This window comes from Paenarthrobacter sp. NPDC092416 (assembly GCF_044755025.1).
Classification (GTDB): Bacteria; Actinomycetota; Actinomycetes; order Actinomycetales; family Micrococcaceae; genus Arthrobacter.
Genome location: NZ_JBIVQG010000003.1, coordinates 227514 through 282218, shown reverse-complemented (window position 1 = coordinate 282218; position 54705 = coordinate 227514). Strand labels below are relative to the sequence as shown.

General features: G+C 63.0%; 57 protein-coding genes, 4 tRNA genes, 1 pseudogene and 1 riboswitch (2 of these 63 running past the window's edge). Of the genes and pseudogenes, 30 read left to right on the top strand and 32 right to left on the bottom strand.

Going from position 1 to position 54705, the window contains the following annotated elements; all coding sequences use genetic code 11:
* The 6 genes from ACIQC5_RS09090 to ACIQC5_RS09065 all read right to left on the bottom strand — a co-directional run.
* Positions 1–311: the 5' portion of a phosphogluconate dehydrogenase C-terminal domain-containing protein gene (locus tag ACIQC5_RS09090; protein ID WP_400280663.1), read on the bottom strand. Its footprint begins 550 nt before the window's first position; the window shows 311 of its 861 coding nt (coding positions 1–311); the start codon lies at positions 309–311; its stop codon lies off the left edge, out of view.
* 1 nt (position 312) lies between these two features.
* A complete protein-coding gene (locus ACIQC5_RS09085; protein WP_400280661.1) occupies positions 313–1110 on the bottom strand; it encodes a sugar phosphate isomerase/epimerase family protein in 798 nt (265 codons plus the stop codon).
* Entirely contained in the window at positions 1107–1916 is an 810-nt protein-coding gene (locus tag ACIQC5_RS09080; protein WP_400280659.1) for a triose-phosphate isomerase family protein, read from the bottom strand. The genes ACIQC5_RS09085 and ACIQC5_RS09080 overlap by 4 nt, the downstream gene beginning before the upstream one ends.
* Complete coding sequence (locus ACIQC5_RS09075; RefSeq protein ID WP_400280657.1) at positions 1900–2370, bottom strand: ribose-5-phosphate isomerase; 471 nt, start codon at positions 2368–2370, stop codon at positions 1900–1902. Before ACIQC5_RS09075 ends, ACIQC5_RS09080 begins: the two co-directional genes overlap by 17 nt.
* Positions 2367–4130: a dihydroxyacetone kinase family protein gene (locus ACIQC5_RS09070; RefSeq protein WP_400280655.1), complete on the bottom strand. Its 1764-nt coding sequence runs from the start codon at positions 4128–4130 to the stop codon at positions 2367–2369. The genes ACIQC5_RS09075 and ACIQC5_RS09070 overlap by 4 nt, the downstream gene beginning before the upstream one ends.
* Positions 4131–4232: 102 nt before the next feature.
* Positions 4233–5600 (bottom strand): MFS transporter, encoded by a 1368-nt coding sequence (locus ACIQC5_RS09065; protein WP_400280653.1) that lies wholly within the window; start codon positions 5598–5600, stop codon positions 4233–4235.
* 213 nt (positions 5601–5813) lie between these two features.
* Here ACIQC5_RS09065 and ACIQC5_RS09060 point away from each other — a divergent pair, with 213 nt between their 5' ends.
* Complete coding sequence (locus ACIQC5_RS09060; protein ID WP_400280651.1) at positions 5814–6557, top strand: FadR/GntR family transcriptional regulator; 744 nt, start codon at positions 5814–5816, stop codon at positions 6555–6557.
* A gap of 167 nt (positions 6558–6724) precedes the next feature.
* On the opposite strand, the gene ACIQC5_RS09055 is transcribed toward ACIQC5_RS09060, so the two are convergent.
* From ACIQC5_RS09055 to ACIQC5_RS09040, 4 genes are all read right to left on the bottom strand, one after another.
* Positions 6725–6798: transfer RNA gene (locus ACIQC5_RS09055), tRNA-Cys, on the bottom strand.
* Positions 6799–6931: 133 nt separating this feature from the next.
* Positions 6932–7426 carry a hypothetical protein gene (locus ACIQC5_RS09050; RefSeq protein WP_400280649.1) on the bottom strand — a complete coding sequence of 165 codons (495 nt, stop codon included), beginning with the start codon at positions 7424–7426 and terminating at the stop codon, positions 6932–6934.
* A gap of 70 nt (positions 7427–7496) precedes the next feature.
* Complete coding sequence (gene hutG, locus ACIQC5_RS09045; protein WP_400280647.1) at positions 7497–8447, bottom strand: formimidoylglutamase; 951 nt, start codon at positions 8445–8447, stop codon at positions 7497–7499.
* A gap of 96 nt (positions 8448–8543) precedes the next feature.
* Complete coding sequence (locus tag ACIQC5_RS09040) at positions 8544–9986, bottom strand: NCS2 family permease (protein ID WP_400280645.1); 1443 nt, start codon at positions 9984–9986, stop codon at positions 8544–8546.
* Between the two features lie 112 nt (positions 9987–10098).
* On the opposite strand from ACIQC5_RS09040, the gene ACIQC5_RS09035 reads away from it, so the two are divergent.
* Together ACIQC5_RS09035 and ACIQC5_RS09030 are read left to right on the top strand one after the other, a co-directional pair.
* Complete coding sequence (locus ACIQC5_RS09035; RefSeq protein ID WP_400280643.1) at positions 10099–10731, top strand: copper resistance protein CopC; 633 nt, start codon at positions 10099–10101, stop codon at positions 10729–10731.
* 149 nt (positions 10732–10880) lie between these two features.
* Positions 10881–11074, top strand: a riboswitch (cyclic di-AMP (ydaO/yuaA leader).
* A 3-nt stretch (positions 11075–11077) separates the two neighbouring features.
* Positions 11078–11833, top strand: a complete 756-nt coding sequence (locus ACIQC5_RS09030; RefSeq protein WP_400280641.1) for an NlpC/P60 family protein — start codon at positions 11078–11080, stop codon at positions 11831–11833.
* Positions 11834–12018: 185 nt separating this feature from the next.
* On the opposite strand, the gene ACIQC5_RS09025 is transcribed toward ACIQC5_RS09030, so the two are convergent.
* Positions 12019–12774, bottom strand: coding sequence for an FAD-binding protein (locus tag ACIQC5_RS09025; RefSeq protein ID WP_400280639.1), 756 nt, complete (start codon positions 12772–12774; stop codon positions 12019–12021).
* Between the two features lie 438 nt (positions 12775–13212).
* Here ACIQC5_RS09025 and ACIQC5_RS09020 point away from each other — a divergent pair, with 438 nt between their 5' ends.
* Both ACIQC5_RS09020 and ACIQC5_RS09015 read left to right on the top strand, forming a co-directional pair.
* Positions 13213–14250, top strand: a complete 1038-nt coding sequence (locus ACIQC5_RS09020; RefSeq protein WP_400280637.1) for a universal stress protein — start codon at positions 13213–13215, stop codon at positions 14248–14250.
* Positions 14251–14438: 188 nt separating this feature from the next.
* Entirely contained in the window at positions 14439–17132 is a 2694-nt protein-coding gene (locus ACIQC5_RS09015) for a PEP/pyruvate-binding domain-containing protein (protein ID WP_400280914.1), read from the top strand.
* On the opposite strand, the gene ACIQC5_RS09010 is transcribed toward ACIQC5_RS09015, so the two are convergent.
* Together ACIQC5_RS09010 and ACIQC5_RS09005 are read right to left on the bottom strand one after the other, a co-directional pair.
* Positions 17129–18049 carry a cation diffusion facilitator family transporter gene (locus ACIQC5_RS09010; protein WP_400280635.1) on the bottom strand — a complete coding sequence of 307 codons (921 nt, stop codon included), beginning with the start codon at positions 18047–18049 and terminating at the stop codon, positions 17129–17131. The genes ACIQC5_RS09015 and ACIQC5_RS09010 overlap by 4 nt on opposite strands.
* A 9-nt stretch (positions 18050–18058) precedes the next feature.
* Positions 18059–18556, bottom strand: coding sequence for a metallopeptidase family protein (locus tag ACIQC5_RS09005; RefSeq protein ID WP_400280633.1), 498 nt, complete (start codon positions 18554–18556; stop codon positions 18059–18061).
* 120 nt (positions 18557–18676) lie between these two features.
* Here ACIQC5_RS09005 and ACIQC5_RS09000 point away from each other — a divergent pair, with 120 nt between their 5' ends.
* Entirely contained in the window at positions 18677–19741 is a 1065-nt protein-coding gene (locus ACIQC5_RS09000; RefSeq protein ID WP_400280631.1) for a LacI family DNA-binding transcriptional regulator, read from the top strand.
* Positions 19738–20661 (top strand): carbohydrate kinase, encoded by a 924-nt coding sequence (locus ACIQC5_RS08995; protein WP_400280629.1) that lies wholly within the window; start codon positions 19738–19740, stop codon positions 20659–20661. Before ACIQC5_RS09000 ends, ACIQC5_RS08995 begins: the two co-directional genes overlap by 4 nt.
* Here ACIQC5_RS08995 and ACIQC5_RS08990 read toward each other — a convergent pair.
* The gene (locus ACIQC5_RS08990) at positions 20658–21698 is read right to left on the bottom strand and encodes a DMT family transporter (RefSeq protein WP_400280627.1); all 1041 of its coding nucleotides are present in this window, start codon (positions 21696–21698) and stop codon (positions 20658–20660) included. The two genes, ACIQC5_RS08995 and ACIQC5_RS08990, sit on opposite strands and share 4 nt — an antisense overlap.
* Before the next feature lie 258 nt (positions 21699–21956).
* Between ACIQC5_RS08990 and ACIQC5_RS08985 the strand changes: the two genes are divergently transcribed.
* The 3 genes from ACIQC5_RS08985 (at position 21957) to ACIQC5_RS08975 (ending at position 22310) form a co-directional block, all read left to right on the top strand.
* A tRNA-Glu gene (locus tag ACIQC5_RS08985) sits at positions 21957–22029 on the top strand.
* Positions 22030–22112: 83 nt separating this feature from the next.
* Positions 22113–22186, top strand: a tRNA-Asp gene (locus tag ACIQC5_RS08980).
* A 48-nt stretch (positions 22187–22234) separates the two neighbouring features.
* Positions 22235–22310: transfer RNA gene (locus ACIQC5_RS08975), tRNA-Phe, on the top strand.
* Between the two features lie 115 nt (positions 22311–22425).
* On the opposite strand, the gene ACIQC5_RS08970 is transcribed toward ACIQC5_RS08975, so the two are convergent.
* The 4 genes from ACIQC5_RS08970 to ACIQC5_RS08955 all read right to left on the bottom strand — a co-directional run bounded on the left by ACIQC5_RS08970 (position 22426) and on the right by ACIQC5_RS08955 (position 26166).
* Complete coding sequence (locus ACIQC5_RS08970) at positions 22426–22641, bottom strand: hypothetical protein (protein ID WP_400280625.1); 216 nt, start codon at positions 22639–22641, stop codon at positions 22426–22428.
* A 222-nt stretch (positions 22642–22863) separates the two neighbouring features.
* Positions 22864–24231, bottom strand: coding sequence for an ABC transporter substrate-binding protein (locus tag ACIQC5_RS08965; RefSeq protein ID WP_400280623.1), 1368 nt, complete (start codon positions 24229–24231; stop codon positions 22864–22866).
* Positions 24232–24289: 58 nt separating this feature from the next.
* On the bottom strand, positions 24290–25171 hold the full coding sequence (locus tag ACIQC5_RS08960) for a carbohydrate ABC transporter permease (RefSeq protein ID WP_400280621.1): 882 nt from the start codon (positions 25169–25171) through the stop codon (positions 24290–24292).
* On the bottom strand, positions 25168–26166 hold the full coding sequence (locus ACIQC5_RS08955) for a carbohydrate ABC transporter permease (RefSeq protein ID WP_400280619.1): 999 nt from the start codon (positions 26164–26166) through the stop codon (positions 25168–25170). The genes ACIQC5_RS08960 and ACIQC5_RS08955 overlap by 4 nt, the downstream gene beginning before the upstream one ends.
* 439 nt (positions 26167–26605) lie before the next feature.
* Between ACIQC5_RS08955 and ACIQC5_RS08950 the strand changes: the two genes are divergently transcribed.
* Together ACIQC5_RS08950 and ACIQC5_RS08945 are read left to right on the top strand one after the other, a co-directional pair.
* The gene (locus tag ACIQC5_RS08950) at positions 26606–27355 is read left to right on the top strand and encodes an MgtC/SapB family protein (RefSeq protein WP_400280617.1); all 750 of its coding nucleotides are present in this window, start codon (positions 26606–26608) and stop codon (positions 27353–27355) included.
* A gap of 42 nt (positions 27356–27397) precedes the next feature.
* Entirely contained in the window at positions 27398–28228 is an 831-nt protein-coding gene (locus ACIQC5_RS08945; RefSeq protein WP_400280615.1) for a glycerophosphodiester phosphodiesterase, read from the top strand.
* A 170-nt stretch (positions 28229–28398) separates the two neighbouring features.
* On the opposite strand, the gene ACIQC5_RS08940 is transcribed toward ACIQC5_RS08945, so the two are convergent.
* Entirely contained in the window at positions 28399–29310 is a 912-nt protein-coding gene (locus tag ACIQC5_RS08940; protein ID WP_400280613.1) for a hypothetical protein, read from the bottom strand.
* A gap of 31 nt (positions 29311–29341) precedes the next feature.
* Positions 29342–30016, bottom strand: coding sequence for a DUF6318 family protein (locus ACIQC5_RS08935; protein ID WP_400280611.1), 675 nt, complete (start codon positions 30014–30016; stop codon positions 29342–29344).
* A 126-nt stretch (positions 30017–30142) separates the two neighbouring features.
* On the opposite strand from ACIQC5_RS08935, the gene ACIQC5_RS08930 reads away from it, so the two are divergent.
* From ACIQC5_RS08930 to ACIQC5_RS08900, 7 genes are all read left to right on the top strand, one after another.
* Positions 30143–30754 carry a hypothetical protein gene (locus ACIQC5_RS08930; protein WP_400280609.1) on the top strand — a complete coding sequence of 204 codons (612 nt, stop codon included), beginning with the start codon at positions 30143–30145 and terminating at the stop codon, positions 30752–30754.
* A 110-nt stretch (positions 30755–30864) separates the two neighbouring features.
* Positions 30865–31341, top strand: coding sequence for an Asp23/Gls24 family envelope stress response protein (locus ACIQC5_RS08925; protein WP_400280607.1), 477 nt, complete (start codon positions 30865–30867; stop codon positions 31339–31341).
* Positions 31338–31529 carry a hypothetical protein gene (locus ACIQC5_RS08920; protein ID WP_400280605.1) on the top strand — a complete coding sequence of 64 codons (192 nt, stop codon included), beginning with the start codon at positions 31338–31340 and terminating at the stop codon, positions 31527–31529. Before ACIQC5_RS08925 ends, ACIQC5_RS08920 begins: the two co-directional genes overlap by 4 nt.
* On the top strand, positions 31526–31906 hold the full coding sequence (locus ACIQC5_RS08915; protein ID WP_400280603.1) for a hypothetical protein: 381 nt from the start codon (positions 31526–31528) through the stop codon (positions 31904–31906). Before ACIQC5_RS08920 ends, ACIQC5_RS08915 begins: the two co-directional genes overlap by 4 nt.
* The gene (locus ACIQC5_RS08910) at positions 31903–32550 is read left to right on the top strand and encodes a DUF6286 domain-containing protein (RefSeq protein WP_400280601.1); all 648 of its coding nucleotides are present in this window, start codon (positions 31903–31905) and stop codon (positions 32548–32550) included. The genes ACIQC5_RS08915 and ACIQC5_RS08910 overlap by 4 nt, the downstream gene beginning before the upstream one ends.
* Positions 32547–33158, top strand: coding sequence for a hypothetical protein (locus tag ACIQC5_RS08905; protein ID WP_400280599.1), 612 nt, complete (start codon positions 32547–32549; stop codon positions 33156–33158). Before ACIQC5_RS08910 ends, ACIQC5_RS08905 begins: the two co-directional genes overlap by 4 nt.
* 164 nt (positions 33159–33322) lie before the next feature.
* Positions 33323–33658, top strand: a complete 336-nt coding sequence (locus ACIQC5_RS08900; protein WP_400280597.1) for a hypothetical protein — start codon at positions 33323–33325, stop codon at positions 33656–33658.
* A gap of 77 nt (positions 33659–33735) precedes the next feature.
* Here the strand turns inward: ACIQC5_RS08900 and ACIQC5_RS08895 are convergent, their stop codons facing one another.
* Together ACIQC5_RS08895 and ACIQC5_RS08890 are read right to left on the bottom strand one after the other, a co-directional pair.
* A complete protein-coding gene (locus tag ACIQC5_RS08895; protein ID WP_400280595.1) occupies positions 33736–34143 on the bottom strand; it encodes a multiprotein-bridging factor 1 family protein in 408 nt (135 codons plus the stop codon).
* 51 nt (positions 34144–34194) lie between these two features.
* Positions 34195–35909: pseudogene (locus ACIQC5_RS08890) on the bottom strand (glycoside hydrolase family 13 protein).
* A 193-nt stretch (positions 35910–36102) separates the two neighbouring features.
* Here ACIQC5_RS08890 and ACIQC5_RS08885 point away from each other — a divergent pair.
* From ACIQC5_RS08885 to ACIQC5_RS08865, 5 genes are all read left to right on the top strand, one after another.
* Positions 36103–37395 (top strand): ABC transporter substrate-binding protein, encoded by a 1293-nt coding sequence (locus ACIQC5_RS08885; RefSeq protein WP_400280593.1) that lies wholly within the window; start codon positions 36103–36105, stop codon positions 37393–37395.
* A 137-nt stretch (positions 37396–37532) separates the two neighbouring features.
* Positions 37533–38501, top strand: a complete 969-nt coding sequence (locus ACIQC5_RS08880; RefSeq protein WP_400280911.1) for a carbohydrate ABC transporter permease — start codon at positions 37533–37535, stop codon at positions 38499–38501.
* A gap of 1 nt (position 38502) precedes the next feature.
* A complete protein-coding gene (locus ACIQC5_RS08875; protein WP_400280591.1) occupies positions 38503–39387 on the top strand; it encodes a carbohydrate ABC transporter permease in 885 nt (294 codons plus the stop codon).
* Positions 39387–39659 (top strand): hypothetical protein, encoded by a 273-nt coding sequence (locus tag ACIQC5_RS08870; RefSeq protein WP_400280908.1) that lies wholly within the window; start codon positions 39387–39389, stop codon positions 39657–39659. The genes ACIQC5_RS08875 and ACIQC5_RS08870 overlap by 1 nt, the downstream gene beginning before the upstream one ends.
* Before the next feature lie 115 nt (positions 39660–39774).
* Positions 39775–40827, top strand: coding sequence for a LacI family DNA-binding transcriptional regulator (locus tag ACIQC5_RS08865; protein ID WP_400280589.1), 1053 nt, complete (start codon positions 39775–39777; stop codon positions 40825–40827).
* 14 nt (positions 40828–40841) lie between these two features.
* Here ACIQC5_RS08865 and ACIQC5_RS08860 read toward each other — a convergent pair whose 3' ends face one another.
* From ACIQC5_RS08860 to ACIQC5_RS08840, 5 genes are all read right to left on the bottom strand, one after another.
* A complete protein-coding gene (locus tag ACIQC5_RS08860; protein ID WP_400280587.1) occupies positions 40842–41729 on the bottom strand; it encodes a hypothetical protein in 888 nt (295 codons plus the stop codon).
* A 34-nt stretch (positions 41730–41763) separates the two neighbouring features.
* Positions 41764–42570, bottom strand: coding sequence for an exodeoxyribonuclease III (locus ACIQC5_RS08855; protein ID WP_400280585.1), 807 nt, complete (start codon positions 42568–42570; stop codon positions 41764–41766).
* 76 nt (positions 42571–42646) lie between these two features.
* Positions 42647–43213, bottom strand: coding sequence for an HdeD family acid-resistance protein (locus ACIQC5_RS08850; RefSeq protein ID WP_400280583.1), 567 nt, complete (start codon positions 43211–43213; stop codon positions 42647–42649).
* Positions 43214–43291: 78 nt separating this feature from the next.
* Positions 43292–43918, bottom strand: a complete 627-nt coding sequence (locus ACIQC5_RS08845) for a response regulator (RefSeq protein ID WP_400280581.1) — start codon at positions 43916–43918, stop codon at positions 43292–43294.
* Positions 43915–45183, bottom strand: a complete 1269-nt coding sequence (locus ACIQC5_RS08840) for a sensor histidine kinase (protein WP_400280579.1) — start codon at positions 45181–45183, stop codon at positions 43915–43917. The genes ACIQC5_RS08845 and ACIQC5_RS08840 overlap by 4 nt, the downstream gene beginning before the upstream one ends.
* Before the next feature lie 188 nt (positions 45184–45371).
* On the opposite strand from ACIQC5_RS08840, the gene ACIQC5_RS08835 reads away from it, so the two are divergent.
* Positions 45372–45941 (top strand): heme-binding protein, encoded by a 570-nt coding sequence (locus ACIQC5_RS08835; protein ID WP_400280577.1) that lies wholly within the window; start codon positions 45372–45374, stop codon positions 45939–45941.
* Positions 45942–46028: 87 nt separating this feature from the next.
* The gene (locus ACIQC5_RS08830; protein ID WP_400280905.1) at positions 46029–46751 is read left to right on the top strand and encodes an ankyrin repeat domain-containing protein; all 723 of its coding nucleotides are present in this window, start codon (positions 46029–46031) and stop codon (positions 46749–46751) included.
* Between the two features lie 69 nt (positions 46752–46820).
* Here ACIQC5_RS08830 and ACIQC5_RS08825 read toward each other — a convergent pair whose 3' ends face one another.
* From ACIQC5_RS08825 to ACIQC5_RS08815, 3 genes are read right to left on the bottom strand one after another with little or no spacing between them, the layout of a single operon-like run.
* Positions 46821–48035, bottom strand: a complete 1215-nt coding sequence (locus ACIQC5_RS08825) for an acetyl-CoA acetyltransferase (RefSeq protein ID WP_400280575.1) — start codon at positions 48033–48035, stop codon at positions 46821–46823.
* On the bottom strand, positions 48032–48727 hold the full coding sequence (locus ACIQC5_RS08820; RefSeq protein ID WP_400280573.1) for a CoA transferase subunit B: 696 nt from the start codon (positions 48725–48727) through the stop codon (positions 48032–48034). Before ACIQC5_RS08820 ends, ACIQC5_RS08825 begins: the two co-directional genes overlap by 4 nt.
* A gap of 29 nt (positions 48728–48756) precedes the next feature.
* On the bottom strand, positions 48757–49503 hold the full coding sequence (locus ACIQC5_RS08815; RefSeq protein WP_400280571.1) for a CoA transferase subunit A: 747 nt from the start codon (positions 49501–49503) through the stop codon (positions 48757–48759).
* A gap of 99 nt (positions 49504–49602) precedes the next feature.
* Between ACIQC5_RS08815 and ACIQC5_RS08810 the strand changes: the two genes are divergently transcribed.
* The 4 genes from ACIQC5_RS08810 (at position 49603) to ACIQC5_RS08795 (ending at position 52384) form a co-directional block, all read left to right on the top strand.
* Complete coding sequence (locus ACIQC5_RS08810) at positions 49603–50472, top strand: IclR family transcriptional regulator (protein WP_400280569.1); 870 nt, start codon at positions 49603–49605, stop codon at positions 50470–50472.
* Between the two features lie 211 nt (positions 50473–50683).
* Entirely contained in the window at positions 50684–51211 is a 528-nt protein-coding gene (locus ACIQC5_RS08805; protein WP_400280567.1) for a hypothetical protein, read from the top strand.
* A 16-nt stretch (positions 51212–51227) separates the two neighbouring features.
* Positions 51228–51482, top strand: coding sequence for a hypothetical protein (locus ACIQC5_RS08800; RefSeq protein WP_400280565.1), 255 nt, complete (start codon positions 51228–51230; stop codon positions 51480–51482).
* Positions 51483–51961: 479 nt separating this feature from the next.
* The gene (locus ACIQC5_RS08795; protein ID WP_400280902.1) at positions 51962–52384 is read left to right on the top strand and encodes a transposase; all 423 of its coding nucleotides are present in this window, start codon (positions 51962–51964) and stop codon (positions 52382–52384) included.
* Between the two features lie 92 nt (positions 52385–52476).
* Here ACIQC5_RS08795 and ACIQC5_RS08790 read toward each other — a convergent pair whose 3' ends face one another.
* Positions 52477–53049: a GNAT family N-acetyltransferase gene (locus ACIQC5_RS08790; protein WP_400280563.1), complete on the bottom strand. Its 573-nt coding sequence runs from the start codon at positions 53047–53049 to the stop codon at positions 52477–52479.
* Between the two features lie 46 nt (positions 53050–53095).
* On the bottom strand, positions 53096–54705 hold the 3' portion of the coding sequence (locus ACIQC5_RS08785; RefSeq protein WP_400280561.1) for a cytochrome c biogenesis protein DipZ. It continues 250 nt past the right edge of the window; only the last 1610 of its 1860 coding nucleotides appear in the window; its start codon lies beyond the right edge, outside the window; the stop codon is at positions 53096–53098.

Sequence of the window (54705 nt, the reverse complement as noted above, 5' to 3'; positions counted from 1 at the left end):
AGCAGGCCGGCGTAGGCGGCGGCCGGGTCAAGGGTCAGGAGGATCGCGCCGGACTTCATTTGCGGCACGACGCCCTCGGAGACGATGCCAAGGACGGTGTCCGGAACGGCGAGGATGACGACGTCGGCGGTCTTGACGGCGTCGTCAGTGGTGGTGATGTCGCGGCCTTCGGCGCGGACGCGCTCCTGGCCGGCGGGGGAGTTCTCGCTGTAGAAGACGTTGTGGTTGGACTTCTGGAGGTTGGCGGAAACGCGCATCCCCATTTTGCCACCGGCTCCGACAACGGCGACGGTCAATTGTTCTGCTGACATTTCACTTGCTCCTTAGGAAATCGAGGCTTTGTTGGGTCCACTGGTTTTCGAGGCGGATGGTCTCCGCTTCGGAGTCCTGCCACGGCAGCCAGTGCTCGACGATTTGGTTGATGTTTCTTTCTTTGGGCCGGATCTTCTTGACCATGTAGTCGTAGTCCAGAAGGCCTTCGCCCAGGGGTGCGCCCGAGTAAGTGAACCCGACCCATCCCTGTTTGCGGCTGAACGCAAAGTCTTTGATGTGCATGTTCAGGACATAAGGCCCGACGGCGTCGATCACCTCGCGGGGCATCTCCATCGCGGCCACGGTGTTGGCGGGATCGCTGCAGATACCCAGGTACGGGCTGTTGATGCGGCGGACGACGTCCAGGATCCGTTCGGTGGGGACCTGTTCGTAGGTCTCGATCGCGATCCTCACCCCGGCTGCCTCAAACTCGGGCAGGACTTCTTTGAAGATCGCCGTTGCTTCGTCTGCCGTGGGGGTGTGGCCGGGGACGTTGAACATGGTCCGCAGCAGGTCCGAGCCCAAGATGCCCGAAATGCGCAGGAACTTCCGCAGGTGCTCCGGGCGGATCCCCTTTGTCCCCACTTCCAAGGTGATCCCCAGCCCGTCTGCCGTACGGCGGACGGCGGCGAGGTCGTCGTCGTTCATGTCTTCCAGCGGTGCGTAGTCGCAGATCTGGAAGAGGTCCACATCCAGGTCCGCGGCTTTCCGCAGCGCGTCGTGGATGCTTAGTGGCTGGCTGACCTGGTCCGAGAGCTGCCAGAAGAACGCGTAGCTGCTGAGTCCGATCCTGCTCATGCTGCCACCTTCTTCGCGGCGAGCCGTGCGGCTGTTTCGTCCAAGATGGTTTTCAGCGCCTGCGGATCGTGCGCGAAGCGGCCCAGGAACAAGCCCGCGACGGCGGTGTCCAGTTCGGTGATCAGGCCCGGTCCGGCGCTGCCGCCGTAGATAACGCGGCTGTCTTCCTGACCTAGCAACGAACGCAGGTGCTCGTCCAAGCCGCGAACCACGGCGCTGATGTACTCGGGCGTTGCAGGTTCCGGCGCTCCGATGGCCCATTGCGGTTCGTAGGCCACAATGGTCCGGCTTGTGGGGCCGAGAGTTGCGGCACGGTTGAGCGCGGCGTCCATCTCCGCCGTACAGTGGGCGATCGCTTCTTCCGGGGACCCGGCGGTCAGTTCGCCGACGCAGAGCACGGGCGTGAGGGCGTTGCGGTAAGCCGCGGCGGTTTTGAGGCCGATGACCCGATCGTCTTCGCCGAAGATCCGGCGACGCTCGGCATGGCCAACCTCGACGTACCGGCCGCCGAGTTCTGCAACCGTCTTGCCGCCAACCTCGCCCGTGTAGGCGCCTTCGTCTTCCCAGAAGATGTCCTGCGCTCCGGTACCAACGCCGGCTGCGCCCAGGATCCGGGCCGCTTCGGGCAGGACCGGCAGGCTCGGGAGCACGAACACCTCGATCTCGCCGCTCACCACGGCCGGGTGCTTGAAGGCAATGGTGGCAACGTCCCGGCAATAGTCCAGGGAGCGCTGGTAGCCGAAGTACATCTTCAGGCTCACGCCGATTACCGCTTTTGCTGAGGCGGTCTTAGCAGGAAGTGACACCCTCGTAGTCCTTAATCAGTGTGACTTTCTCGGCCGAGGCGGAGCTTTCGTCGAAGGTGTAGGTGAGCCATTCCTTGGCCAGGCGGCGGGCGAGTTCCAGTCCGACCACGCGCTGCCCGAAGGTCAGGACCTGGGCGTTGTTCGAAAGGACCGAGCGTTCCACGGAGAACGAGTCGTGGGCGGTGACAGCGCGGATGCCTGGGACCTTGTTCGCCGCGATCGCGACGCCGAGGCCGGTGCCGCACACCAAGAGCGCGCGGTCGGCCTTGCCAGCGGCAATCAATTCAGCGGCCGCGATCGCCACGGACGGGTATGGAGTGTGGCTCGTGGCGTCTACTCCGACGTCGGTCACGGACTCCACCAGGGGGTTCGCTTCCAGATCGGCCTTCAGGGCTTCCTTGTACTCGAATCCGGCGTCGTCCGATCCGATGACCAGGCGCAGTGTGGCGCTCATGCGTTCTCCTTAACTGGGGTGTTCTCTGCGGTTTTGGTTTTCGCGAAAGTGTTGTGGATGGCTCGGACGATCAGCGCCAGGGAAATGGCGCCGGCGTCGGGGGTTCCGAGGCTCTTTTCGGCGTGCGGTCGGGCGCGGCCCATGAGGGGCAGCAGTTGCGCGGTAGCTTCGGCTGCTTGCTGGGCCGTCGCTGCGGCGGTTCCCCACGCTTCGGTGAGGGACTGGCCGTGGTGGACGCCCTCGCTGAGTGAGTCGCGGAACGGGACCAGGACGTCAACCATGGTTTTGTCGCCCACCTTGGCCTTGCCAAAGTTCATGATCGCGGCAGCGGCGTCGGCCACACCGGTGGCGACAGCACCGGCGTCGGGCGCGTTGACATCACCCAAGGCGTCGCCGACCGCGCGCAAAGCCATGCCCCAGAGGGCGCCTGACGTACCTCCGGCCTTGTCCGCCCAGGCGTCACCGGCAAAGTAGAGGGTGGTGGCAGCACCGGCACCGCGTTCGACGGCGTCTGCTGCGGCCTCGACGGCGGCCCGGACTCCGCGTTCCATGCCGATGCCGTGGTCGCCGTCGCCGGCGATCGCATCGATCCTTCCCAGTTCGTCCACGTTTGAGTCGATGACTGCCTTCGCGGCGCCAAGTGCTGCAAGGACACGGGCTGCCGCGTCACGGGAAACCCCGGAGGCAACTGGGATGGAACGCTCCGCCACGTCGTTGCCGGCGGCGAGTTGTGCGGCGTCGAGCGCGGTCGCTGTGACTGCACCACGGCGGAAAGCCGGTGCGTCGGCGGGTGCGAGCCAGAGTTCCTCAAGCTCGGAATCCAGCCAGAAGAGAGTGAGGGAGGTGCCGGCCATGTCGAAGCTGGTCACGAGTTCGCCCACCTGCGGGTCAACAGCCTCGATGCCTGCTTCGGCAAGGAGCTGGGCCACGCGGCGGTAGACGACGAAGAGTTCTTCGTACTTAACGCTGCCCAGCCCGTTAAGAATAGGTACGACGCGTGCGCCCCGTGCCGTGAGGCCGTCCGGGACCTCGGCCAGGAGGTCCTTGACCAGCAGCTCGGCGAGCTGGTCCGCCGTCGGAATGTCAGTTTCGGCAATGCCCGGTTCTCCGTGGATGCCCATGCCCACGGCCATCCGCCCCTCGGGAACTGTGAAGAGCGGGTGATCCGCGCCGGGCAACGTGCAGCCGGTGAACGCGACGCCGAACGAGCGGGTGCGGTCATTGGCGCGCTCGGCGATTTCAAGGACTGCATCCATGGAGTAGCCGGCTTCAGCCGCGGCGGCAGCGACCTTGAAAACTGTCAGGTCCCCGGCGATCCCGCGACGCTTGTGCTTTTCGGCCAGGGGAGCGGAGGAGATGTCATCGGTGACCGCGACGCTGCGGCAATCGATGCCTTCGGCGCGGAGCTTGTCCTGGGCCTGCGTGAAGTGCAGGACATCGCCGGCGTAGTTGCCGTAGCCCAGAAGGATGCCGCCGCCGTTGTCCGCTGCCTTGGCCACGTTGTAGACCTGTTGGGCGGAGGGGGAGGCGAAGAGATTGCCCATCGCTGCACCGTGCGCCAGGCCCTGGCCCACCAAGCCGGCGAAAGCCGGGTAGTGGCCCGAGCCGCCGCCAATGACAAGGGCCACGGAGTCCGGGCTGCTCTGGGTGCTGCGGGCGACGCCGCCGGAGACGCGCCGTACCCAGCGGCCGTGCGAGGCGACAAATCCTTCGATCATCTCGTCAGCGAAGGCTGCGGGTTCATTGAACAAGCGGGTCATGCGGAGGCTCCTAAAGTGATGCGTGCTGGCGGGTTTTGTACAGCAGATGCCCTTGTGAGTGCCCGCAAAGGGCATCTGCTGTACGAAAACTCCAAGGGAGGGTTACGGCTCGGCGTGGTGTCCCGCGCCCTGGGGATCCAGGGCTTCGGCGGGGATGCCCTCGGAGGACTTGCGCTGCCGGCTGAGGGTGACCATGAGGATCGAGGAGAGCAACATGAAGCCGCCCACCACGAACATGGGCACCGTATAGCCGCCGGTCAGGTCCTTGAGCCAGCCCGTGATGTAGCCGGCGCTGAAGCCTGCCAGGTTGCCTACGGTGTTGATGAGTGCGATGCCTGCTGCCGCTGCTGCGCCCGTGAGGAACTGCGTGGGCACGGTCCAGAAGTTTGGCAGTGCCGCGAAGATGGACATGGCGGTGATGGTGATGACGGCGATGGTGGCTGCCGGGGACCCCGCGAACAGTGCCAGCGGGATGCTGACGCCGCCGATGAGCGCGGGAAGTGCGATGTGCCAAGTCTTCACGCCACGCTTCGTGGCGTCCTTGGACCAGAAGTACAGGGCGAAGGCGGCCGGGAGGTACGGGATGGCCGTGATCAGGCCCTTCTGGAAGACATCGAACTTGGTTCCGTAGAGGCCTTCGAAGCCGGCGATGATGGTCGGCAGGAAGAAGCCCAAGGCGTAGAGGCCATAGATAAAGCCGAAGTAGATCAGGGAGAGCATCCAGACGCGGCCGTTGCCGAACACGGTGCGGACACTGACGTGCTTGTTGCTGGCGGCGGTTTCCTTCTTTTCCTTTTCAAGGGCGCCGGTCAGCCAGGTCTTTTCCTCGGACGTCAGCCACTTGGCCTTGGCGGGGGAGTCGGCCAGGTAGAACCAGGCAATGATGCCAATGATGATCGCGGGGATTGCGACACCGAAGAACATGAAGCGCCAGCCTTCGAGGCCGAAGAACACGCCGTGCTGCTGGATCAAAGCGCCTGCGAGAGGAGCGCCGATCACTGTGGTGAGGGGCTGTGCCAAGTAGAAGAGGGCAAGGATCTTGCTGCGGTGCTTGGACGGGACCCAGAGGCTCAGGAAGAGGATGGCTCCGGGGAAGAAGCCTGCTTCTGCCACACCCAGGATGAAGCGCAGGATGTAGAGCTGCTCAACGTTGCCTACCCAGGTGAAGAGCAGGGACACGATGCCCCAGCTGACCATGATGCGGGCCAGCCAGCGGCGGGCGCCGAACTTGTGGAGGGCCAGGTTGCTGGGGACTTCGAGAAGGATGTAGCCGATGAAGAAGACTCCGGAGGCGAAGCCGAACTGGGCCGCGGACAATGCCAGATCGTTGTTCATGCCGTTGGGGCCGGCGAACGAGATGGCCGTGCGGTCCAGGTAGTTGATGAAGAACATCAGGGCGACGAACGGCACCAGCCGGATTGCCACCTTCTTGATTGCGGATTTTTCGACCACCGATTGTGTGGTGTCCACATTGACTCCTAGATGTTGGTGTCCCGCGGATCCTGCACTGGATGCGTCGGGCTGACTCGATTCCTTGCCGGTGCGTGTCCGGCGATGGGCGAAGCTTGTGATTTAAACCATAGGACTGGAATCTAAATTGGTCAACCGGTTGATGAGTTTAAGTTTTCGGCTCCAGCCATTCGACGCGGGATCGATTGGTCATCCGGTTGCTACGCTGTGAAGGTGTCAGCGAACTCAGCCGCAGCAGCGGCCCACATGACGGCAGCTCTTGCCCCCATGGAGCAAGGCTCCGTTGTGTCCGAAGTAGCGGAGAGACTCCTCGCCTACTTCACCAGCGGAGACATTGCTCCGGGCACTCGACTACCTGCCGAGCGGCAATTGTCCGCTTCCCTCGGCGTTGGTCGCTCGGCCGTCCGCGAGGCGCTCGCCGCGCTCGAGATTCTTGGGATTGTGATCGTCCGTCCCGGATCGGGAACCTACCTGCGCGACGGCGTCTCTGAACTTTTGCCCCGAACGCTCAGCTGGGGGCTCATGCTGGGGGAGCCGCGGACCCGCGAACTGGTGGAGTTGCGCAGCGGGCTGGAAGTTCAGGCCGTTGAACTGGCCGCGCTCCGCGTTACGGACGAGGCCTTGGCTCGCATGCGCGCCGACCTCGATGCCATGGAGAAGAACCTCGACGACCTCGCTGCGTTCGTAGAGGCAGACGCCGCCTTCCACCGTGAGATCGCCGCCGCCTCGGGGAACATGGTCCTGGAGGAACTCCTGCAGAGCATCCGTTCCTTGCTGCGGATCTGGGTGGACCGTGCCCTGACGGACGAGGGCCACGCCGAGGCCGCACTGCGTGAACACACAGCGATTTATGATGCCCTGGTCGCCGGGGATGCATCAGCGGTTTCCCAGTCCATGCGCTCGCACATGGCTACGGCCTCCAGGCGCCTGCTCGCCGGATTCGACGCAGCCCAGTAGGGCTGCCAACCAACCCGCTCAGGGGTGGGGCTCAGGCGTCGGCGAGCTTGCCCGGGTCCCCGCCCTGCAGTCCGTTCATGCTCCTCGACGCCGAATTTGCCTGTTGAGTACGCGGTGAGGAATTCGCCACCCGCGATGCCCGCAGTGGAAATCCCCTCCGGGCCCAATGGACGTGGTGGCGGGATTCGAACCCGCGTGCGCTGCTTTGCAGGCAGCTCCCTGGCCTCTCGGGTACACCACGTGCAAACGACACTAGGCGCCGCTGCTACCCCTGATCAAAGTTCATTGCCCCCGCTTGCGCTGGGCTACGTGAGCTTGCGCAGGGCTACGGAACGTTGCCCAAAGTTGCTGCCCGTGACGCTCCGCACGGCGCTTTATGGCGTGCTTTTTACGGGTGCTTCCGGCCGGGTCCGGCGTCGCGCCAGCTTCGATACTCCGGCAGCCACCAGCAACGTGAGGATCGCAGCCGCGGCGTGCGCGTAGAGCATCAGATCACCCGCGTGAACTGCCCCGGTCCCCGTGGAGCCGCCGGACGAATCGCCGGCGAGGCCCCCGGGCAACGCGTCAGGCACACGAGCGGCGCCATGCAAATGATCAAGAAAGCCCACGCCGGGGAACGAACCCCCAAAAGCGTCGAAGCCGAAGTGCAGCAACTGTTGTGCCACGCCGGCCAGCACCAGGAACCACAGCGGGTCATGCAACCAGCGGGCGGCCAATTGCGCCGCCAGTCCGCACAGCGCGGCGAAGGCCAGCAGGACGGGAATGGCGGGGGAGCTGCCACCGGCGAGGATGTGCGCAGCCAGTCCCAGCGCAACGCCTACCGGCCCGGCTACCCAGGCCCACCTGTCCTGCACAGCGACTGCACCCATCGCCATCCTTTCCTCCACACAGGCTAAGCGGAGGGCGGCGGCAAAGGACAGGCCTTTGAACCCGGCAACGCTACCCGAGCAGAGTGTTCACCAGCCGTGCAGCAATTTTCGCGGTTCGCGAGTCGATGTCGAACTCCGGATTCAGCTCGGCAACGTCCACATGAAACAGCTTCCCGCTCGCGGCCACTTGCCGGCACACGGCGCTGATCACAGGCAGCGGGACGCCATAGGCCGCCGGTGCGCTGACTCCGGGAGCGACGGCCGCGGGCATCACGTCCAGGTCGATGGTCAGATAGAGCACGTCCACGCCGGCCAGGAAGTCCGCTACGAACGTCTCAACGGCTTCCAGGGAGCAGTCCTCGTCCAAGAGGTACTTCACGCCCAGCCGATCCGCAGTGTTGAAGAGGGTCCTGGTGTTGTTCGGTTCCGAAATTCCGACGACGGCGTACTGCAGGTCGCGTCCAGCGGCGGCTTCAGCGTGGGCCATCTGAAGGAACGGGGTGCCCGAGCTCGGAGTGGGTTCATCGCGCAGGTCAAAGTGCGCGTCAAGGTTGAGTACGCCGAGTCGCTTTCCGCTCCGGACGGCCTCCGAGGCTGCCACGCCCAGGTAGCTGGCGAACGCAGTCTCGTGGCCGCCGCCGAGCACCACCGTGAGGTTGCTGGCGTCGAGCAGTTCTGAAATGGCGCGCCCGGCACGCTCTTGGCCCGCCTCCAGTGAGTCGTCCTCCACAACCACGTCGCCGGCGTCGAACACGTCACGGTCCAGGTGGTAAGCGAGCGGACCCAGCGCCGAGCGGATCGCGGCTGGAGCCGCGGCGGCCCCCACGCGTCCCTGGTTGCGGCGAACGCCGGCGTCGCTGCAGAAACCGAGCACGACGGCGGGCCTCAAGGCTGCGGTGGTCGCTGAGAAGGTGTGGGGTGCTACGGCCTGCCACCAGCGGCGGTGCCCGTCGCCGTCGCCGTCGAAACGACCGGTCCACGGTGTCGGCGTGACATCAACAGTGAAGGCGCTGGTTTTCATACTTCAAGCACACATGAACCATTGCCTGAAAAACAGCCAAAGCAGCCGTCGGGTGTCCGAAATCCCGGACTCACGCAAGCTGGCTCGGCGGAAGGACTACTTGACGCCGAGCAGCTCCTCCACGGTCCCGATGCCGAAGAACAACAGGAACGCAGCAGCCACGGCCCACATCAGCGGGTGGACTTCGCGGGCGCGGCCCTGGAAGGTGCGGATCAGGACGTAGGAGATGAAGCCCGCGCCGAGGCCGTTGGCGATGGAGTAGGTGAACGGCATGAGCGCGATGGTGAGGAATGCCGGGATGCCGACGCCCCAGTCCTGCCAATCGATTTTGCCCACCTGGGAAACCATCATGAAGCCCACAACCACCAGCGCCGGGGCGACGGCCTCGAACGGAACCAGATTGATGAGCGGCGTGAAGAACATGGCCACCAGGAACAGCGCGCCGGTGACGATCGAGGCGAGGCCAGTGCGGGCACCTTCGCCAATCCCGGCGCCTGACTCAACGAAGATCTGGTTGGAGGACACCGACGCGCCGCCACCCACGATCGCGCCGAGGGCGTCCACCTGGAGCACGCGGTCAACGTTGGGGATGTTGCCGTGCTCGTCCACGGTTCCGGCCTCGTTGGCCAGGCCCACCATGGTGCCCATCGCGTCGAAGAAGATGCTCAGGAGGATCACGAACGCCAGCAACGTAGCAGCAACGAATCCGAGGTGTTCGAACGCGCCGAAGGGGTTCGCTTTGCCGATCAGGGAAAGGTCCGGTGCGCCCCATTCGGACAAGGTCGGCGCCACGAGGGACCAGCCGCGCGGGTTGACCTTGGTGCCGTCAAAGCTCGGACCGATGTGCAAGGTGAATTCGAGGACGGCCGCCAGCGCTGTGGAAACAACGATGCCAATCAGAATCGCGCCGCGGACCTTCCTGACCACCAGGGCGATGGTCAGGATCAGGCCAACTGCAAACACGAGCGTCGGCCAACCCATGAGTTTTCCGTCCACGCCCAAGCCCAATGGAACGGTGGTGCCCGCGGCGTCGGGGATGCGGCGGACGAAGCCTGCGTTGACCAGGCCGATCAGCGCGATGAACAAGCCGATGCCCACCACGATCGCCGTCTTGAGCGCTTCGGGGACGGCCTTGAACACGGCGGTCCGGAAGCCGGTGAGGACCAGGATCAGCATGGTGACGCCGGAGAGCACCACGAGCCCCATCATGTCCGGCCAGGTCAGTTCGGGGTGGGAAGCAACCGTCACGGCGACGAACGCATTGACCCCAAGGCCGGTGGCCACGGCAAAAGGGTGCTTGGCCCAGGCGCCCATGAGGATGGTCAGGATGCCTGCGACGAACGCCGTTGTCGCCGCCACTGCTGTGAAGCCCAGGGATGCTCCGCTCGAGTCCGCCCCGGAGAGGATCAATGGGTTGAGGACCACGATGTAGCTCATGGCGAAGAAGGTCGCGAAGCCGCCACGGATTTCCCGCGAATACGTGGATCCGCGCTCGGAAATCTTGAAGTAGCGGTCGATTGCAGAACCTTGTTTAAGCATGAAGGTCTCCGGGGATCGGGGGAGTTTGCTCTCAAATCCTATGCCTCCCGGAGGGCTCGTCCGGGAGATTCGCCTAGTCTGTAAGGAAGCCAACACTAGGAGTCATCGCCCCATGCGTAACATCCGCCCGCTTCTGGCCGCCATAGTCGCCGCTCTCACCTTCGCAACCGCGGTGCTGTTTGCTGCCGCTCCGGCGTCTGCCCACGACGTCGCCGAGTCCACGGCTCCGGCGAACGGTGCCACAGTGGCGGAAGTACCGGCGTCGGTATCGATTACGTTCAGCAACCGCCCGCTGGCTATCGGCTCGGGCGTCACTGTTACGGCTGGCGGCGAAAACTGGGCGGACGGCGCCGTCGAGATCGTGGACAACGTGGTGACGCAGAAGCTCCGCCCAGGCGCTCCGGCGGGCGAATTCACTGTTGTGTGGCGCGTGGTCAGCTCCGACTCGCACCCCATCGAAGGCACCTTTACGTTCACCGCCACTGCAGGAAGCACGACGGCGGGCACCGGCTCGGGGGCTGCGTCACCGTCTGCTTCGGCGTCGTCGGCGAGCGTCCCGACGGCGGGCACAGCGGCGCCGGGGACGGGAAATAACGAACCGGCAACGGACGCTTCACAGCCGTTCCCGTGGAGCATCGTCGGCTTCGCAGTGGTCGCCTTGGGCCTGCTGATCTTCCTCGGTGTCACTGCCCGTAAGAAACTCGCGGCAACCGGCGATTCAGAAGGTGAAAACCCCGCCGAATAGCGGCCTGCGGGCCTACTCGTGAAGGTCTCAGAATGATCACCAAGACACGCCCAATCTTAACTTCTCGTTACTCAAATGTGACTTTGAAGTGATCATCACGTACCGTTGTATCTGTGCCTGTTCCATGAACCGGGCACTTCCGGCCTGATTGCCTAGCTCTGCCGCAGTCCGGAATCCGTTCGCAGACAAACCTACGGCAGAGACAGGGAACCCATTTTGGACCGCTTTCGAGCGTGTCTTGGGGTGAAGCCACGAAGCTTTCCGCTGACAGCGGTGGTGATAGTGGCCGGGTGACTCCCATCCGAATCCGACAGCTAACCTCGCAGGCATCGGGAGAGGCTACTTCATGTCTTCACGCATTCTTCGCGGCCGTCGTAAGGCGGACAGCGTACGTCCTAATCCGTTCATCTCCATCTCCAAGGCTGTTGCCAGCAACGCCTCCGGCGCAGGTCGCCAGGCCGCTGTGATCGCTGCAGCTTCGGGCCTCGTCCTGACCGGTTCCATTGCTGCACACGCTGCTGAAACCCCGGTTCAGCGCGACTCCAGCCCCGCAACCGTTGCCGAGACCGTTGCGGAAACCCCCAACCAGGTTGTCACCGCAGCATCCACTGCCACCGTCAACTTCGAGCGTCCCGCAGTTGCTTCCGTAGCGGCTCCGGTCATCGAGAAGCCGGCTCCCGTCGCAGCGGCTCCCGTTGCCAAGACGGCTGCCGCAACTGCTACCGTTCAGGCTGCAGCACCCGCTCCGGCCGCCACGGCTCCTGCTGCAGCTCCGGCTGTCGGCGGCATCAACGCAGCCATGGTCGCCTCGGCATACGCCCAGATCGGCATCTTCCAGGACTGCACCGCCATGGTCGAAAGGGCCCTCGGCTCGGCCGGTATCCCGGTTGGCGACCTCGGTCCCATGCAGTTCATGAACTACGGCAAGGTTGTCAGCGACCCCCAGCCCGGTGACATGATCGTCCAGTCCGGCCACGTAGCCATCTACATCGGCAACGGCCAGGCCATCAGCGGTGGCATCAACGGGAACCAGACGGGTATCCACCCCATCAGCTGGCTCACCGCCACTGGCCCCATCACGTACGTACGTGCAGGCGCATAAGCTGTAGCTTCACCGCGCATTGGCTCGACCATGCACACTGGCTCCACCGTGCATTGGCTATGCCAAGTTTTAACTGAAGGCCGGTGCCTTCGAGGACTTATGTCGTCGAGGGCACCGGCCTTTGCGCTTAAAATCGGCTGACTGTGGCGCTGGAAAAAACTATGCGATTCGCGGCAGTTGAAACGCTAAGCGATCGCGATCCCCGGGCCTGCCGGGAGCGCCACCCTGGTGGAAATAGCCTGCCCGACCGCCTTTGCCTGCCGGAGAACTTCCTTCGGTGTGGGGGTAATGAGTTCCCCGACACCCACCAGGTGCATCCCGACGGCGCGCATGGCTGCCGCAAGATTCTGGCCTATCGAAATGCCAAGTTCGGCGAGCATCCGGCGCAACTGGCTTTGGGCGCAGCGCGTCACCACGATGTGGTCGGCCAAGAGGACGCCCGTGGCCGTGTGGACGGCCCACTGCCGGGAGCCTGCCACGGGGAGCCCGGGCATCACTCCGGCGGTAAGGGCGGCGGTGAGGGTCGCGGGAGCGCCCGCGGTTGGTCCGACGGCGGAGCTGACGGATAGTCCCGTCATTCCTGCGCCCATTCCTGGGCCTAGCCCTGCGCCCAGCTGAAGGGAAGTTTCTGCCCCCAGGAAGTCCAGGCGGACCGCTCGTGTGTCGCTGCGGACATCAAGGTGGTGGCTGGCGGCGTAGTTGCGCAGGTGCCGGAGGATCTCGTGGCGTTCCTGCATGGCAGCGGGATCGGCCGCGTCGCAGCGCTGCAGCATGCCTGTGTGGAGGGATGGTCCTGTCGTGGCCAAGGCTCCCAGACCGTCCACCACAATGGAACCTACGCCGTAGCGGCTGAGTTCACTGGCGACAGCCAGTCCGGACAGCCCGGCGCCGATCACCACGGTAGTGGTGCGTTCCGTGCCGGAATCAGGCGTGAGTGACACTGCTTGGTTCCTCCTTGACGTGTGTGCCCTGAGGCATCGCGTGGGATCGCGTCCGAGTTCCCCAAGCGGCCGCAAATAAATGGCCGGTAGTGTTCTGGAACACATTCACCGGCCATTCGGTGAATCGAACACTACAGAACTTTTCCGGCCATGGATAGCCTCCGCGCCCGCGTGTTTTTCGATGTTCATCTGCGGCGAATTCAGGTGCCCCAAAACGAGCCCGGACCGTTATCCACATAGCCGAACGGCGCCTTGATTCGGCCCTGCCAACCGAGAATAGTGGTGCTTGGAAGGGGAATCCCAAGGATCCTCCATCCCCGGAAAATGCAAGGGGAACTGCCGAGTAGGCGGGCAGCCTGCCTGTCAGGGAAACCGGCAGGTAGATCCTCTGGCAGAATGGCCGGAACATCAGGCAGTAAGTGCGAGGAGGCGGGCCCCATGGACCAGCACGGCAGACACGTTGAAGAACCACAGGACGGCGAAGGAGAGTCCGTCGCGCCAGGCGGCATCGTCGTTGGAGTGGACGGTTCCGAGCACGGCCAATGTGCCCTTGTCTGGGCAGCACGTGAAGCCGAACGCCGCCAGCTTCCGCTGCATATCGTCACGGCGTACTCGGTGCCGATCTTTGCGGCCTCAGGGCTGGATGGCGGCTACGCCACGGTTGATGACTCCGTGATTCGGGAGGGCGCCGAAGCAATCGTCAAGCAGGCCATGGAAAAGGTCTCCGGCTACGCCATCGACGTCGATGCTTCAGTGGAGAACGGCGACGCCTCCGGTGTCCTGCTGGATCTGTCCGCGGATGCCGCACTCCTGGTCTTTGGCAGCCGCGGCCGCGGTGGATTCGTCGGTCGCCTGCTGGGGTCAGTGAGCAGTGCCCTGCCGGCCCACGCCAAATGCCCCACCGTCACTGTGCCGCTGTATTGCGCTGACCGCCTCGGCGAGAACACGGAGGACAAACACATCAAGGCGGAGCACGCCAAGGCCGGCCCTCGAAACGTGGAGAATGTCGTCGTGGTGGGCGTGGACGGTTCTGAGCAAGCCCGCGTGGCGGTCCTTGAAGCCGCGGAACAGGCGCAGCGGATGGGTGCCAAACTCCGGGTGATTTGTGCAGTACCGCAGTACAGCGGCTCGCTTGCCTGGGTCCCCGCTCCTTTGGACCGTGATGCGCTGTTTGCGGATATCCGGGTTCAACTGGACGCAGGCGTCGCGTGGCTTCGGAGCCATTTCCCCAAGCTGACGGTGGAGACCGAACTCAAGGACGGCTCACCAGTGGATGTCCTCGTGGAGGCCAGTCGCGGGGTGGAGCTCATCGTTCTTGGTACGCGTGGTCGAGGCGGCTTCGCTGGAATGCTCTTGGGCTCCACCTCGGACGGCGTCCTGCATCATGCCAAGGGTCCTGTGCTGGTTGTTCCTGATCGGGAGGATCCGCGGCTCGCAGACCGTGCCAACTTCGGTCCCATGCTCGGCGCGGTTTAGTCCGAAGCCGGCCGCCGTCCATGGAACGCCCTGATCCCCAAGACCGGGTGTCACAAGACCGGGTGCCACAAGACCGGGTGCCGGGCCTGCAGCCGGAAGTCCATCCGCCGGGCGGTCTCTCGCCGGAAGCACAGCTACGTGATGGCGGGCCGGACTTCATCGTGGACATCGGTCACATCAGGGCGGACATGCTTCCCGTAGTGGGAGGCAAAGCTGCGAATCTTGGCGAGTTGAGTGGTGCGGGGCTCCCCGTGCCGCATGGCTTCTGCCTGACCACAGATGCGTACAGGTTTGCCATGGCCTCGGCGGGCCTCGAGGAAGTTTTCATCGGGCTCCGCGAAGTACTGCCAGGCAACCTTGACGAGTTGAACCTGTTCGCTGATCGCGCCCGGACGTTGGTGCTTGATGCCGGCGTCCCCACGAAGGTTGCCGAGGCCGTGCGTTCTGCCTATGGCCGCTTGGGCGAGGACGCCCCGGTTGCAGTGAGATCGTCGGCCACCGCAGAAGACCTGCCATTCGCCAGTTTTGCTGGCCAGCAGGATACGTTCCTGAACGTCGTGGGCGTAGAGGCGGTCCTTGAGGCAGTTGGCCAATGTTGGGCGTCGCTCTGGACTGACCGCGCCGTCAGCTACCGCACCACCAATGGAATTGACCATTCCACTGTGGCTCTCGCCGTCGTCGTACAGGAAATGGTGGACTCCGTCACGGCGGGTGTGCTGTTCACAGCCAACCCGGTGACGGGAAGGCGCGGGGAGGCTGTCATCGATGCCAGTCCGGGTCTCGGCGAGGCTGTGGTGTCGGGCGCTGTGAATCCGGACCAGTTCGTAGTGGACGCTGAAGATGGACTCATCCTGCAGCGGACCCTCGGCGACCGGAAGGTGGAGATCCGGTCGGTTCCGGGCGGTGGCACGGAGCGGATCGAACGTCCGAGTGGAAGCGGACCGGCCGGAAGCTGGTCGGCCGGCAGCACCGCCAAGAAGCTCCCGGTCCCCAGCCTCAGCGACGAACAAGTCATGGCGCTGGCCGAGCTGGGCCAGAGGGTCGAGGCGCACTATGGGGCCCCTCAGGACACAGAATGGGCCATCGACCACACCGGAAAACTGTGGCTCACCCAGGCCCGGCCCATCACAACTTTGTACCCGCAAACCACCCGCACACCGGGGACGCCTGGCGAACACGCGTTCCTGAACTTCAGCCTGGCCCAAGGCCTCACCCGACCGTTGACTCCCATGGGCCTGCAGGGCATCCGCCTCGTAGCCTCATGTGTGGCCCGTACTGCCAAGTTTGACGTTCCGGATCCTCGTTCCGGCCCTTCGCCCTATTACGAGGCAGGCCAGCGGATCTTCTTCGATCTCTCGGCCGTGGCGCGCAGCACCATTGGCCGGGTCATCGTGCCGAGGGTTTTCGACGTCATGGAAGCCCGCTCCGCGATGCTCCTCCGGGGCTTGTTCGATGACCCGCGTTTCTCCGTGACCATCAAGACCCCATTCCGGCTGATTCGGCATGTAGCTCCCGTTGCCCTGAAGTTCCGGGTCCCTGAGACAGCGATCCGGGCCCTGTTCCGACCGAAGGCGGCGCTGAAACGGGTGGAGCGGCTCAATCATGAACTTCAGGAGCGTCTGAGTGTTCCGGAACAGGCCACTGCACACGAGCGGATCGGCCACATAGAGCGGATCCTGGGCGAGGAAATCTTCGGCACCGTCCCAAGCGTCTTACCGCTACCGGGGCTGGGGTTTGCCATGCTGGCCGTCGTTCACCGGCTTCTGGGCAAACAAGCGCCGCTGGATGAGCTCCAAACGATCCTCCGCGGCCTCCCCAATAACGTGACCACCGAGATGGACCTGGCACTCTGGCGGCTCGCCATAGAGATCAAGGAAGATCCCGAGTCCGCAGACTCCTTCGGTAGCCAGTCACCGGACCAGCTGGCCAGGCAGTACCAGGCCAGAACGCTGCCAGTCGTTGCGCAATCCGGGTTGGCGGCGTTCCTGCGCAGATGGGGACACCGGGCCGTGGCGGAGATCGACCTCGGCATGCCGCGATGGTCGGATGATCCCACCCACATCGTCGGTGTCCTGGCCAACTATTTGAGATTGCAGAACGCCGCAGACGCTCCGGTTCAGCAGTTCGAACGTGCTGCGGGCGAGGCCGACGACTACGTGGCCCGGCTCGTGGCCCGGGCGCGGGCCAAGAGCCCACTACATGCCGTGATTGTCCGCGCCGCCTTGGACCGCACACGACGCTTCGCCGGAATGCGGGAGCTGCCAAAGTACAACTTGGTGCTGGGTCTGGCTGTGGCACGGGAGCAGTTGCTGCTGGTAGGTGCCGAACTGGCAGAGGCGGAGCGAATCAGCCAACAGGACGACATCTTCTTCCTCGACCTCAATGAGGTGGAGGCGGCGTTGTCCGGAGCCAGGCTCCACGATCTCGTGGAGGATCGCCGCGAAGCCTACGCCAGGGAGCTTCGCCGTCGACACATCCCCAGAGTCCTGCTATCGGACGGAACTGAGCCTGAGGCGGCCCGGACCGGCCCAGCTGCTGGGGTGGAGCCCGGGACTCTCTCCGGCAGCCCGGCGTCGGCTGGTGTCGTGACCGGCTCGGCTCGGGTCATCATGGACCCCGTTGGCGCGCATCTGGAGCCGGGAGAGATCCTCGTTGCGCCGTCAACGGACCCAGGCTGGACGCCGTTGTTCCTCACTGCCGGGGGACTGGTCATGGAAATGGGTGGACCCAACTCCCACGGTGCCGTCGTTGCCCGCGAGTACGGTATTCCGGCCGTGGTGGGCGTGCCGGATGCCACCATCAACATCAGTACGGGTCAGAGAATTACCGTGGATGGCGCCGCGGGCACAGTGAAGGTCCAGGTGGACCCGCCAGCTGGCTAGGCGTGCTGGTGTGATTCGTGCTCAGAGTGGCTCACCGGCTCCAACTGGAACGTGCAGTGCTCGGTATCGAAGTGCTTGCCAAGGCAGGACCCCAACTGGTCCAGAATGCTGTCTGCGCCGCTTGCGTTGAGCACAGCGTCCTCCACCACCACATGGGCGGAGAAAACCGGCACGCCGGACGTGATGGTCCAGATGTGGATGTCATGTGCCTCCACGACACCGTCCACAGCCAGGATGTGTTCGCGGATCATGTTCACGTCAACGCCCTTGGGTGTGGCTTCGAGGAGTACGTCCACTACATCGCGGAGGAGGTGCCACGCGCGGGGAATGATCATGAGCGAGATCAGCATGGAGGCGATGGGATCGGCCGCGGAGAAGCCTGTGGTCATGATGACCACGGCCGCAACAATGACCGCGATCGAGCCGAGGAGGTCGCCAAGGACCTCCAAGTACGCGCCGCGGACGTTGAGGCTTTCCTTTTGGGCTCCCTGCAGGATCAGCAGCGAGACGAGGTTGGCCACAGCGCCCAGGATGGCGGCCCACAGCATGACGTCCGTCTGGATTTCGACGGATTCCCCAAAGCGGCGGATAGCCTCGATCATGATCACCACGGCGATGACGATCAGGATGAGCGCGTTGGCCAAGGCGGCCAGGACTTCGGCCCGCTGATAGCCGTAGGTCCGTTGGTCGCTCGCCGGACGGGTGGCGATCCAGGCCGCCATCAGCGCGATGAAGACGCCTGCGGCGTCCGAAAGCATGTGTCCGGCGTCGGCCAGCAGGGCCAAGGAGCCAGACACGACGGCGCCAATCACCTGGATGCCCACCACTCCTATGGTGATGGCCAGAACGGCGATGAGCCGCTTTCGGTGCTTACCGGTTGCTGTCACTCCATGGGAGTGGTTGTGATCGTGCCCCATGTCTACAGGCTATCCCCAGCCGAGCTCATGGAGCCGGTCGTCATCAATTCCGAAGTGGTGGGCGATCTCGTGGATGACGGTAATGGCCACTTCCTCGATGACTTCCTCACGCGTGGAGCAAATGTCCAGGATGGGCTGGCGGAAAATCGTAATCCGGTCCGGCAAAGACCCCGCTTCCCACCACGAGTCCCGCTCGGTCAAGGGGACGCCTTCGTAGAGACCAAGCAGCACCGTGTCAGGATCCTCACCCGGTTGCGGGGTGTAGTCGTCCTCGATGAAGATCGCCACATTATCCATGGCGCTGGCAGCCTTGGGCGGAATCATGTTCAAGGCGTCGCTGACGGCTTCTTCAAATTCCTCAGGGGACATCTCGAAAGGCGCGTAGGCATTCTCGGCAGCGCCATCACCTTCGGCCGGGCTGTGCACCGCGTTCCGTTGCGGCAGCTGCGAGGACGGACGCTCGCCGTCGGGCACGATCGGCAGGCCTGGAGGAAGGTTGGCGGGCATGTTTCGACTCTAGTTCCGTGGACGGAACATTGACGATGGATGTGATGGGAGATACAGTTTTCCGGGTTTAGTTATGCGTATAACTGAGCGCAAAACTCCCTTCCAGCAGACAGGCTCGCAATGACCCGCCACGGCTTCAGGACCGGCCCCACGATGAACGACGTCGCGGCCGCCGCTGGAGTTTCCCAGGCCACGGTCTCGCTGGTCCTTAACGATGCCGGGGGAGCGAGGTTCTCCGAGGAGACCCGCCACCGCGTCCACGAGGCCGCGCAACAGTTGGGCTACCGGACCAACGCGCATGCCAAAGTGCTGCGCGACGGCGTCGCGGGAATGATCGGTTTCGTTGGCGACTACGTGGCCACAGCGCCCTTCGCGGGAAAGATCATCGAGGGTGCGCAGGCCCGGGCTTGGGAGGCTGGGATGCTGCTGCTCACCATGAACACTGGTGGCGACCATGAACTGGAGGCGGCGTCCTTGGAGGCCATGCTCTCGCATAAGGTGGCGGGCGTTGTGTATGCGTCCATGTACCACCGGGTGGTGGACGTCCCCGACGTCCTGGGTGAGGTGCCCGCCGTCGTGCTTAATGCCCAAGATCGCAGCGGAAAGTTCCCCAGCATTGCCCCTTCGGAAGTGCTGGGCGGTTTTACCGCCACCAAGCAACTCATTGACGCCGGACACCGACGTATCGGTTTTATCAACATCGGCCGCGTCGAGGACGCCCTGCCAGCCGTCGTCGGGCGCCTGGAAGGCTATCGGCGCGCCCTGGACCAGGCCGGCATTGCGTTCGACGACGAACTCCACTGCGCGGGCGACGGCCACGAAGACGGCGGCTACCGGAACACGCTCGAGCTCATGGCTTCACGGAACCCTCCCACCGCGCTGTTCTGCGGCAATGACCGCACCGCGTGGGGCGCGTACCAGGCGCTCGCCTCGCTCGGCCTGTCTGTGCCCGGCGACGTGTCCGTGGTGGGCTTCGACAACCAGGAGTCCCTGGCGCCGTACCTCCGGCCGGGACTGACCACCCTTGAACTTCCTTTCATCGATATGGGGCGGCGTGCCGTGGAGCTGATCCTCGCCGACACGCAGCCCCCGGGCCACACTGAGCTGTTCGAATGCCCCCTCGTCCAACGTCAGTCCGTAGCCCAGCCCTCGCATCTCCCCAACCAACGAACAGGAACCGCATGACCGCCACCCCTACCCTCGTGCCTGAACCCCTCGACGTCGTCGTGGTCGGTGAGGCGCTGATCGACATCGTGCAGTCGCCCGATGGCCAGACGGAATACCCCGGTGGATCGCCGGCCAACGTCGCCTACGGCCTGGGCCGGCTCGACGTCAAAGCCGGGTTGCTGACGGCGATTGGCCGCGATGACCGTGGAAATGCCATTGCCGCCCATCTCCAGAGTGCAGGCGTCGTGCTGCTGCCGGGTTCGCAGTCACTGGCCAGGACCGCGACGGCGACAGCCGAGATCGCTGCCGATGGTTCCGCCGAGTACACCTTCGAGATTGACTGGGATCTCCCGCCCGTCGCGCTGCCTTACGCTCCGAAAATCCTGCACACGGGATCGATCGCCACGTTCTTGGAGCCGGGTGCAAGTGTGGTCCGCAGCCTGTTGGAGCAGGCACAGGGCGGGTGCATGATCACGTATGACCCCAACATCCGCACTGACCTGCTGGGCAGCCACCACGAGGCACTCTCGCTCTTTGAAGAGCTGGTGCCACTGACCGACGTCGTGAAAATGAGCGACGATGACGCCCGCTGGCTCTACCCCGGCAAGGCGCTGGAGGACACTGCAAACCACATCCTGGCCCTCGGGTCCGGGCTTGCCGTGGTGACTCAGGGTTCTGCGGGATCGTTGATGGCTACGAAGCAGATGCAGCTCAACGTCCCGGCCATCCCGTCCAACGTCGCGGACACCATCGGTGCCGGCGACTCATACATGTCGGCACTCATCATGGGCCTGCTGTTGCGCGGCAGCGACGGACTCGCGCCCACCGTTCTTGAGCGGATCGGCACCACGGCTTCCATGGCTGCGTCAATCACCGTCGGGCGGCCCGGCGCCAATCCGCCCACGCATCGCGAACTGCTGGCTGGAATGGCCCGCTAGGCCTGTTTCTTATCACCTTCCGCGGCGTGCGTCCCTTTGGACGTGCGCCGCGTTGCTTTGGTGGTGGGCGGCTTCGCTTTGGCGGTGCGCCGCGTTGCCTTGGCGGTGCGCCGGGTCAGCCCGACACCGATCAGGCAGACGACGCCGCCGATCAGTCCCCAAATGGTCGGGACCTCCTGCAGGACTGCCCAGGAGATCAGGATGGTGGTGCCGGGGACCAGATAGGTCGTGGCGGCCAATTTCCCTGCCGAGATCAGGGATAGCGCGTATGCCCACGTGGTGAAGGCGATGGCGGTGGGGAAGATGCCCAGGTAGACGAGCCCGAGCGTGGCGGGCAGCGGCGCCGCCTGAACCTCGGAAATCAGTTGGCCAGTCCATGGCAGGCAGCAAACGGTGCCCACCATGATCCCGAACCACGTCGCCTGGCCTGCCGTGAACTTCCGCAGCACCGGCTTCTGCAGGATCGCGCTCACCGAGGCGAGCACAGCGGCAAGCAAGCACAAGAGCACGCCGGCGACATCCGCCGTCGAACGCTGCCCCGAACCCAGCGCGATCATCGCGACGCCGCAGAACGCCACGCCACTGCCGATCAGCAGCCACCGCGGGAAGCCTTCTTTGAGCACAACACCGGCCAGGACCGCAATGAGGATCGGCGAGACATTGATGAGCATGGCGCTCGTGCCTGCGTCGAGCATGTGCTCCGCGGCATTCAGGGCAACGTTGTAGCCGCCGAACCACATCACGCCGTATGCCACGATTGGCAGCCATTCGCGGCCGCTCGGCAAGACTTTCAGGCCGGGCAGCACCACGATTCCAAGTGCGACGGCGGCGACAGCCAGCCGTCCGAGCGTTAAGGAACCGGGGGAGAAGCTCGGGCCAACGGCGCGGATGCCCACGAACGCGGAGGCCCAGAGCACCACTGTGACGACCACGGCGGCTATGCCGAGTTTGCTGATGGATGCTGCGGGCGCGGGGGTGATGCGCTGCTGCAGGCTGGGGGACGGTTGACCTGGTCCGGCCGGGGTGGTGAGTGACATAAAGCCAATCTAGCCCCGGAGTTGAGTGCGCGGCTGGCGGTTTTCGGACGCGTCACAGCAAGAAACTGCCAACCTGTGTCGAGGCGTCTCGGGCGGGGCCGGAACCTCCTCCAGGGTGGGCTTTTGAGGCGCCGCTGACCTCGATTTGGGAATATCGCCATCTATGCTCTAAAGTTTTAGAGTCCAGTTCGGACGAGCGAGAAGCGAAAAGAACGCATAAAGCGTTGTTTTCTGTTGCAAAATCCGAATTGAGTTCAGGCCCCCATCGTCTAGCGGCCTAGGACACCGCCCTTTCACGGCGGCGGCACGGGTTCGAATCCCGTTGGGGGTACGCAAGGAAGTGGTAAAACCAGTCGAAAAAGTCTGGTAAGCTAGAAGCCTTGAAAAAAACGCGGTAGCGATACCGCAAAGCAAGGCCCTGTAGCGCAGTTGGTTAGCGCGCCGCCCTGTCACGGCGGAGGTCGCGGGTTCAAGTCCCGTCAGGGTCGCTCTGAGCGCCGGAAGAAATTCCGGTTCTCATGGTGACATGTCACCTAGGCTCTGTAGCTCAGTTGGTAGAGCGTTCGACTGAAAATCGAAAGGTCACCGGATCGACGCCGGTCGGAGCCACCACTGGGAAGCATCAGTTCTTCGGAGCTGGTGCTTTTCTTTTTTAACACCTATGGGACGCGCCGCCAGTCCAGCGCCTCCGTTATTGTCGCGGCATCACAGTGGCGTCACAGCGGCGTCACATTGGTGTGAACCGCACGATATCCAGTTCGCTCATATCCACGAGCCGGCGTTCATGCAAAGGGTCTTCCAGGATCCAGAACAAGCCAAAGCGGGGCATGGTTTCGGTGACGGTACCGCGGTGCCGGCGGCCACCATCCAGCCAGGCCTCGACGACGTCGCCCCTCTTCAGGTCTCCACAGTGGATCACGAGGGTCTCCTTGCTGTTTTCCATGCTCTTTTGTTCCTCTCTGTCTTGGCGCCATTGATGCGCAGGCGCTGGGGTGGATGGTGGGCGCAGTGGCCGGTCAACGCCTTCCCACATGGCCGGCCACGCTCTGCCGCGTAAACGTAGTGCGGGTTTAGGCACCAACGTGTTGCGAAAAATACTCTGAGTTCACAGGGAAACGGCTCGACGTCGGCACCCGGGCGGGGTGCCGACGTCGACGTGCCGGCACTACGACTTGAGTTTTGGCTTTACATCCTTGGTGTAGATGTTCTCCAGCGTGCCCTTGAGCTCCGTCAGGGTTGCCTTAACGTCGGCCTTTTCATTCATGATCTTGGTAGCTGCCTTGGCCAGTTCCTGATCACCGCCGGGGAGGAACGTCCGGGCAAAGTCCTGGGTCCTGGTCACCGTGAGCTGGTCCACTACGGTTTGGAATTCGGGGGTCTGGGCAACAATCGGCGATATGTCCGCGGCTGTGGCCACCGGCAGGTATCCCGTAGCGGCTGACAGGGTGGCCGTGCTCTTCGCATTCGTCATGAAGGCGACGAACGTGGCGGCGGCAAGTTGCCGTTCCGGTGTGGTCTTGCTGGCGATGACCAGGCCGGATCCACCTGTGGGGCAAACCGGTGAGGCTGAGGCGGATCCGCCCGGCAAGAACCCGACGCCGATCCTCATGTTTGCTTCCTTCGCCGCCTTGAGCGTGGCCGCCAAGTCTGCGGACGAGCTGATGGTGGCGCTGACGGCACCGGCCTGTAGGTCCGTGATGGCGTTCTTGGAAGAAACCCCGGCCCAACCGTCCTTCACAATGGAATCCTGAACCCACTGCATAGCGGCGACAGCGGCGTCGGAGTCGGCTGTGATGTCCCATTCCTTGGACCAACTGCCACCGTGGCCCCACAGCACGTTTTGCAGGGTCCAACCCGCATACCCTGCGATCGCGGGGTACTGATAGGCATTTTGATAACCGGAAGCAGAGGAGTTCGCAGACTTGATCTTGGGCGCCCATTCGGCGAATTCTTCCCAAGTTGTGGGTGCCCGCTCGGGTACCTCAGCGGCCTTGAAATGGTCCTTGTTGAAGTAGAACAACGGCGTTGAACGAGCGTAAGGGACTGCCCATTGCTGTTTTGTGTACTGGTAGTCGCCGATCAGCCCTGGGTTGTAATCTGATGTGCTGGCCTTGACGGCCTTCAGGAGATCGTCGATGGGCAGAATGGCGCCGGAGACGGCGTAGCGGAACCACCACACGTCCGAGGCGACAACGACGTCCGGAACTTCGTTGCCCGCTTGGGCGGTTTGGAACTTCTGCGCCACCTCCTCATAGTTTGAGCCGCCGGTGATGAGGTTGACCTTGATGTCCGGGTTGGCTGCTTGGAAGGCCTCGATCAGCTTCTGCTCAGTGTCCCGGGATTTCCCCGGGTGGCTGGACATGAAACTGATACTCGCGGCCGGTTTGATCTTGGACCAGTCGGTAGATGTGGGGGTCTTGGCCGCCGTTCCACCACCGTCCGTTGCAGGTCCGGCACATGCGGCCAAGGCGACCGTGCCCAGACTGGCTCCGGCCAAGGTGAGGAAGTGCTTCCTTGATAGTGACGTTGACATGGAGAAGGTGCCTTTCTAGTGTTCGAGCCGCATTGAGCGGACCCTGGGAGTTGGAATGTCAGCCTGTAACTGAGCCCTGGGTAAGCCCAGAGACGATGTACCGCTGCAAGGCGGCAAAGATGAGCAGGATTGGCAACAGGACGATCACGGCGCCGGCCATGAGCATGCCCCAGTTCTGAGTGCTGCCATCGCTGTTGACGAGCTGCGTCAGGCCAACGGGAAGAGTCATCATGTCCGGATGGTCAGTGACAATAAGTGGCCAGATGTATTCGTTCCACTCGGAAACGATGGTTACCAAGCCAACAGTCGCGATGCTTGGCACGGAAACAGGGACGACAATCTTCCACAGCTTTCGCCAATGGCCGGCTCCATCGATCTCGGCAGATTCCAGAATGGCCTGCGGAAGCGTGAGGAAATGCTGGCGCAGGAGGAACGTGCCGAACGCAGTCCCCAGGCCCGGGAGGATGATTCCCCAATAGGTATTCAGTCCTCCCATGCCCGCGATCAGCACGTAGTTCGGAAGTACTGACACCTGCGGCGGGACCATCAGGGCAACCAGGATCAGCAGGAAGATCACCCTCTTAAAGGGGAAGCGGATAAAAACAAGTGCATAGGCGGTGAAGACCGCAAGGACGCACTTGATGGTGGAACCGATCACGGTCACGATGACGCTGTTGAGGAAGAACCTTGCGAACGGCACAGTAGACGCCGCGTCCGCGTAGTTCTGCAGGTTGGGATTCTTCGGCAGCAGGGCCAGGTTTGTGGTGACGATTTCTCCGGGGGCTTTCAGCGAGGACAGCAGCATCCATAGGAGGGGGACAAAGACCACCAGTGTCGCCAGGATGAGGGGAACGTAGCCGCCGGCGATCGTCTTTCCCAAGTTGTTCCAGGAGAGTGGATGGGCGCGATGAGGCGTGGTTTCAAGGGTGTCGGTGCTCATGAGTAGTGAACCTTTCGCTCCACGAAGCGCAGCTGGACGGCCGTCATGACGAGCAGGCCTGCGAACAACACGACCGAAATGGCCGCCGAGTATCCCGCCCGGTTGTATGAACCGAACGCTTGAAGGTATGAGTCAAAAATGAGGGTGCTCGTTCCGTTGCCGGACGGTGTCATGATCCGGATGATGTCGAACGCCTGCAGGGAACTCAGCAACGAGGTGATCAGCAGGAAGAAGGTTGTGGGGGACAGGAGTGGAACCACAATTGACCTGAAGCGGCGGAAGCTGGTGGCGCCGTCCAACGCGGCGGCCTCCATCAACTGGGTAGGGATGGATTGCAGGCCCGCCAGATACACCACGGCGCAATAGCCGAGGTTCTTCCAGACGTAGACGACGATGACCATGACCAAAGCGAGCTTCGGATCATTGACCCATTGGGGACTGACCTGGCCGATCCCTCTCAGGATCCAGGAAAGGACGCCGTACGTCGGGTCGAAAATGAAGAGCCAGACCAACCCGACCCCCACTCCGGAAAGAACGTACGGGGCGAAGACCACAGCCCTGGCAAAGGTTCGCCCTTTCAGCTTCTGGTTCAGCGCCAGAGCGATCAAAAGACCCAGGGCCATTGCGCCGCCGACCGTCGTGACGGTAAAGACTGCAGTGACTCCGAGGACGTTCGCGGCGTCGGGGGAGCTGAAGAACTCCACGTAGTTGCCAAGCCCCACGTTGGCTGCGGTGGCGGCCCCGAGTGTCCAGTCCAACGTTGAATAGTAGAAATTCGTGAACAGTGGGCGGTACGTAAACAGGAGGATGAGAAGAACGTTCGGTGCCGCGAAAGCCACGAAGATCAGCGCGTCCGTCCGGGTACGCCGATTCCAGCGCCGGGACCTTGCAACGCCGGTCCGAACATTCGGGCTCGATCTGCCAGGGTCTTCACGTGAACCGCCCGGCGATTTGGGCACGACTTTGCTTAATTGTTTTGCGTTGACAGCGCTCACCGCAGACCTCTGACCTCAACGTCATGGCTGTCCGGGCGCAGCTGTTTCTTTCGTAGGCTAGATCAGGCTTTTGGGCGTATGACCTGACAATCTAACCTCATGTCATTGGCCAACCTACACGCAACTCAGCCGAAAGTACAAGGTTCTTACTTGGCTGGATTCTGGCGACAAGAGTGCGGATTGCAGTGATTAACAAGGGCTCGCCATATCATGTGAGTACGTCCTGACAATAGGTCTAATCTAAAGTTGCACAAACGTGCATAGGCGTTGACCAAAAGTTCTATGGCTCTTAAGAATTGAGGCACCGGCGATCGCCGGTTGCTTGAGGCTGCACTGAAACGTTCCTGGAAAATCCCCCAGCCCACCGGGTCTTCCGAGACAGACTCCGCATGGCAGTTGAGGGAAGTCAAAAGACAAAGAAGTTGAACAGGAGCATGACGTGATCTTCAGCGCAGATACGCAATGGTGGCAGATGTGCATGGCTTTGGCAGTGGCATTGCTGCTGTCCACGGCCATAGGCTTCGAGCGCCAAAGTAAGAACAAATCCGCCGGAATGCGCACCCACGCCATGGTTGGCTTGGGCGCCGCGCTGTTCATGGTCGTGAGCAAATATGGGTTCAGCGATGTCCTGATGGTTGACCTCGTACGGTTGGACCCCTCCCGTTTGGCAGCGCAGGTGGTATCCGGAATCGGATTCATCGGGGCGGGACTGGTTTTCGTGCGACGCAACCAAGTCCGCGGACTGACGACGGCGGCGTCCATCTGGGTGACCGCCGCGGTAGGCACCTCCGCCGGAGCCGGGTTGGTGCTGCCGGCCGTCTTTGTCACGGCCTCGCACTTCATCATCGTGTACGTTTATCCCGTGCTGACGGGGAAGCTTCGCTTCGGCTTGCCCGACCAGTGGTTGCTCAGAGTCAGCTATGTGGATGGCGTCGGGGCGCTCCGGGATATTCTCCGCACGTGCACCGAGCAAGGGTTTCGGATCCAAGGCTTCACCACCATGCGGGGCTCCGGAGAAGCCGGTGGCGTCATGAACCGGATGATCCAGGGTTCCGAGGCCGTTGTCCTCGCGGATTACATCGCCATTGAACTGGAAATTGTGGGCAGCGCCCCAGCCTCCGACATTGTCGGCCAGCTGTCGCAGCTCAGCTCTGTGATTGAAGTTTCCGTCGTCGACGAGGCCGAATAGCCTCGGGCTGTTTTCGAACACGTCCATACCCACCAGGAAGAAATGATGATCGAGATACAAGGCCACCGCGGCGTACTGGCCACACGACATGGGAATACATTGGCCAGTTTCGTTGAGGCCCTCAGGCTGGGTGTTGACGCGATCGAAGTGGACATCTGGCTCACCTCGGATGGCCAGCTGGCGTTGCGCCACGATGCTGTCATAGATGATGTCGACATCCGACGCGGGGCCCTCCGCGAAGCTGTGGTCGAGAAGTGTCCCGATACGTCAACCGATGTCGACGTCGAAACCCGCACACCCACGCTGGCGGAAGCATTGGCGCTCATGCGCTTTGCCGACGCTACCAACGTGGTGTTGGACATCGAAGTCAAAACCGATGGCACGCCGTGGGACGAGTATGGACAATCGATCGTGGCAGCCTTGGCGGCGGTTCTGCGGGTACACCAGCACGAACAAGCCCTGCGGGTTCGCAGCTTCGATCCGCAAGTCATCCGGGCAATGGCCGACGAGCTTCGGGACATCCCACTGGTGGCCCTCAGCCGAGCGAACACGGGCCAGTTGCCGGGGCTGTATCCTTCCGAGCCTGAGACCCTGATAAAGGCTGCACTGGCAACAGGGGCCTCCGCTGTCGCTCCGGAATTCAGCCTTCTCGACGGCGGATTGGTCGCGGCTGCGCACGCGGCAGGGTTGAAGGTGTATCCCTGGACCTTGACTTCAGACGATCAAATTCGTCGGGCAGTCCACCTCGGGGTCGATGGAGTCTGCGTGAACGACGTTGCTCTGGCGCGGGACACGTTGGCGGGATTGGACAGAGTGCTTCCACCGGCCTGCCCCATACTTTTGCCGTTCCTGCAGTCTGTGGATTCCGCCTGACCTGCCTCTGGTAGCTGGTGTGGCGTCCTGACCTGCCTTTGGTAGCTGGTGGGTGTGTCTTCCTGACCTTCTTTGGGCTTGGATGGCGCACTTTTGGGGTGTTTTGGGGGTGGTGTGGGGTCAAATCGGGTCGGGAAGCGACGGCTTCGATATCTAGGCGGCTTCCTTGTTTAGTGGTGTGGTTCTGTGCCGGGGCAGCCCCATGATTGGGGGTTTTCGGCGCAGGTGTCGGCGACGAAGCGGCTTTCTGTTTTCCAGACGTGGATGGTTTGTGGTGGGGTGCTTAGGTCCAGGGTGCCGTTGATGGGCAGGGGTGGGCCGTTGTTGACGGAGTAGGTGCCGGTGAAGCTGGTGGTGATGGTGGCGGGGTAGTTGCCGGTTTCGGTGTAGATGTCGCTGGAGCGGGTTTCGGTGGTGAGCCATTGGTTTTCGGGGAGGGGGTAGCCGGCCACGGGTGTGGGTCCGAGGCTGGTGCCGTCGCCGTAGGTGTAGGTGAAGGAAGCCGGGGTGGCGGTCAGGTGGACGTTTTGGCCGAGGATGGTGATGTCGAAGGTTTGGTTTGTGGCGGTGGTGTAGAAGTTGGTGGGTCCGCCGCGCAGGGTGTGGGGGAAGGGTTCGGCTTTGAGGGTTCCTGGGTTGACGGGGAGTTGGCGGAAGTCGTTGATGATCCGGGCGGCGATGTTGGCGAGGACGTTCTGGGGTTCGGGGTCGTAGAGGCAGGTTGGGCCACTGATCGCCGGATAGTCCGTCCATTGCGGGTTGGTGATCGACCTCGGAGCCTGCTTCCAGATCACGGGCGTTCCCTCTTCACCGCCCGGTGTCTTGGCTGGGCATTGAAGCGTCAGACAGCCCCTGTCGGGTGTGTCCGTCCCGCCCGATCGGCAGTGGAAGTCGGGCATGTATTGGTATGGATCTTCAGCGGCGGAAACGCCATGAAGATCCGGAACGACGTTCCCTGTCTGGGGATCAGTTGTCCAAGAAACTCCCGCATCCATTACGCCCTGTTCCTCGTTGACGTCGGCCCATGCCGAGTTGCTTGCCATGCCAGCGGCCGAAGGCAGGGCTACGAAAGCGACTGTCAAGAGTAAGGATGCCTTGAGCAGCCGATGGCTCCTAGCGAAGAACACCGATCTCCACGACCTTCCATGCAGTGTCAAAGTGGCCCACGAGGACGAATGCGCTGTTGCTGGCTTCGCTGGGAGGCCGCCCTTGGGTTCCATCGGCGTTGTGGTAGGTGATTGTCTGCTGAATTAGCTGGTATTTCACCGCATGCGAGTCATCGGCCTGCTTCCAGTCCATCTCAATGACGGGGAGCTCCATTTTGCCTCCCACCATCCAGCGCCCATCGACATAACTGTCTGCCGTAGCCTTCTGCAGGTTGCTGCATGCGAGGCATTGTGGAGATGTAAGGGTCTCAAGAGTGCCAATATCTCCGGTCTCGTTGGCGTAATTCTTGACTGCGTAGTAGTACCGAACAAACGCCTCCAGCCCCTCCTTCGTGTTCTCCTTCGCGAGCTCCGGCATCACCGGAACCGGTACATTCTGCGCTTTGCCGTTGGCATCCGCGGGCTTGTAGACAGCTGGCAGCATGGAAGTGGGTGCGGTGGAGGGCGTCGCGCTCGTGCTGGGGGACGCCGTCGTCGAACCTGTCTCGGTGGGTGAGTTGCTGGGCGCGATGCCGCCCTGGCAGCCGCTCAGCAGCAAGGCGAGGGCGGCGAACAAGACTGCAATTGGAGCACGGACCGGCCCGGAAAAGGCAGGCGAAAAGGCAAACAAAAAGCGTGACATGACAAGCTCCCCAGCAGCTGTTTGACGGTGGTGTCGGCCAGTCTAGGCCGGGCAGTAGCGGGGAGCACTGTCGCTGCTGACCAGTTGTGGATAACTCTGGAAGGTGCGAACTATGGTCAGGGGCTGATGGCCGGGCGTATTCTTGCCTCGCCGGTCATCGCACGCCAAAATACGGGGGACACCATGCCAGTCATCGCACGCTCGAACACGTCCGAACCCAACGCCGACACCACTGCAGAGCGACGCGGAAGAACGCGTGTCAGAAGCGGCCGGCTTCTGCTGTGCGCCCTCCTGACAGCCACGTTGGCTCTCAGTGCATGCTCGTTCCCCTTGCCGGTGGCGCAACCTACGCCGATCGCGTCCTCGACAGCCACGAACGCGGCGCCGAGCACGGAACCGTCCGCCGATATCAGTGCGAGCACAGCACAGGGGACAGGTGGTGTGTACGGCGACTTCACGTCCATGTCCGAGGCGTGCATTGCAGTCAGCGCCACCATGTTGAGCGTGACGATCCTTCCGCTGGCGGCGTTGGTGGGCGGAAACCCGGACGATATTGAGAAGGCCAAGCAGGAACTGTCCCAGATGCAGGGCAAGGTCCCTGAGGAGCTGAAGCCGCATTTCGAGAAGCTACGTGCCTTCACCGAATCCGCTGGTACGGATTTCAGCAAGTATGGCGAGCCCGAGTTCGAAGAAGCCATGAAGCCGATCCAGGATTGGATGGACAAGAACTGCAAGTGATGGCGGCGGGTCCCGGGGCACCGGGAGTGGCCCACGCCGCGCGCTCCCCTTCTATCCCAAAGCGTCGGAGCTAGACGCTAGGGTGGTACTCAAGAGAAGGGGAGTGCTCCATGGAAGACCACAACTTGCCGTTTGAACCTGCGGATCCCGCGTATCCAACGCCCGAAGGCGAGCTCGCGGCTGAGATTCCAGGTACGGGACGCACGGTCATCTCGGAGGCTGCCGTCGCCAAGGTTGCCGGTATCGCTGCCCGCACAGTTCCCGGCGTGTACTCCCTGGGCTCGGGACCGTCACGCGCGCTCGGCGCGATCCGCGACGCCGTTGGCAGTTCGGACCATGCAGCGGGGGTTCGCGCCGAGGTAGGCGAGACCCAAGTGGCCGTGGACATCAACCTTGTGGCGGTCTACGGACACCCCCTCCACGGCGTCGCCAACCAGGTCCGGGCCGCCGTTTACAGGGCAGTCGAGGAACTCGTCGGGCTGCAGGTCATTGAGGTCAACATCGAAATCAACGATGTCTACGTGGCCCCGCCGGCCAAAACGGCGGGACCGAAGACTGCTCTAGCGGAAAGGGAGCCACTCCAGTGAACATGACAGTCGTGGGGATCGGGATCGGCGCCTTCGTGGCGTTCATGTCCTTCCAATTCGGGCTGTGGGGCTTCCTCGGCTCACTGCTGTTCATGGGCATAGGCGCGCTTCTGGGCCGCGCGGCCGACGGCAAGCTGGACCTGCGCAGTGTCCTTGACGCCATTATTGGCCGGCGCTCCTCGTCATGAGCTTGGCTGAGGCTGTGGAAACCACCAGCAGCCTGGCCGGCCACAACCGGATCAGCACCCAGGCTTTGACTACGTTGGCCCAAGCGGCTGCCGCCGAGGCTCTCGGCGTCGCGCCGGGCGACATCCGCGCCGATTGGTCGGACGACGACGGCCTGCTGGCTTTGTCGATCGTCGCACCCATCAGCATCCCGGCATTGAGCGAAGTACTCCGCAATCCGCTGCGTGTGAACGGCTTCGGCGGTTCCATTTGGGATCGCGCAGTGGCCGCGAAAGCCACCGTCCTGGAGAGCGTCACCCGGCTCAGCGGTTCACAGTTGAGCCGCGTGGACATCAGGATCAGTGGGGCACACGTTACGGAGGGAGGGCGCGTTCAATGACCCAGGAACAGCAATCCGAAACAGATTTTGACCCGAACGACGCCACAGGTATCCGTCCCATGGCCAGCGAGGACGCAGCCATGAGCCGCATCCTGCGACGTGAGACGCACTCTTCCCGCGCAGGCGCTGCGGGAATCGCTGCCGTTCTGGTGATCATTCTGTGCGTCTATGCAGTGCTCGAATCGACTGTCAGGGCCATCGGCCAACCTCCGTGGCTCATCGACCCCGGCACTGCTGCGGAGCGCATCATCGCTTTGCCGGAGGGGATCTCGCCGCTGCTGCTCGGCGCTGGCGGAGCCGTGATCGCCATGGTGGGTCTGTTCTTCTTCCTCCACGCGGTGCTGCCCGGCAGGCGTGCCCGTCATTTGTTGCGCGACCCGCGTATCGCCGTCGTGGTTGACGACGAAGTCCTGGCCTCCGCTTTGGCACGTCGCGCGCGGACTGCAGCGAATGTGACGCAGGAACAGGTCATGGTGGTTGTCTCGCAGCGCTTGGTGGTGGTCAACGTGCGGCCAACGTCGGGGAGCCGGGTGAGCGAGGAAGCAATTTTGGCGGCGGTGCACGATGAGCTTGAACAGATGTCGCCCGTGCCGTTGCCGGCCGTCCGCGTGAACCTTGCTTCGTCGGGGGTGATCGGAGCGTGAATGGAACTCCGCGGGCCCTGAATCGAGTGTTGCTCTTCATCATTGGCGTGAAACTCTTGGCGATCGGCGCCCTCGTGTTGCTACTCGCCACCGTGCCGGCTGTCGCGTCCTGGTGGCACAGTTGGTCGGCCGGCGTATGGGCCAATGCCGAGAATGCGTTCCGGCAAACACGATTTCCCGGCCGCGAGGAAAGCTGGCTGTGGATCGTTGCTGGAATCGTCCTCGTCCTGGTGATTATCGGGATGGTTGCTTGGCTTTCGCAGCAGGGCAAGGGCCGCGCCAACCTCCTGGTTGCCGGCGACGATGATGGCGACGTCGACGGCGAAGTCCAGATCGGCGGCGGCGTGGCCGAACAGGCGCTCAGGGCTGCATTGGCAGAACGGTCCGACCTCGCGAGCTCGTCCGTAGCCACCTATGAGGTCAATGGCCAGCCTGGCCTCCGCGTGCGTATCCAGCCGCGTCAGGGCGTGGCGCCACATACCTTGGCCGCTGACGTCTCCAAGCTCGTTGAAGCCCTTGATCTGGTGATTGGTAAGAAGACGCCTGTCCTGGTGCACATGGTTGCGGGCACGCGGGCAAAATTCACCAAAGCCGAACGGGTGCGGTGACGTTTAGTTCCAGGACGGCATTTCCGCGTTTTGCGTTGCACTCCGGGAGACATGGCAATAGTTTGAAAAGCAAAGGGGGATTGGCTCCCTTTGTACGAATCGGGGCTTCGGCAAGATCCGCCGTCGAGGTGCTCGACGTCCCACCCGTCAAAGAGGAGATCATCATGAGTGAAGAGACAACGGGATCCGAAGCCGTCGAAGGCGCTGCCGAGAACGCCAAGGACGCAACCGCTGAGGCGTTGGAGAACGTCAAGGAGTTCGCCGGCGACGCTGCGGAGAACGTCAAGGAGTTTGCTGGTGACGCCGTAGAGAACGTGAAGGAGTTTGCTGGCGACGCTGCCGAAAACGTCAAGGAATTCTTTTCCGGTGACGTAGCAGAGAATGCCAAGGAACTGGCGGGCGACGTTGCTGAGAAATCAAAGGAAATCGCCGGAGACGTAGCCGAAAACGTCAAGGGTCTCGGATCCAAGTTTGCAGGCCTGTTCAAGGGCGATAAGTAGCTCTCAAACGCAAACGAGATGGCATTTCACGCCGGTCGGGATGGACCCCATTGGTGTGAAATGCCATCTCGGCGTGTTTAAGCGCGGCTGCGGTGCACCATTCTGTACGTGAGCTCCGCCAACAGTTCTTCGTCGGACAGGTGCGCGGCCCGGACAACGGGACCCGCGGTACCGGCAGGTGAAACAGCCCGGGGTCCCTGCTGCGGTTCATCACTGGTGCGCATGTCGTCAGGAGTGATCTGGTCCGGGGCGAAAGTGGATTTTCCCTTGAGTACGTCCGACATCGACCCCGCACGCCAGCCCAAGGCATGCTCGAGTTTGCGTTGGTTGATCTCTTGGGTGCGGCGCGTGCCGGACTCCAGTGTGCGGACGGTCTTGATGGCGGTCCCAGCCAGCTTCGCCAACTGCACTTGGCTCAGCCCCTGTGCGAGTCGTTCTTCTTTGATCAGGCGGCCGATGGTCTGGAGTGCTTCAAGTTCATCCATACTTCCCACTGTTGCATAGGCAAGAGTGGGTAATCAATTCAGGTTACGTGCCTATTCAGCATCGACATCAGGCACGAGCCACACTGCGCGATTGGGCTTCAGTCGCCCATGGCTGATGGCTGCAGCCTGGCTGCGGATCAGTTCCCGATAGCCTGCGGGAAGCTCCGCGGGAGCCTCGGACATGTTCGCGATCACCAGGACTCCATTGTTCTCGAAAGCGAGAATCCCAGCCTGCGGCTGATGCAGCCGCGACCAGCGCAGCGTGCCGGTTCCCAGCCGCCGCTTGCGGCGTTCGGCCAACACCCGGCGGTACAACTCCAGCGTTGAATGCTCGACGCCGGCCCGCTGATCTGCGGCATAGCGGCCGAATTTGCTGGGCTGGGGGAGCCAGGGTGCTGCCGGTTCACCGGACCACCCGGCGCTGAAACCGAAACTCGGTTCGTCCTTCGCCCATGGGATCGGCACACGGCAGCCGTCCCTGCCGGTTTCCTCGCCCTTGGTGCGGAAGAAGCTGGGATCCTGGCGGAACCGGGCCGCCAATTGGGTGTGCTCCGGCAGCCCAAGTTCTTCGCCCTGGTAGACGTAGGCCGAACCCGGGAGCGCCAAGGCGATCATGGTGGCTGCGCGGGCGCGGGACAGGCCCAAGGCTTCATTGGGTTGTTCTTCCCGGCTGCCAATGCCGTGTGGAAACGTGGTGGGATCTGCCAGTCCGAACCGCGACGGGTGCCGGACGGCGTCGTGATTGGAAAGGACCCACGTGCAAGGGCGTCCGATGTCCTTCACTGCTGCAAGGGACCTCTTGATACTGGACGAAAGCCGAACAGCATCCCACCCGGCGATCATGAAATCAAAGTTGAAGGCCTGCTGCATTTCGTCAGGGCGGATGTAGCGGACGATGCGGTCTATCGCCGGTACCCAGGCCTCGGCAACCAGGACACGGTCTCCGGGGTATTCGGCAAGGAGTTTGTGCCAGCTGCGGTAGATCTCGTGGACCCGTCTTGGTCGAAATATGGCGGCGTGGCGGGTATGTCCTGTTTGCGGCCCTTCTTTGTGCCTTCAACCATGGACACCTCGGCAGACCAATCCGGAAGGCCTTCTGCTTTGATCATGCCGTGCGCAACGTCAACCCTGAATCCGTCAACGCCGCGGTCCAGCCAGAAACGCAGGATATCCTCAAACTCGGCGCGGACTTCAGGGTTTTCCCAGGTCAGGTCAGGTTGGGCCGAGGCGAACAAGTGCAGGTACCACTCGCCCGGAGTGCCGTCAGGCTCGGTGATGCGGGTCCATGCCGGCCCGCCAAAGACGGACTTCCAGTCATTCGGGGGAACGGAACCATCGCCGGAGCCAGCCGTTGCGTCCTTACCGGGGCGGAACATGTACCGCTGCCGGGCTGCCGAACCTGGAGGGGAGGTCAGTGCTTCCTGGAACCAAACGTGCTGGTCCGAGGTGTGGTTGGGGACAAGATCCACGATGATCTTGAGGCCGAGTCAGTGGGCGCGGTCGCGCAGTGCGTCGAAGTCGTCCAAAGTGCCGAACAATCCGTCGACTTGCCGGTAGTCCGAGACGTCATACCCGGCGTCGGCCTGCGGAGAACTGTAGAAGGGCGACAGCCAAACGGCATCAACACCGAGCTCCGTGAGGTGCTCAAGGCGTGACGTCACGCCCGGGAGATCACCCATGCCATCACCGTTTCCATCGGCGAAGGACCGTGGGTAAACCTGGTAAATCACGGCGTCGAACCACCATGGATGCGTAGCTTCCGACATGGAATTCCTGTCGCAGGAGGATGGACCCGCCCCCAGCCTAGTGGATGCTCCACGGTGGGCAGGCTGCTTTGTATCGTTGTGATTAAAATCGATGTAAGCGCTTGCATTCATACCCCAATGATGGTTAGTGTGAGCCTCACCACATCAACCGCATCGCGGAAATACCTGGTCCACTCACCGAGGAGTTCCCAGCATGAAATCCAAGAAGTTCTTGCTTCCGGCAGCGATCGCCGGAGTCCTGGCTATGTCCCTCACGGCCTGTGGTGGCGGAGGGGGTGGCGGCGGCACCAGCACAGGCGGTGCCAGCGGCGACGCAGCCAACAACCTTGACGGCCGTGGGCCGATTACGTACGTCCAGGGCAAGGACAACAGCAACGTTGTCCGCCCACTCATCGAGAAGTGGAACGCTGCACACCCGAACGAAAAGGTTACGTTCAAGGAGCAGTCTGACCAGGCCGACCAGCAGCACGACGACCTCGTTCAGAATTTCCAAGCCAAGAACGTCGATTACGACGTCATGAGCGTCGACCTCATCTGGGTTGCGGAATTCGCTGCCAAGGGCTGGCTGCAGCCGCTCAAGGACAAGACCGCAGTCTCCACGGACGGCATGCTTGAGTCCACGGTCAAGAGCGCCACTTACAACAACACGCTGTACGCCGCTCCCCAGAGTTCCGACGGCGGCATCCTGTACTACCGGAGCGACCTTGTTCCCACGCCTCCCAAGACCTGGGAAGAGATGATGAGCATGTGCTCCATCGCGAAGCAGAACAACATCGGTTGCTACGCCGGCCAGTTCCAGAAGTATGAAGGCCTGACGGTCAACGCGGCCGAAGCCATCAACTCCGCCGGCGGCAAGATCGTTGATGATTCCGGCAAGGCAGCTGTGAACTCCAGTGAAGCCAAGGCAGGTCTCACCAACCTGGTCAACGCCTACAAGGATGGCAACATCCCGACCGAAGCCATTACCTTCCAGGAAGAGCAAGGACGTCAGGCTTTCGAGGCCGGCAAGCTGCTGTTCCACCGCAACTGGCCCTACGTGTACAACCTGGCCAAGACCGATGGCTCGTCCACGGTGAAGGACACGTTCGCCATGGCACCGCTTCCCGGTAAGGATGGCCCTGGCGCTTCTTCACTCGGCGGCCACAACATCGCCATGAGCGTCTACTCCAAGAACAAGGCCACTGTCACTGATTTCATCAAGTACATCGCCAGCGAAGAGACTCAGCGCTTCTACGCCACCCAGGGCTCACTGGCTCCTGTCCTGACCAAGCTGTACGACGACAAGGAACTCGTGGCCAAGCTCCCGTACCTGCCGGTGCTGAAGACGTCCATCGAGAACGCGGTTCCGCGTCCGGTGACGCCGTTCTACCCCGCAGTCACCAAGGCTGTGCAGGACAATGCCTACGCTGCCCTCAAGGGAGAAAAGACCGTTGACGCGGCTATCTCCGACATGCAGAAGGCTATTGAGTCGGCCGGAGCAAAGTAATCATCCGGGCCTCAGTCCGGCCACCCGTCCTTGGCGGCGGGTGGCCGGACTGGAGGCAACGGCCTTCTCCCTGACAGGAGCTTGACGTGTCAACAGAACTACAAAAACCGCAGCCGACGACGGCTGCCGAACATAAGATGCCGGGGCGCGAAAGCGCCGACCGCAAGCAAATAACCCAAGGACGTTGGGCCTACACCCTCTTGGCGCCGGCCCTGGTCCTCCTGGCGATCGTTATCATCTACCCGGTGGTCAACGCCATCATCATGTCCTTCCAAAAGGACTCCGGCCTCGATCCGGCCACGGGGTTCTTCTCCGAAGGCGGCCCAGCCGGCTTTGACAACTACGTTCACTGGCTGGCCCAGCAGTGCACCGCACCCGGTGGCGGTACAGTCGCCTGTCCGCCGGGAACGCTGGGAGCCCAGTTCTGGGATTCCATGGGCACTACCTTCTTCTTCACGGTGGTTACCGTGGCATTTGAAACGGTCCTTGGTTTCTGGATGGCAATCATCATGGCGCGCGCGTTCCGTGGACGGAGCCTCATCCGCGCAGCTGTCCTGGTCCCATGGGCCATCCCGACTGCCGTCACTGCCAAGCTCTGGTTCTTCATCTTCGCGTTCGAAGGAATCGCCAACAAGCTCTTCGGTACCCAGATCCTGTGGACCGGCTCTGAATGGCCGGCCAAGTGGGCCATCATCATTTCCGACGTCTGGAAGACAACTCCGTTCATGGCATTGCTGATCCTTGCAGGCCTGCAGCTGATCCCGGATGAAGTCTATGAGGCAGCAAAGGTGGACGGAGCTTCCACGTGGCAGCGCTTCCGCTTGATCACGCTCCCGCTCGTGAAGCCCGCACTCATGGTGGCCGTGCTCTTCCGCGTGCTCGACGCATTGCGCATGTACGACCTCCCGGCCATCATGACCCAGGGCGCCAACGGCACCACCACGCTGTCAATCCTTGTGGTCCAACAAATCAGGCAAGGGTTCAATACAGCGGCAGCGCTATCGACGATTACGTTCGTGGTCATATTCCTGGTTGCCTTTATCTTCGTCCGGTTCTTAGGCGCTAATGCGGTCGGTGCCGCCACAGCTTCGGGAAAGGTGAAGTGAAATGAGCACAGCCACAGCTTCGAAGACCACGTCCGCCTCGACCCAGCGGCCAAAGCGTCCGTTCGACTGGGGAATGTTCCGCACTTATATCAGCGCGATCGTCATTCTTGTCTGGTGCCTGGCGCCCTTCTACTGGATGATCGTCACCGCTTTCCGGGACGTTGGATTCACCTTCGACACCACGCCGTTCTTCACGCACGTCACGTGGGACAACTTCGCAACCGTGTTCGATGAGAGCCTGGGCAACCACTTCGGCAAGAACCTGCTGAACAGCCTGATCGTTGGTGGCGTCACCACGATCGTGGCCTTGCTTGTGGGCGTCTTTGCCGCATACGCGTTGGCCCGCCTGAACTTCCGCTTCAAGTTTGTGGTGCTTGGCTTCATCCTTGGCGCCTCGATGTTCCCGGGTGTTGCCTTGGTGACTCCGCTTTTCCAGCTGTTCACCAACATCGGCTGGTTCGGCACGTACCAGGCGCTGATCATTCCGAACATTTCCTTCGTACTTCCGTTGACTGTCTATACGCTGACCTCGTTCTTCCGCGAAATGCCGTGGGAACTTGAAGAAGCCGCGCGAATCGACGGTTGCACGCAGGGCCAGGCCTTCCGGAAGGTGATCCTGCCGCTTGCGGCACCAGCCACCTTCACCACGGCCATCCTGGCGTTCATTGCATCCTGGAACGAGTTCCTGATCGCCAGCCAGTTGTCCAATGACGCCACCAAGACGGTCACCGTGGCAATCGCTTCGTTTGCTGGTGCGCAACCGCACCAGGAGCCCTACACGGCAGTCATGGCTGCCGGAACCATCGTCACCATTCCGTTGGTGATCCTGGTGCTCATCTTCCAGCGAAAGATTGTTGCGGGCCTGACGGCTGGTGCTGTTAAGTGATCAGTTCTGCCAGCCGGCGGCATGGAGCGGCTCCTGCCCGGAAACCCGATCCTGACACCAAGCGCGTGCGCTCCGGTGAGGATTTCGACATCATCATTGGGCTCTTGGGCTTCTGGGCGCTAGTCCTCCTGGTAGTCACAATCGTCATGGAACTCACCGGCCAGCCCGCCTTGGGCTGGGCGATGGGCCTCCTGGCCGTAGTGCTCGCCCTCTGGGGAATGCTTCGGTTGCGTAAGAAGCTGCCCAAGAGGACCTCCAGGCGCCTCGGCTGAGCAGCGGGCGAAACAAGCTGCGCGAAATCGGCGATGGGCTGCGGACAGAATAGGCTTGCATATGCCGTCTGGGAAGGAGCCCTCGGCTTTCGGCATGCATCAATGAGGGGGCTAAGTGGCAAAAACAAACGAACGGTCCCAACGCGGTGGCCATACCGGGGTCAGTATTGAAGACGTCGCTGCCGCTGCCGGAGTCTCCACGGCAACCGTCTCCCGGGCGGTGCGGGGGTTGCCTCGGGTGTCTCCCGCAACCCGCGAGAAGATCCTCGAAGTAGCAAGTTCTTTAGGGTATGTGGCGTCGTCGTCGGCCTCAGGGCTGGCGACGGGCCGCACCCGTACCATCGGTGTCCTGGCGCCGTTCGTCAGCCGATGGTTCTTCTCCAAAGCCATTGAGGGCGCTGACAGGGAGTTGCATTCGCGCAAGTACAACCTCTCCCTCTTCAACCTTGGTGGCCACGGCAGCAACCGGGAGCGGCTCTTCAGTTCCACCATGGTCTACAAGCAGATCGATGCCCTTCTGGTCCTCTGCATGGCCCTCAGCGAGGACGAGCTTGAGCATCTCCACAAGATCGACATCCCCCTGGTGGTTGTTGGCGGCCATGTGGAGGACTGCCCGTACATCGGCATCAACGATTACGACGCCGCTTCCACCGCGGTCCGCCACCTCGTGGACCTCGGCCACAAGGACATCGCGCTGCTGCACGGCGACGACGAGACCGACTTGAACTTCGATGTTCCGCGGGTGCGGATCCGGGCTTTCCAGGAAGTAATGGCCGACGCCGGACTGGAAGTCCGTCCCGAATGGGACGAATGGGGGGACTTCACCGTTGCTAGTGGGCAGCAGGCGTTCAACCGGCTGTGGAACCAGCCGGGCCGAAAACCGACCGCGATTTTCTGCTCGTCGGACGAGATGGCGATGGGCGTGATTTTCGAAGCCGGCCGTCACGGCGTCCGGGTGCCCGAAGATCTCTCTGTCATCGGCATCGACGACCACGATTTCTCATCGTCCCTGGGCCTCACCACGGTGGGGCAACGGCCGGACAACCAAGCTGAGCTCGGCACCAAGATGCTCCTTGACGAGCTCGACGGCATCTCCGGGGCAGTGCGTTCACAGGTGGCGCCGCATGAACTGATCGTGCGGGAGACTACTGCGCCCCCGTCCCGCTAGGCGAGTGTTAGCGCTCAACTGGCTCGTGCCAGCTGCCTGATGGGAATCCAACGCGAGGCCAAGCGGCGGTAGGCTGCCGCAGCCCCGGTCATATCGCCTTCTGCCAGGCATTCGATGCCCAACCGCACGTCCATGGGTGACTCGTCCGGGTAGACCTTGTCCGCCACGGCCCCATAATCGAGCTCTACCATCGACTGGACGTGGAACAGCTCCAGCCACTCGGTGAGCTGCGTCAGGTCGTCGAGCATGTCCAGATCCGGTGCTGCCAAGGCCAGGTTGGCCACGGCGAACCGTGCCCGGTCCAACGCATCCGTCAGCGGCGTCCACACTCGGACGGTGAGGATATGCCCGTCGGACTCCACCACATCTTTTCGGTCCGATTCCTGGAACAGGGAGAACCAGCTGAACGGGATACCCCACGTGGACGCGCGCGTGTGTACCCGTTTGGCGTCTTCACCGGCGTTGATGCGGTCGATCCGGACTTGGTGCTTGTCGCGTTGGGAGACCGGAATGAGCAGGTCGGCAAGCGGGCTGTGCACGCCGTCCATGAGCGCGTTGGCCGCCAAGCCAGCCCGAATCACCAGTTGGCTGGGGCAGTAAAGCAGCCGTCCGGCGTCGTGATCTTCCTTGTCAGACGCGGCAGTGTGCCGCCCGGTGGGTACGCGCGTCATCCGGACCAGGTCCGTGCGCCCCGTGGGGAACGGGTCGCCGCCCGAGCGGGTAATGCGGCCCAAGGAGGCCTGCAGTTCGGCATTTTCGACGGCGGCCCGGGAACCGATCCTGCCGCTGTCCGCCACAAGTTGGCGTTGCTGCTCGGCGGGAAAAGCCTCAAGGGGCTCGTAAATGCGCAGCGACGAAGAGAACGGCAGCCCTGCCTGGCCCCGGTACAGGTTTCCAGTCATTGTCAGCCGGTCCCTTTCGTCGTCGAGCGGGTTACTAATCTGCGAGTTCTACGATCACGGGAGCGTGGTCTGAGGCACCCTTGCCCTTGCGTTCCTCGCGGTTGATCGAGGCGCCGGTGACCCGGGCAGCGAGGGCCGGGGAGGCCAGGCAGAAGTCGATCCGCATGCCTTCCTTCTTGGGGAAGCGCAGTTGCGTGTAGTCCCAGTAGGTGTAGACGCCGGGGCCGGGGGTGTGCGGGCGGACGACATCTGCGAATCCTGCAGCTTCGAACGCGTGGAAGGCCTCGCGCTCGGGTTCGCTGACGTGGGTCATGGCGTTGGCGCGGAAGAAGTCGATGTCCCAGACGTCGTCGTCGAACGGCGCAATGTTCCAGTCGCCCATGAGCGCCACCTGCGCTTTGGGATCGGCCTCGATCCAGCCGGCGGCGTGGCCGCGAAGGGCTTCGAGCCACTTGATCTTGTACGGCATGTGCTCGTCATCCAGGGAGCGGCCGTTGGGGACGTAAAGGCTCCAGATCCGCACGCCACCACAGGTGGCGCCGATGGCGCGGGCTTCCTGCACGGGGTCCTTGCCGGCTTTGCCGAAGGAAGGCTGATCCACGAAGGTCCGCTCGACGTCTTCAAGTCCCACGCGGGAGGCGATGGCGACGCCGTTCCATTGGCTCAGGCCGAAGTGGGCGACCTCGTAGCCCATGCGTTCAAAGAGCTCCCACGGGAAGTTGTCGTCCTTGCACTTGGTCTCCTGGATGGCCAGGACATCGCAGTCGCTGCGCTCGAGCCACGCCTCAACACGGTCGGCACGGGCACGGAGGGAGTTCACATTCCAGGTAGCTATCTTCACAGCCACTAACTTACCGAACTTGGCGCCGAGCGCATCCCTTGAACGCCGAATGACTGGCCGGATTGCTCTGTCAGGGCTAGTGGGCCAGCATCATGGGCGACGACGCGGCCCTGCGGAGCTGAATGCCGGACATGATCAGGAGCACCCCCGCCACCACGGCAAACGCTGCCAGCAAACCCACCAAACCGAGGAAGCCCACACCCGGATTCACCAGGACGAACAGCCCAAATGCGGCAGTGACAAGCCCCGTCAGCAGCCAGAGTCCCCACGCCCTGATGTTGCTCCGCGCGGCCAAGGCCAGAATGATCTGCGAGACCCCGAGGACCAAGGCCCACAGTCCAACCAGTACACCAAGTGCCGATGCTGTGATGCCGGGCCAAGCGACGGCTACCAGGCCGGCCGCAATGGAGATGAAGCCGCCAACCATGGTCCAGCGGGAATGGCGGGAGGGATCGTAGAAGTAGTGCGCAACGTTGGTGAGGCCGTCGGTAATGACGAAGATCCCGAACACGTACACCAGGGCGAATACCGTGGCCACGGGCAGGGAAGCCACCAACAGGCCGAAGAGAATCGCGAGGCAACCCCGGAACAGAAGTGCCGTTCCGGAATGCTTGAACAACTTGCGCCCTGTTGTGTCGGACATAGGGTCAGTTTAGATGAAGGCGATTGCCGGAGATATAGGCATTGGGTCCGGAATCGCCTGCCGCCGCATGGACAGTTGCTACCGCATCCCCTCGCGACGGATGGCGGTGGCGATCGCTGCTGCCCGGGTCTCGACGCCGAGCTTGGCGTAGATATGGGCCAGGTGTGTTTTGACCGTGGCTTCGGAGATGAAAAGGCGTTTTCCCAAGTCGCGGTTGCTCAGGCCCTCGGTCAGGAGGCTCAGCAGCTCTGCCTCCCGCGGAGTAAGGATCTCGTCCGGGTTCCTGAGCTGCTGGAAGAGCCTCGAAGCCACAGGTGCACTCATCACGCTTTTGCCCTGGACTGCGCCCCGGACCGCCGCGAAAATCTCCTCCGGCGCAGCGTCCTTGAGCAGGTAGCCCATGGCGCCGGCGTCGACCGCCCGGACAATGTCGGCATCGGAATCGTACGTGGTGAACACAATGATGGCCTGCTTCGGATGGCGCTGCCGGAGCTGCTTGGTGGCCTCGATCCCATCCATACCGGCGCCCATGGCCAAATCCATCAGGATCACCGCGGGTGCATGCTGTTCGGCGGCGTCCAAGGCTTCCTCACCCGATGAGGCTTCGCCGACGACGGCGATGTCTGCTTGGGTGCCAAGGAGCGCCTTGAGCCCGCTCCGGACCACTGTATGGTCGTCCACGAGGAGCACGGAAATGGTGGTCACAGGGTCTCCTTCGTTGTGGTTTCGGGCGTGGCCGCGTTGTCAGGGGCAACAGGTGGAAGAGGTGCAACAGCGGCTGCCGCGGCGGTCACCGGCAGCGGAAACTGAGCCGCGATGATGGTCCCTTCTCCCGGGGAGCTCTCCACCGACAACTCTCCGCCCAACTGCTCAACGCGCTGACGCATGGCCCGCAACCCGTATCCTCCGGTTTCCGACGGCGGAGGTACCGTTCCGGGATCAAAGCCGCGACCGTCGTCGAACACGTCCAAGGTGACCGCGTTCGGAAGGTAGCCAAGCGTCACGCTCGCTTGACCGGCGCGGGCGTGGAGCTGGATGTTGGCTGCTGCGCTCTGCGTTACGCGCAGCAGCGCGTGCCGTACCTCGGCCGAGACGGGTCGCGGGTCGCCGGTGACCTGCACGTGAATGTTCTCCACATACTGCCGTGCGGCGTGCTCCAGGGCATCCGGGAGCGGCCCGGTTTCGAGGCCGGGGGCGGAGAGTTCGTGGACCAGGCTCCGGGTATCGGCGAGGTTCCGGCGCAACAGTTCGGTAGCTTTCTGCACGTCAGCGTGAGCTGTGGGATCGGGCCAGGAACGCTGTGCGGCTTCGAGCATCAGCAGGCTGCTGGCGAGCCCTTGGGTCACTGTGTCGTGGATTTCGCGTGATACCCGCTCGCGTTCCGTGGCGATTCCGGCGGCGCGCTCACTCGCAGCGAGCCGTTCCTGGGTTCTCGAGACGTCGTCGAACAATCTGCGCTGCAGCGCGGCGTCCCGCTCGATCTTGTCGTAAATCAGCGTCAGCAGTGCGCCCGCGGCGAGCGGTCCCAACAACATGGCCACATCGGTCCAGTCGCTCATGCGGAAGAGCCCGACGGCGGTGGCCGCCGCCGTCGCGCCGCCCGCCAGATAGGCGGGCCAGCCACGTAACGCAGCGCGGGTGAGGAAGAAGATGGCAAAGGAGCACCAGGCGAAGCTCGGTGCTACGACAACCAGCGCGGCCCAGGCTGCCAGCAACGCGAACATCCAGGACATCCACAGTTGGCGACGCTGTCCCGGTTGTCGTCTCGGCGCAAGCACAGCCGTGATGGCGTACAGCGCGCAGACCGCGCCGGCCAATGCCACGGTCCAAAGGTTGTCGGCGGGGGAGTGGCGCATGACGTAGCGGACTGCCGAGGCAACCATCAATACGGCGAAGCCCAGGTGCACCACGGCGTCGATCCGGCCGTCGATTCGGTGAAGTTGGTCTGGCCGTTGGAGGGCTGTTGGCATGGGTGGTTCCCGTTTCGTTGAAGACGCTCTTTCCATGCTAGATCCCACGCCGTTATTGGTCTCTCCACCTTTTGGCTGATACGGCTGGCGGAAGGTATGAGACCGCGGCCTGCTTCGGGCCGATGTGGCAGCGTGGCCGGAAACGGAAGCATGGAGATGTACCCGATGCTTACTACCAGGAGAACTCCATGAAGAAGTCCAACAAGATGATCGCCGCAGCTGCTGCCGGAGCGCTGTTGCTCACCGGCGGAATCACCGCTGTGGCCAACGCCGTGGTACCCGAGACCGCTCCCGCCACAGCCGCCGTTGCCACCGAGGTCCAGTCCTCGCCGGAGAACGTCGTGGCTCAGAACCGTATCTCCGTGGGTGCTTCGAGCAAGGCAGTGAACGCTGCGCTTGCCAAATGCCAGGCCGACAAACTGCCGTTCGTGACCGTTGCCGTGGTGGACCGTTTCGGCACCGTCCAGGCTCTCCTCCGCGGTGACAACGCTGCAGAGCACACCATCGAAGCCGCCAAGCAGAAGGCCTACACCGCGGCTGCCTTCGGTGCTCCCACCAGCGAGCTCGCCAAGCGCATCAACGGCAACGGGCCGTCCATTGCCGATCTCCCGGGCACGCTCTTCCTGTCCGGCGGCGTTCCGCTTAAGGTCAACGGCGTTTCGGTGGCTGGCATTGGCGTGGGCGGCGCTCCCGACGGCGCCCTGGACGAAGCCTGCGCTACAGCCGGTGCTGACATCCTTTCCGGCGCAGCGAAGTAGCCTCGACTCATGAATCCCCGCGCTGGAGTTTTTGTACAGCTGTCCTTGTGGGCGCGTCTTAGGGGTGCTGTCTGTACGAAAACTCCGGTGGTGGGTGCGGGTTTACTGGCCGCAGGGCTTCTGGCTGGCTGCGCGTCGTCGTCGCCCCTGCCGTCGTCGCCCCCGCCGTCCGGCGCAGCTGACTCAAGCACGACGGCGGTCGCGTCGCCCTCCAGCCTCTCGCCGGCTCAGCCAGCCCCAGCCTCGGCCTCGCCGTCGAGCGCGAGCGCCGGCCCGGCGTCGTCCGTTGCCTCGCCACCCAAACTGTCACCGGAGGCCCAAAGGGAAACGGACCGGCTCCTGATCCTCGCCGCGAAAGCCAACCATCCCGTGCGGGTCCGCGAGCTCATCGCCGCGGGCGGGAACGTCAACGCCAAGGACGACATCCAGGACTCCGCGTTCCTGTACGCCGGGGCAGAGGGCTTCAATGAGGTACTTGAGCTGACCTTGGCTGCGGGCGCGGACGTGCGCAGCATCAACCGGTATGGCGGCACGGCCCTGATCCCGGCGAGCGAGCATGGCCACACCGATACCGTGCGTATCCTCATCGCCGCGGGCGTGCCCGTGAACCACGTCAACAACCTGGGATGGACTGCCATGCAGGAAGCCATCCTGCTTAACAACGGGGGTCCCCATCAGCAGGACGTGGTCAGGCAACTCCTCGCGGCCGGAGCTGACCCGGACATCCGCGACCCCCAAGGCCGAACTGCCCTGCAAAATGCTGAGCGGCTTGGGTTCACGGAGATCGCCGAGCTGATCCGGTCCCACTGACCCGTCTGAGTAGCAGTAGAGCGCGTTTTGGGGTCTCAAAACGCGCTCTGCTGCTACCTACTTGGGGGGCTACACCGCTTCCAGCACGCTCACGTAATTCGCGATGCCCACTCCGCCCATGTTCTGGACTGCGCCGCGGCGGGCGTTGGGCAACTGCATGTCGCCGGCTGTGCCCGTGAGTTGCATTGCCGCGATGACGTGCTGGGACACGCCGGTGGCGCCGACGGGGTGGCCCTTGGCCTTCAATCCGCCGGACACGTTGACGGGCAACTTGCCGTCCTTAAAGACCCACCCTTCCTGGATGGCCCTCGAGCCCTCGCCGCGGGGCGCGAGCCCCATGGCCTCGTACATGATCAGTTCCGCGATGGTGAAGCAGTCGTGGACCTCGGCGAAGTCCAAGCCCTCAAGGCCAACGCCCGCCATGCCCAGCGCCCGCTCCCACGAGGCGCGGGTAGCGGCGAACTCGGTGGGGTCGCGCTTCTCTGCCGGGAAGAAGTCGTTGGCGTGGCCGAAGCCGGCCAAGCGCACAGGTGCTGTTGCGCCGCCAGTAGCCGACGTTGAAATCACGACGGCGGCCGCACCGTCCGAGACCGGCGAACAGTCCGTGCGGCGCAGGGGTTCGGCCACCATGGGGTTCTTATCGGAGATGGTCCGGCAGAACTCCTCGCCGAAGTCCCTGTGCATCTGGGCGTAGGGGTTGTCCATGCCGTTGCGATGGTTCTTGGCCGCGATGGAACCCAGCACATCGCCGAGGCCGCCGGGGTAGTTCGCCGGATCGATGCCCGTGCCGTAGCGCTTCCCGTAGTGCTTGGCAACCTCGGCAAACAGGCCGGTGAATCCGGTGGAGGACGCCTTGCCTGCCATCTCGTACGAAGCCCCAAGCAGTGCTGCGCCCACGACATCGGCACCGGCATCGGTCATCTTCTCAGCGCCGATCACCAGGACGTTGCGGGCGGTTCCGGCGAGCACCGCCTTGACGCCCTGCTGGAATGCGGCAGATCCGGAAGCGCACGCGTTCTCCGTGCGCGTGGCCGGGACGTTGGCCAATTCCGCTGACAGTTGGAGCGCCAAGGAGGACGTGAAGCCCAGCGGCTGCATGCCCGAGTTGAACTGGCCGAGGTAGATCTCGTCGATGTCCTTGGGGTCCAAGCCGGAGTTGCTGATTGCCTCCCCTGCTACCTGCACGATCAACGATTCCAGGGTGTCATCCGTCAACTTGCCGAACTTGGTGTGGCCCCATCCTGTGAGCAGGATGTCCTTGCCAAACTGGGCTTTCAGGCTCATGCGTTTGCTCCTTCGAGGGTGTGTTCTTCGGACTCGAGTGCCACGGTGAACTCTGCGTCCGTCGCGCTGCGGATCTCGTCCACCGTGACGCCCGGGGCGAGGCGCGTCAGCTGGAGGCGAGTGCCGCCGTCGTGATTTTCGGGGACCGGTGCAATGTCGAAGACCGCCAGATCGGTGATGATCCGGTCAACGCACTTGAGCCCCGTCAACGGCAGCGTGCAGTCGGTGACGATCTTGGCCGAGCCGTCCTTTGCATTGTGTTCGGTGAGGACAACGACGCGCGGTGTACCCGCAACGAGGTCCATGGCCCCGCCCATGCCTTTGACCATCTTGCCGGGGATGGTCCAATTGGCGAGGTCGCCGCTGCCGGACACCTGCATGGCGCCCAGGATGGCCACTTTCACGTGGCCGCCGCGAATCATGCCGAAGGAGGTGGCGGAGTCGAAAATGCTTCCGCCGGGGGTGATGGTGACGGTCTGCTTGCCGGCGTTAATGAGGTCGGCGTCTTCCTCGCCCTCATACGGGAACGGGCCCATTCCGAGCAGGCCGTTCTCGCTCTGAAGGACCACCCGCACGCCGTCGGGCAGGTTATTGGCCACGAGGGTGGGGATGCCGATGCCGAGGTTGACGTAATCGCCGTCGTTCAATTCTTCGGCCGCGATGGCGGCCATTTGGTCACGTGTCCATGCCATGAGGTGTGCTCCTTTTTTCGTGATGCGCGTTAGACGGCGAATGCTTCGGCGCCGTGGTCCTGAGCCTTTTGCTCTTGAAGACGCGGCCGGACCGTTCGCTGTTCGATGTCCTTGACCCGGCTACTCGCTTTGACCAGTCGTTGGACGTAGACGCCCGGGGTGACGATGTGGTTGGGATCCAACTCGCCCGGCTCCACAATGACCTCGGCCTCGGCAATGGTCACTGCGCCGGCGGTCGCCACCACTGGGTTGAAGTTCCGCGCGGTATAGCGGTAGATCAGGTTGCCGTCCGTGTCGGCGGTGTGCGCGTGGACCAGGGCGACGTCGGCGGTGATGGCGCGCTCGCGGACGTACGTTACGCCGTCGAACTCTTCCAGGGGTTTGCCTTCGGCAACCAAAGTACCTACGCCGGTTCGGGTGTAGAAGGCGGGGATTCCGGCGCCGCCGGCGCGCAGGCGCTCAGCGAGCGTGCCCTGCGGGGTGAACTCGACCTCCAGTTGACCAGCGAGGTACTGCTCGGCGAAGAGTTTGTTCTCGCCCACATACGACGCGATGACCTTCCGGACCTGGCCGGCCTCGATCAGGACGCCGAGCCCCTTGCCGTCCACGCCCATGTTGTTCGAGACGATGGTGAGATCCTTGGCGCCCGAATCACGGACGGCGTCGATCAGGTCAGCGGGGATGCCGCTCAAGCCAAATCCGCCGACGGCGATCGTCAGGCCGTCTGCCATCAGGTCATGGAGCGCTTGGGCCGCGTTGGCGTGCATTGTGGTCATTCGGAACTCCTCGTTGAGCCTCGTGTGCAGGCATATCCACGTTGTGGACTGGTTGTCTTTGTGTTGGAGCCTAGGTTTCTTCCGAGGAGTGGTCAACGGATGACGATGTTGGTTACTCACGGTGTGGACGGTACGCTGGAAGGTGTCCATATTGTGGATGAAATCTTTCGGGAGGCAGTTTTGGCGGACCGCGTGAAGGCAACGAACCCCGTGCAGGGAGCCCAAGTAGTGGGCCGGGTGGCGCTGCTCCTGCGGCTGGTGGGACGCAAACCCGAGGGGACTTCCCTGGCGGGCCTGGTCCGTGAATCGGGGCTGACCAGGCCAACGGTGCACCGGCTGCTGACGTCCTTGGCGGCGGAGGGGCTGCTGGAACATGACCCGACTGCCGGAAAATGGGTGCTCGGGCCCGAGATCTTCCTCTTGGGATCGGTAGCTGCCGCGCGATTCCCCATGGAGGACATTGCCCGGCCGTCACTGCGCAGGCTCGCCGCCGAGACAGGTGAGAGCGCGTTCTTCTCCATCCGGCGTGGCAACGAAACCGTTTGCGTGCTGCGAGAAGAGGGCTCGTTCCCGGTGAGATCGTTTGTGCTCCACGAGGGCGTGCGATTCCCGTTGGGCGTGGCATCTGCCGGGACGGCGATTATGGCTTTCCTGCCTCCGGAAAAGCAGGATTTGTTGCTCGGGGATTGGGATGGGCACGCGGGTGACTTTGCTGCTGGACACTCCGCAGACGTGGTGCGGGACAGCCTGGAGCGGACACGGCTGACAGGCTACTCGGTGAATCCAGGGCTCATCCTTGAGGGAAGCTGGGGGATGGGTGCAGCTGTATTTGACCGGCAGGGGCGGCCCGCGTGGGCACTGTCCTTGACGGGGATTGAGCCCCGGTTCCGGCCGGATCGGCAGGAATTCCTCGGCAAATTGCTGCTCGAGGAGGCGCACCGGATGACGGCCAGATTGCAGGGCGGCTGACCCAACTGTGAGCCTTGAAAGTGGCTGGTCTGGGACTGGCTGGCAGGATGGGTGCAGGCCGTTGCCCCGTGGATATGACTCACCGCATAACTGACCCGCACGGTGTCTCTAAATAGATTTGTCGGTCCATTGGGTGGTCCGGCCGGCACCTGTCTGTCCTGCCCACCTCGGTAGCTTGATCAGAAGACTGTCCCCCACTTTTGCGGGGCGTGTGAACAGTCAATGGACGACGAACAACACCCGCGGCACCATCGCGGACCTGGGTAAAACCACCTACACCTACAGCGCCTCGGGCAAGCTCACCGCACGGGAACTGGCTTTCAACAGCCGCCCGGGTGTGGCCTCGGACTATCAGCGCTACGACTACGACTACGCCTCATGCCTGGAGGCCGTGTGGACGCCGGCGTCCAAGGCCTGCACCACCGCCCCGACATCGGCCTCGACCAGTGTTGCCGGGCTGGGAGGGCCGGCAGCGTACGCGCGAACCTACGCGTACACCGCAGCCGGTGACCGTTCACAAGTCAAACGCTTTGACGCCACCGGGGCGTTGGCTGTCACCGAACAGTACAACTACGCAGCAAGCGGTACCGCAGGACAGCACCAGGTCGACTCGATCGTCTCCACCGTCAACGGCACACCGACGACCTGGCCATACCATTTCGTATGGCCACGTCGGGCGAAATCGCCACAGAAACGGCTCGTAAATTCAGCACAAAGAACGATGGAGTGTCCATCGTGATTCGAGGAGGCAATCAATGACATCGGATCCGGAAACCTTCCCCGGAATGAATCGGCTTGAGTTGGCTGACCTGATTGACCAGCTCAGAGACAACCTGAAAGAAGATCCGGAATCCTGGGAGAATCCCGATCTGGATAGGTTCCTGGAGTCTTTGGCTGCGTGGACCCGAGATATGGATGGTGTCTTCTTGAATCGTGGTGAACCCCTCCCCGAGGTACCTTCCTGGGAACTTATCGCAGATATGCTGCTTGCAGCAAAAATTTATGAATAGACTTCGAGTGGAGACCTCGGCGCCCTGTGGGTCATCGAGAGCATCGGCAGCTACGGGGCTCAGCTCGCCCGCTAGACCGGGCTTGCCGGCTACTGGGTGGTCGAGGCAGACCGGATGGGCACGGCAGGGCGCCGCGGCATCGGCAAGTCCGACCCGATCGATGCCGGGCGAATCGCCGCAGCCGTGCTCCCGCTCAAGGATGAGCAGCTGCGCACCCCGCGGATGGATGAAGGGACCCGGGCGGCACCCAGATCCTCCTCACCGCCTGGGATGAGCTCACGCGGGAACGGACCAGGGCCGTGAACGCCATGACCGCCCTCGTGCGCATCGCCGACCTCGGCATCGACGCACGGTATCCCCTCGGCGCCGGGAAGATCGGGGAGATCTCCCGCTGGCGCGCGCGAGGAGGACCTCGCCGCCGCGACCAGCCGCACCGAGGCCGTGCGGCTGGCTAAGAGGATCCTCGCCCTGACGCCGAGATCACGGACAACACGAACCGGACGGGCGACCTCGTCGAGGCCAGCCCCGCTTCGGCCCTGATCGAGGAGACCGGGATCGGGCCGGTCACCGCAGCCACCGTCCTGGTCGCCTGGTCCCATCCCGGACGGGTCAGGGACGAGGCTGCGTTCGCCGCTCTCGCCGGAGTTGACCCCATCCCGGCCTCCTCTGGCAACACCACCCGGTACCGGCTCAACCGCGGCGGTGACAGGCGCCTCAACCGCGCACTGAACATCATCGCCATGGTCAGGATGGTCCACCACCCCCAAACCCGCGCTTACGCCGACAGGCGCCGCGTCGAAGGCAAGACCGATCGCGATATCCGCCGCTGCCTCAAGCGCTACCTCGCCCGACACCTCTTCCGCCACCTCAACGCCGCCGCCGGCAGCAAAATTGGGGGTTGACGAGATATAGAAGCTTCATAGACGCGCCTGAGTCGCATTTGTGCGCGTTTAGACCGCTCTAAACGCGCACAAATGCGACTCAGTTGGGTGGGTTAGCGCAGGTCCAGGCGCATGAGTACCCGAGGGAAGCCGTTGAGCACCGAGGTTGTTTCGGCGACCTTCGTGAATCCGGCCTTCTCAAAGAGCTTGCGGGTGCCGACGTAGGCCATGGTGAGATCGACTTTGCTGCCCTTGTTGTCCACGGGGTAGCCCTCAATGGCTGGCGCATGGTACTTGCGCGCCATCTCCACTGCTCCCTCCAACAGATGATGGGAGATGCCATTGCCGCGATGCCCGGGCCGTACCCGAATGCACCAAACCGACCACACCTCCGAGTCGTCCACATGTGGGATCCTGCGGTTCGTTGCAAAACTGGTGTCCGCGCGGGGGTGGACTGCCGCCCACCCCACTACCTCGCCGCCGTCGTACGCCAAAACGCCGGGCGGCGGATCCTCAGCTACCAGTTTCTTGACGAACTTTCCCCGCTCTTCCCGCTGGAGCGCAAGATTTTGTTTCGAAGGAATCCGGTAGCTCAGGCACCAGCACACGTTGGCGTCGGGGCGCTTGGGACCAACCATGGTCTTCACGTCATCAAACACTGTTGCGGGGCGAACTTCGATTGCCATGCGGCCCATCCTGTCACCGGCCCGGACCCTCCGCTAGGCCAGAGCACTATCCGAACGTGAACGAGTACGCCTGGATGCCTTGCGGAATCTTGACCTCAAGCTTGCCCTCGCGGATCTCGGTATCGTCCACGATTTGGTAGAGCGTTGGCGTCCCTGAGACCTTCACCTGGGTGGTCTTGCCGTCCCGGACCACATCGATCATTCCCTCGCCACTGACCACGATGTACACCTGCTCGGCGTGGTAGTTCAGCGAGATGGATGAGCCAGCCCGGGTAGGTGTGATCGACTGCGTCCCCACGTCCCATCCACCGGCAAGCGCGTAGCTGTCTGCGGGCTGCGCGGACGGAACGGTATACGTTCCAGCTCCGGCCTTGTACGGTTCCGTACCCGCGTAGTTCACCTTCTTGGTGTTGCCCAGGTACGTCTCCGGAGTGGTGGCACCGGCTACTGGGCCGTCGTCGGACGCTTCAAGAGGCGAGGGGAGCGTCACGGAAGGGTTGGCCTGCTGCAGCAGTTCCCGGATGAGTTTCTCCGTGGTCTGGTAACCGCCTTCACCGAACTTGATGTGCCGGACGGTGCCCTCGGAATCGATCAGGTAGTGCGCAGGCCAGTAGCGGTTGCGGTAATTGGTCCAGGTGGAGAGCGTGTTGTCGATGGCCACCGGGTAGGTGATGCCCAAGTTTTGCGCCCCGGACATGACGTTGCGGGTTTCCTTCTCGAACGCGTACTCGGGGGAGTGGATGCCGATGACTTCCAGGCCCGAATCCTTGTACTTGCTATACCAGTCGGTCAGGTGCGGCACGGAGCGCTGGCAGTTGATGCAGGAGTAAGCCCAGAAATCCACCAGGACAACTTTGCCCTTGAGGTCCTTCAGGTTCACGGCCTGGTTCCCGGGAGTGTTAAACCATTCCTGGATGCCTTTGATGTCCGGGGCGGTGCCGCAGGACTCCAGTTCAGTTGCGCCGTTGCTGCACTTGTCCAGGTCCCGGTTCTGATCGTTCACCAGTCCGCCCAGATCCAGTGCCTTCTTCACGGACTCGTTGTCCTGAACCTGTTCCTGCAGTGTGGAGGTGTAGTCCGGGACGAGCTTCTGGAGCAGCTGCGGGAGGTTGAAAACGAGCCCGATGGCGAGGGCGATCATCATGACACCGCCGGCGATGCGGATCTTGCGCTGGTTCTTGCGGAAGGCCTTGACGCGCTCTGCCACGCGCCTGCCTGCAAGGGCGAACACCAGCAACGGAAGCGCAGCGCCCACTGCGAAGGTCAGTGTGAGCACGATTGTCTCCGCTCCCACCTGGCCGGTGGCGCCCGCTACGGCAATGGCCGCGAGCACTGGTCCTGCACAGGGGACGTAGACGACGCCGAGCGCCAGGCCCAGCACCAGCCCGCCGTTCTCGGTGCCTACTTTGCGCTGCGGGATCCACGAGAACGGCTTCTCCAGGATGTGCTGGAAACGGTCGAAGATCAGCCCGAGGCCAATCAGAACCAGCACGACGAGCCCCATCCAGCGGAGCAGGTCCTGCGGCAGGTTCACCAAGGTCAGCAGGAACGAGCCAACCAACGTGAACACGCTGAAGCTGATCACCAGGCCGAGGATCACCAAGTACGGACGCCACCCGGCCTGCCGCTTCCGCCTGGCTTCGGCCTTGACCTCGA

Bases quoted from the DNA above. Each gene is read 5' to 3' on its own strand.
- ACIQC5_RS09085 (WP_400280661.1), bottom strand. From the start codon at position 1,110: ATGAGCAGGATCGGACTCAGCAGCTACGCGTTCTTCTGGCAGCTCTCG.
- ACIQC5_RS09075 (WP_400280657.1), bottom strand. From the start codon at position 2,370: ATGAGCGCCACACTGCGCCTGGTCATCGGATCGGACGACGCCGGATTC.
- ACIQC5_RS09070 (WP_400280655.1), bottom strand. From the start codon at position 4,130: ATGACCCGCTTGTTCAATGAACCCGCAGCCTTCGCTGACGAGATGATC.
- ACIQC5_RS09050 (WP_400280649.1), bottom strand. From the start codon at position 7,426: ATGGGTGCAGTCGCTGTGCAGGACAGGTGGGCCTGGGTAGCCGGGCCG.
- hutG (WP_400280647.1), bottom strand. From the start codon at position 8,447: ATGAAAACCAGCGCCTTCACTGTTGATGTCACGCCGACACCGTGGACC.
- ACIQC5_RS09040 (WP_400280645.1), bottom strand. From the start codon at position 9,986: ATGCTTAAACAAGGTTCTGCAATCGACCGCTACTTCAAGATTTCCGAG.
- ACIQC5_RS09035 (WP_400280643.1), top strand. From the start codon at position 10,099: ATGCGTAACATCCGCCCGCTTCTGGCCGCCATAGTCGCCGCTCTCACC.
- ACIQC5_RS09030 (WP_400280641.1), top strand. From the start codon at position 11,078: ATGTCTTCACGCATTCTTCGCGGCCGTCGTAAGGCGGACAGCGTACGT.
- ACIQC5_RS09020 (WP_400280637.1), top strand. From the start codon at position 13,213: ATGGACCAGCACGGCAGACACGTTGAAGAACCACAGGACGGCGAAGGA.
- ACIQC5_RS09015 (WP_400280914.1), top strand. From the start codon at position 14,439: ATGCTTCCCGTAGTGGGAGGCAAAGCTGCGAATCTTGGCGAGTTGAGT.
- ACIQC5_RS09010 (WP_400280635.1), bottom strand. From the start codon at position 18,049: ATGGGGCACGATCACAACCACTCCCATGGAGTGACAGCAACCGGTAAG.
- ACIQC5_RS09005 (WP_400280633.1), bottom strand. From the start codon at position 18,556: ATGCCCGCCAACCTTCCTCCAGGCCTGCCGATCGTGCCCGACGGCGAG.
- ACIQC5_RS09000 (WP_400280631.1), top strand. From the start codon at position 18,677: ATGACCCGCCACGGCTTCAGGACCGGCCCCACGATGAACGACGTCGCG.
- ACIQC5_RS08995 (WP_400280629.1), top strand. From the start codon at position 19,738: ATGACCGCCACCCCTACCCTCGTGCCTGAACCCCTCGACGTCGTCGTG.
- ACIQC5_RS08990 (WP_400280627.1), bottom strand. From the start codon at position 21,698: ATGTCACTCACCACCCCGGCCGGACCAGGTCAACCGTCCCCCAGCCTG.
- ACIQC5_RS08970 (WP_400280625.1), bottom strand. From the start codon at position 22,641: ATGGAAAACAGCAAGGAGACCCTCGTGATCCACTGTGGAGACCTGAAG.
- ACIQC5_RS08965 (WP_400280623.1), bottom strand. From the start codon at position 24,231: ATGTCAACGTCACTATCAAGGAAGCACTTCCTCACCTTGGCCGGAGCC.
- ACIQC5_RS08960 (WP_400280621.1), bottom strand. From the start codon at position 25,171: ATGAGCACCGACACCCTTGAAACCACGCCTCATCGCGCCCATCCACTC.
- ACIQC5_RS08945 (WP_400280615.1), top strand. From the start codon at position 27,398: ATGATGATCGAGATACAAGGCCACCGCGGCGTACTGGCCACACGACAT.
- ACIQC5_RS08935 (WP_400280611.1), bottom strand. From the start codon at position 30,016: ATGTCACGCTTTTTGTTTGCCTTTTCGCCTGCCTTTTCCGGGCCGGTC.
- ACIQC5_RS08930 (WP_400280609.1), top strand. From the start codon at position 30,143: ATGGCCGGGCGTATTCTTGCCTCGCCGGTCATCGCACGCCAAAATACG.
- ACIQC5_RS08925 (WP_400280607.1), top strand. From the start codon at position 30,865: ATGGAAGACCACAACTTGCCGTTTGAACCTGCGGATCCCGCGTATCCA.
- ACIQC5_RS08915 (WP_400280603.1), top strand. From the start codon at position 31,526: ATGAGCTTGGCTGAGGCTGTGGAAACCACCAGCAGCCTGGCCGGCCAC.
- ACIQC5_RS08910 (WP_400280601.1), top strand. From the start codon at position 31,903: ATGACCCAGGAACAGCAATCCGAAACAGATTTTGACCCGAACGACGCC.
- ACIQC5_RS08900 (WP_400280597.1), top strand. From the start codon at position 33,323: ATGAGTGAAGAGACAACGGGATCCGAAGCCGTCGAAGGCGCTGCCGAG.
- ACIQC5_RS08895 (WP_400280595.1), bottom strand. From the start codon at position 34,143: ATGGATGAACTTGAAGCACTCCAGACCATCGGCCGCCTGATCAAAGAA.
- ACIQC5_RS08885 (WP_400280593.1), top strand. From the start codon at position 36,103: ATGAAATCCAAGAAGTTCTTGCTTCCGGCAGCGATCGCCGGAGTCCTG.
- ACIQC5_RS08880 (WP_400280911.1), top strand. From the start codon at position 37,533: ATGCCGGGGCGCGAAAGCGCCGACCGCAAGCAAATAACCCAAGGACGT.
- ACIQC5_RS08875 (WP_400280591.1), top strand. From the start codon at position 38,503: ATGAGCACAGCCACAGCTTCGAAGACCACGTCCGCCTCGACCCAGCGG.
- ACIQC5_RS08860 (WP_400280587.1), bottom strand. From the start codon at position 41,729: ATGACTGGAAACCTGTACCGGGGCCAGGCAGGGCTGCCGTTCTCTTCG.
- ACIQC5_RS08850 (WP_400280583.1), bottom strand. From the start codon at position 43,213: ATGTCCGACACAACAGGGCGCAAGTTGTTCAAGCATTCCGGAACGGCA.
- ACIQC5_RS08840 (WP_400280579.1), bottom strand. From the start codon at position 45,183: ATGCCAACAGCCCTCCAACGGCCAGACCAACTTCACCGAATCGACGGC.
- ACIQC5_RS08835 (WP_400280577.1), top strand. From the start codon at position 45,372: ATGAAGAAGTCCAACAAGATGATCGCCGCAGCTGCTGCCGGAGCGCTG.
- ACIQC5_RS08825 (WP_400280575.1), bottom strand. From the start codon at position 48,035: ATGAGCCTGAAAGCCCAGTTTGGCAAGGACATCCTGCTCACAGGATGG.
- ACIQC5_RS08820 (WP_400280573.1), bottom strand. From the start codon at position 48,727: ATGGCATGGACACGTGACCAAATGGCCGCCATCGCGGCCGAAGAATTG.
- ACIQC5_RS08815 (WP_400280571.1), bottom strand. From the start codon at position 49,503: ATGACCACAATGCACGCCAACGCGGCCCAAGCGCTCCATGACCTGATG.
- ACIQC5_RS08810 (WP_400280569.1), top strand. From the start codon at position 49,603: ATGACGATGTTGGTTACTCACGGTGTGGACGGTACGCTGGAAGGTGTC.
- ACIQC5_RS08800 (WP_400280565.1), top strand. From the start codon at position 51,228: ATGACATCGGATCCGGAAACCTTCCCCGGAATGAATCGGCTTGAGTTG.
- ACIQC5_RS08790 (WP_400280563.1), bottom strand. From the start codon at position 53,049: ATGGCAATCGAAGTTCGCCCCGCAACAGTGTTTGATGACGTGAAGACC.